The sequence below is a fragment of the Brevibacterium sp. p3-SID960 genome (assembly GCF_025144725.1).
GTDB lineage: Bacteria > Actinomycetota > Actinomycetes > Actinomycetales > Brevibacteriaceae > Brevibacterium.
In genome coordinates this window covers 1-43198 of record NZ_JALXKS010000025.1, presented here as the reverse complement: position 1 = coordinate 43198, position 43198 = coordinate 1, and the positions used below count along the sequence as shown (strand labels likewise).

Below are 43198 nucleotides of genomic sequence, written 5' to 3'. Positions count from 1 at the left end.
ACGTCGGCGGGGGGGGGGCCACCCCCCCCCCCCCCCCCGCCCCGTTGGCATTCACCCCCGGTTTCCCACAGCTGGCAGCAACTGTGCACATCTCTGTGGACAGTGCGCATCATGCCCGGTCTCACGCGGTTTTCGGCCCCGTTCCCGAGGTGGGAATCGCCACTGCTCGTTCCCGCGGCCTACGTTTCGGTAACCCGTCTGCATGCCTTGTGTGACGGGGGAGGGCGGGGAGTGCGACGGTCGCGTAACGGAGCGTGAGTAACCTCCTGCACATCTGTGGACATACCTGTGGGCAGATTGCGGCTTTTCCACAGACCGCGGCAGCCTCTGGCCATCGTGGGCCGTGGGCAGCAGGGTGGCAGCATGGACACGACAACACCGCTCCGCCGTTGGGAGCCGACAGCGATCACGCACACTGCAGCAGCAGTGCTGCCCGAGCCCCTCCCGCCCCTGGCGCCCTCTGACGTCATCTCGCATGAGACCGCCGCACGTCTGCACGGCATGCCTGTCATCGGTTCGGCCGACGAGGCGCCGATGCATGTCTCGCACCCGCGCAAGGGGGTGGAGTCGGCGCTCCTGCGGCGCTGGCGCAACCCGGTGCTGCCTGCCGACCGCCTGACGATCGGCGACCTGCAGATCACCAGCCCGGTCCGCACGGTCATCGACGTGGCCCGCGACGTCGGGATCATCGCGGGGGTGCTGGCCGCTGACCATCTGCTGCGCGGTGCGCACGACCGGGAGCACACCCGGCGAGAGCTGCACACCGTGGCTGAGACGCAGCAGCGGCGCAACCGCTTCGCCCAGGTCCGGATGGTGCTCCGCACCGCCACCGGCGAGGCGGTGATACCGGCTGAATCGGTGCTGCTCGCCGTGCTGCGGGGTCTGGGGATCACCGGTTTCCGCCAGCACGTTGTGCTGCCGGGGGCCGAAGAGCCGGCCGAGGGAGCGGCAGTGTCGTTCCTCTTTCCCCGCCCGCGTGTCGTCGTCGACGTCTGGCGGCCAGGGGAGAATATGCAGGTGCTCGAATCGGCCTATGAGTCGATCCGCGCACTCGGCTACGAGGTCGTGGCCTTCGATGCGCACGAGCTGCTGGCACTGGCAGCAGACCCCGCGGCAGCCGGCCAGCTGCAGGATCAGGTGGCGGCGCGACTGGCGCCCACCCTGCTGGCTGACGAGTTCAGCCGAGCAGCGCCTGGACTTCATCCCACCTGTGCTGCGGGACGAACTTGAGCCGGTCGACTGCCTCGGCCATCGGCACCCGGATGATGTCGGTGCCGGTCAGACTGGCCATCTGACCCCAGTCGGCGTCGTGACACAGATCGACTGCCGCCATTCCGAGCCGGGTGGCGAGCACCCGGTCATAGGCCGTCGGGGAGCCGCCGCGCTGCAGGTGGCCGAGCGTCACCGCCCGGGTCTCCAAGCCGGTGCGCTCTTCGATGATCGGGGCGAGGTGGTTGCCGATGCCGCCCAGACGCACCCGCCCGTGCTTGTCGAGACCGGCATCTGAGACCTGGTCGTCACGCCCCTCGGGCACGAAGCCCTCCGCCACGACGACGAGCGGGGCGCGGCCGCGATCCCACGCTGAGCGCACCCAATCGCAGATCTGCTCGTAGCCGACCGGGAACTCCGGGATGAGGATGGCATGCGCACCACCGGCCATGCCGGACTGCAGCGCGATCCAGCCGACGTTGCGCCCCATGACCTCGAGCACCATGCAGCGGTGATGGCTTTCGGCTGTCGTGCGCAGACGGTCGATCGCCTCGGTGGCGATCTCCTGGGCGGTGTCGAAGCCGAAGGTGTAATCGGTGTTGTCCAGATCGTTGTCGATCGTCTTCGGCACGCCGATGACCGGCAGCCCCTCGTCATCAGCCAGTCGCGAGGCGCCGGCCAGCGTGCCCTCGCCGCCGATCGCGATGACGGCGTCGATGCCGCGCGCGGCCATCACCTCGTTCATCTTCTCCGGCCCGCCGCCTGAGTACGGGTGCGTGCGCGAGGTCCCGAGAATGGTGCCGCCGCGCGCGCCGATGCCGCGGACATCGACCATATGCAGCGGATGGATGTCGTCTTCGAGCAGCCCGCGCCAGCCGTCGCGGATCGCGGAGAAGCTGTAGCCGTACTGGCGGATGCCCTTGCGCACCGCGCCTCGGATGACAGCGTTGAGTCCGGGACAGTCGCCGCCGGAGGTCAGAATGCCGATGTTCACTGCAGGTCCTCTCGGGTCGGTTTCAGGTTCGGGTCAGGTCGGTTCACGCGAGCGCTCAGCGGTCCTCGGGTGTCCAGTTCGGGTCGAGCTTGACGTCGTGGCCGGCCATGAGGTTGAAGCCGTCGAGGATGAGGGTGCCGTTGGAGCCGTCGCCGCTGGCATTGCGGGCAACGTCGTTGCCGGCGAGGAAGTTGACGGTGTTGTCGATGACCTTGACGCCGGCCGGCACGTAGATGTCGTGGCCGGCCATGATCGCGACGTTCGTGAGCCTGAGCTCCACGCCGGGGCCCATCACCTCGTGCAGGTAGATCTCGCTGCCGCCCATGAGCGCATACGTCTCGACCTTCGAAGTGCCGGCGACGATCGTCTTCGCGGAGCCGCCGAGGACTGCGATGTCGTAGACGGGTTTGCCGGTGCCGGGCGTAGCTGGCGGAATATGCTTGCGGCGGTGCGACAGCGCCGTGCCCGAGGCGCCGTGCCCGTGGTCGATTCCGGCCTCGGCACGCAGGCGGGCCAGCAGCTCATCGCCTTCGGGCAGGTCGTCGATGAGCTCGGGGAGCTCCGCAAGGAACTTCGTCGCCATTGTCGCCTCCTGCCGCTCATCGAGTTCTGTGGGGTCGAGGCGACCGGAGGCGTGGGCGGCGGAGAGGACGTCGAGGACGGCGTCGCGGTCCTGATCGCCGGCGCGCAGCTTGCGGGGCCGGTCGCTGTCTCCGGCGCTGGGTACGAGGTCGGACATGTGCCCAGCATAACCAAGTCCGGCGAACGGAACGTGACCTGCGCGTAACGCCGCCGATTGGGAGCATTCGCGGCGCAGCCCACCGCGCGAGTCGAAGCGGATTCTCCGCACGGAACCAGGCGCTGAGGTCGTTTTGACCGGCGGCGCCGCCACCGTCTAGGCTGTACTGTGACTGATTGTGATCAGATCGTGTCCGCATGCGCGCACGAGGCTGTGTCACCCGCTCCGCACCGGGTGACGAGGAGCAGCCGCGGGCGGTGTCATGCAGGCCGCAAGGCCCCATCGGTTCTCTGACTGGCTGTTTCGGCAGCTCGACAAGGGCGCCCTGCCATCATGGCACATCCGGTTCCGGATGCAGCGGGGAATCGCGGGGACTGGGGACGGGCAGGCAGCTTCACCCGCTCCCAGCAGGACATGTCCGAGGGTGCGGACGGCACAGCAGGCGCTGTGATCGCCATCGGACTTAGGTATATCGAGAAGCATCGGAGAATATTCAGTGCCTACAATCCAGCAGCTGGTCCGCAAGGGCCGGCACGACAAGGCCGCGAAGAACGCGACGCCTGCCCTCAAGGGCAGTCCGCAGCGCCGCGGCGTGTGCACCCGCGTGTACACCACCACTCCCAAGAAGCCGAACTCGGCACTGCGCAAGGTCGCACGTGTCAAGCTCTCCAGCCAGATCGAGGTGACCGCCTACATTCCGGGCGAGGGCCACAACCTGCAGGAGCACTCGATCGTGCTGGTCCGCGGAGGCCGAGTCAAGGACCTCCCCGGCGTGCGCTACAAGATCGTGCGCGGATCGCTCGACACCCAGGGTGTCAAGGGCCGCCAGCAGGCACGCAGCCGTTACGGAGCCAAGAGGGAGAAGAAGTAATGCCACGTAAGGGTCCCGCCCCCAAGCGACCGGTCGGCATCGACCCGGTCTACCACTCGCCGCTGGTCACCCAGCTCATCAACAAGGTGCTCCTCGACGGCAAGCGCTCCACCGCTGAGCGCATCGTCTACAGCGCCCTCGAAGCCGCCGCTGAGAAGGCCAACACCGACGCGGTTTCGCTGCTCAAGAAGGCCCTGGACAACATCCGCCCGGCGCTCGAGGTCCGCTCGCGCCGTGTCGGCGGTGCGACCTACCAGGTGCCGGTCGAAGTGCGTGCAGCGCGCTCGACCACCCTCGCTCTGCGGTGGCTCGTCGGCTTCGCCCGTCAGCGCCGTGAAAAGACCATGACCGATCGCCTCCAGAACGAGATCCTGGATGCGAGCAACGGTCTGGGCGCCGCTGTGAAGCGCCGCGAGGACATGCATAAGATGGCCGAGTCCAACAAGGCCTTCGCCCACTACCGCTGGTAAGCGACGCTGGGCCGGACCGGCCCGACCCGGTCCGGCCCGCTGTCCAACTCAACGAGACGGAAGAGAGACACCGTGGCACTCGACGTGCTGACTGACCTCAAGAAGGTCCGCAACATCGGCATCATGGCTCACATCGATGCCGGTAAGACCACTACCACCGAACGCATCCTGTTCTACACCGGTGTGAACTACAAGCTCGGCGAGACCCACGACGGCGCCTCGACGATGGACTGGATGGAGCAGGAGCAGGAGCGTGGCATCACGATCACCTCGGCTGCCACCACCTGCTACTGGGAAGACAACCAGATCAACATCATCGACACCCCGGGCCACGTCGACTTCACCGTCGAGGTGGAGCGCTCGCTGCGCGTGCTCGACGGTGCCGTTGCCGTGTTCGACGGCAAGGAAGGTGTTGAGCCGCAGTCCGAGACCGTGTGGCGTCAGGCTGACAAGTACGACGTTCCGCGCGTGTGCTTCGTCAACAAGATGGACAAGCTCGGTGCTGACTTCGACTTCACCGTCAAGACCATCCGTGAGCGCCTCGGAGCCAAGCCGCTGGTCATCCAGCTGCCGATCGGTGCTGAGTCCGACTTCCGTGCTGTCATCGACCTTGTTGAGATGAAGGCCTGGGAATGGCCCGACGAGTCGAAGATGGGCCAGGACATGGCCGAGATCGAGATCCCCGAGGAGTTCAAGGCACGCGCCGAGGAGATGCGCGCGAACCTCATGGAGGATGTCGCTGAGGCCAGCGAAGAGCTCATGGACAAGTACCTCGAAGAGGGCGAACTCACCATCGACGAGCTCAAGGCCGGCATCCGCCAGCTGACCATCTCCTCTGAGGCGTTCCCGGTGATGTGCGGTTCGGCGTTCAAGAACAAGGGCATCCAGCTCGTGCTCAACGCCGTCATCGACTACCTCCCGAGCCCGCTCGACGTCCCGGCTGTCGAGGGCTACGCCCCCGGCAAGGAGGACGAGGTCGTCACGCGCGAGCCGCGCAAGGACGGACCGTTCGCCGGCCTGGCCTTCAAGGTCGCCAGCCACCCGTTCTTCGGAACGCTGACCTACGTCCGCGTGTACTCCGGAACCGTGAAGTCGGGTGAGCAGTTGCTCAACACGACCAGCGGCAAGAAGGAGCGCGTCGGCAAGATGTTCCAGATGCACTCGAACAAGGAGAACCCTGTCGAGGAAGCAGTCGCCGGACACATCTACGCATTCATCGGCCTCAAGGAGACCACCACCGGCGACACCCTGTGCGATGCACAGCAGCCGGTCGTGCTCGAGTCGATGTCCTTCCCAGAGCCTGTCATCTTCGTCTCGATCGAGCCGAAGACCAAGGGCGACCAGGAGAAGCTCTCGACCGCGATCCAGAAGCTGGTCAAGGAGGATCCGACCTTCACCGTCAACCTCAACGAGGAGACGGGCCAGACCGAGATCGGCGGCATGGGCGAGCTGCACCTCGATGTGTTCGTCGACCGCATGAAGCGCGAATTCAAGGTCGAGGCCAACATCGGCAAGCCGCAGGTCGCCTACCGCGAGACCATCCGCCGCAAGGTGGAGAAGGCCGATTACACGCACAAGAAGCAGACTGGCGGTTCCGGCCAGTTCGCCAAGGTGCAGGTCACCATTGAGCCCATGGAGGTCACTGGCGACCAGATCTACGAATTCGAGAATGCCATCACCGGCGGCCGCGTGCCGCGCGAGTACATCCCGAGCGTCGACCAGGGCATCCAGGATGCCATGCAGATGGGGGTGCTGGCCGGCTACCCGCTGGTCGGCATCAAGGCCACCCTTGTGGACGGCCAGTACCACGATGTCGACTCCTCGGAGATGGCGTTCAAGATCGCCGGCTCGATGGTCCTCAAGGAGGCCGTCCAGAAGGCGAGCCCGGCTCTGCTCGAACCGCTCATGGAGGTCGAGGTGCGCACCCCTGAGGAATACATGGGTGACGTGATCGGCGACCTGAACTCGCGGCGCGGACAGATCCAGTCGATGGAGGATGCCACAGGCGTTAAGGTTGTCCGTGCGCATGTTCCGCTGTCGGAGATGTTCGGCTACATCGGCGACCTGCGGTCGAAGACCCAGGGCCGCGCTATGTACTCGATGCAGTTCCATAGCTATGCGGAGGTCCCGAAGGCTGTCGCCGACGAGATCATCCAGAAGACCCGCGGCGAAGAGTAATCTCGCCCGTTGCCGCCGGCGCCAGCCGGCAGCTGTCAACAACAGAAAAGGCGCGGGGCATGAACCGCATGTCCCGAACCAACCACGAGGAGGAACCCAGTGGCAAAGGCTAGTTTCGACAGGACTAAGCCGCACGTCAACATCGGTACCATTGGTCACGTTGACCACGGTAAGACGACTCTGACCGCGGCTATCACGAACGTTCTGGCAAACAAGTACCCGGACCTGAACCAGGCTCAGGCCTTCGACCAAGTCGACAACGCGCCGGAAGAGAAGCAGCGCGGCATCACCATCAACGTCTCGCACGTTGAGTACGAGACCGAGAAGCGTCACTACGCACACGTCGACGCCCCGGGCCACGCTGACTACATCAAGAATATGATCACCGGTGCCGCTCAGATGGACGGCGCGATCCTCGTGATCGCCGCCACCGACGGCATCATGGCGCAGACCCGCGAGCACGTCCTGCTCGCCCGCCAGGTCAACGTTCCGTACCTGCTCGTCGCTCTCAACAAGACCGACGCGGCACTCGCTGAGTACGGCGACGACGCTGATGAGATGCTCGAGCTCGTCGAGATGGAGATCCGCGACCTGCTCGGTTCGCAGGACTTCGACGAGGACGCCCCGATCGTCCGCGTCTCGGCTCTCAAGGCTCTCGAAGGCGACCCGGAGTGGGTCAAGACCGTCGAGGCGCTCATGGACGCCGTCGACGAGAACGTTCCGGAGCCGGAGCGCGACATCGACAAGCCGTTCCTCATGCCTGTCGAGGACGTCTTCACCATCACCGGCCGCGGCACCGTCGTGACCGGTCGTGTGGAGCGCGGCGTGCTGCTGCCGAACGAGGAGATCGAGATCGTCGGCATCAAGCCGCAGTCGCAGAAGACCACCGTCACCGCCATCGAGATGTTCCGCAAGACCCTGCCGGACGCTCGCGCCGGTGAGAACGTCGGCCTCCTGCTCCGCGGCACCAAGCGCGAGGACGTCGAGCGCGGCCAGGTCATCTGCAAGCCGGGCTCGATCACCCCGCACACGAAGTTCAAGGGCCAGGTCTACATCCTGCAGAAGGAAGAGGGCGGACGTCACAACCCGTTCTACTCCAACTACCGCCCGCAGTTCTACTTCCGCACCACCGACGTCACCGGTGTCATCGAGCTGCCGGAAGGCACCGAGATGGTCATGCCGGGCGACAACGTTGAGATGACCGTTGAGCTCATCCAGCCGATCGCTATGGAAGAGGGCCTGCGCTTCGCCATCCGCGAAGGCGGCCGCACCGTCGGTGCCGGCCGTGTCACCGAGATCATCGCCTGATCACTGATCAGATGATGTGATCGACACACGATCACACTGAAGCCCCGGGAGTCATTGCGACTCCCGGGGCTTCGTGCATTCAGCGCCCTGAACTGGTCTTCTGGTCGGCTCTTCCCGCACATTCGCCGATTCTCCGCTAAGGTGAGACCAGAATTGTGGTGTGTCTTGCAGGATCCCTCAATGCACCGCACAGGGCTGCACGGCACCGGCGAGGTTCGCAAGAACCGCGAGACGGAAGGCTGGAGGAGCGCTGATGACGGATCCATCCCGCCGCCGCAGGACCCGGCTGCTGGCCGGAGCGGCGATGGCGACAGCGACGCTCATGGCCCTCAGCGGCTGCGGCACGCAAGAGGACGCGAAGACGCTGACGTGGTACATCGACCCCGACAACGGCGGCAAGGCGGCAATGGCCGAAGCCTGCACCGAGGCCTCCGGGGGCAAATACACGATCCAGACCTCGATGCTGCCCAGCGACGCCGCCGGTCAGCGCGAGCAGCTCATCCGAAGGCTTGCCTCCAAAGACGCCTCGATCGACATCATGAGCATCGACACCGTCTACGTTCCTGAGTTCGCCAACGCCGGCTTCATCGCCCCGGTGCCTGAGGAGTACGTCGACGAATTCACCGATGACGTCGTCGAGGCGGCAGTCGAGTCGTCGATGTGGGAGGACCAGCTCGTCGTCGCCCCCGTTCAGGCCAACACCCAGATCCTGTGGTACCGCAAGTCCGTCGCCGAGGCGGCCGGCCTCGACATGGAGAAGCCGGTCACCTGGGATCAGATCATCGAAGCGGCCAAGGACCAGGACAAGGAGATCGGCGCCCACGGCATCCGCGCCGAATCGCTGACCGTGTGGGTCAACGCGCTCTACGAATCCCAGGGCGAGGCGATCGTCAAGGACCCCGAAGCCGAACCCGAGGACACCGAACTCGGCCTCGACTCCCCAGCAGGGGAGAAAGCCGCGCAGATCGTCGACACGATCGGCTCGGAGGGCCTGGGCGGCCCGAACTTCTCCAACCTCGACGAGCAGGGCGCGATGCTGCGCTTCCAGGGTGAGAACGGCGGGTTCATGGTCAACTGGCCCTTCGTCTACCCAGCCATGAAGGCCGCCGTCGAGGACGGCAGCCTCGACCAGGAGGTCTTCGACGACGTCGGCTGGGCTCAGTACCCCGCGGTCGAAGAGGGCACACCGGGTGCCGCACCGCTCGGCGGTGGCAAGCTCGCCGTCGGCGCGTTCTCCGACCACCAGGACGAAGCCTTCGAGGCGATCAGCTGCATCCGCGAGACGCAGAAGCAGGCCGAGTACTACATCACCGACGGGCTGCCGCCGGCCACCCGCGCCGCCTTCGACGACCCGAAGGTGCAGGAGGAGGCCCCGTACTCCGAAGCGATCCTCGACTCGCTCGACGTGGCGAAGCCCCGCCCGCTCTCGCCGTACTACAACGGCATCACCGGCGGCATCCAGCGATCCTGGCACCCGCCGGCTGACGTCAGCCCCGAGAGCACACCGAAGACCTCAGCCGATCTCATCCTCGAGATCCTGCGTGGAGAGGCGCTGCTGTGACCAACGACGACACACACCTGCTCACGACCTCCAAGACCGAGGCGACGGACGCCGCGGCAGGACAGGGCGCCTCGGCGACGGGCAAGCGGAAGGGCAAGGCGCACAAGTCCCAGCGCACGAAGGACGAGGCGCGCTTGGGCCTCATGCTCGCCTGGCCGGCCGGTGCCGTGCTGCTGCTGGTGACCGGCTACCCGATCCTCCAGGCGGTCTACCAGTCGTTCTTCAACAAGCGGCTGACCGACCCGGACAACGCCTACTTCAACTGGGGTCTCAACTACGTCACCGTGCTGACCGACCCGCTGTGGTGGCAGACCCTCGGGTTCACGCTGCTCATCACCGTCTTCACCGTCGCCGTCGAACTCGTCCTCGGCTTCGCTTTCGCCGTCGTCATGCTCAATGCGCTCAAGGCGGTGCGCGGGCCGATCCGCACGATCATCCTCATCCCCTACGGCATCATCACCGTCGTCGCGGCGTTCTCCTGGAAGTACGCCTTCGACCTGGGCACCGGCTTCGTCGGCACCTGGCTGGGGATGGAGAGCTTCGACTGGTTCGGCAACTTCTGGTCCTCCTTCGCCGTCATCTCCCTGGCCGAGATCTGGAAGACCACCCCGTTCATCTCACTGCTCATGCTCGCCGGGCTCGCGCAGATCCCCGGCGACATGCTCGAAGCGGCCACCGTCGACGGCGCCAGCCGCTGGCAGCGCCTCGTGAGGGTGACCCTGCCGAACATGAAGGCCTCGATCATGGTCGCGCTCATGTTCCGCACCCTTGAGGCCTTCCGCATATTCGACTCGGTCTTCGTCATGACCGAGGGCGCCAACGGCACCGCCACGGTCTCCTCACTGGCCTACGACCAGACGATCTCGCAGCTGCAGACCGGCCTCGGCTCGGCAGTCTCCGTGCTGCTGTTCATCGCTGTCGGCCTCATCTGCCTGCTGTTCATCAAGGGCTTCAACGTCAACCTCGGTGCAGGGAAGGAGTAGGACATGAATTCCGGCAAGAAGACACCGCTGGCGACCTTCGGCTGGATCGCCGCCTTCATCCTCATCGGGCTGTGGGCGCTGTTCCCGGTCGTGTGGACCCTGTCGCTGTCGCTCAAGAGCTCAGCTGACGTCTCCAACCGTCAGTTCTGGCCCACGCAGATCAGCTGGGAGAACTACGACCTCATCATCAACGGGGCGGCGCGCGACCTGTTCCTGCCGGCGCTGCGCAACTCGATCGCGATCTGCCTCATCGCCACGCTCATCGCCGTCATCCTCTCCACCCTGGCCGCCTACGCGATCGCCCGGCTGGAGTTCCCCGGCAAGCGGTTTGTGCTCTACATGTCGCTGGCGGTGACGGTCTTCCCGGTCATCTCGCTCGTCACCCCGCTGTTCAACCTGTGGTCGGTCGTCGGGCTCTACGACACCTGGCTCGGCCTCATCATCCCGTACCTGTCGCTGACCCTGCCGATCTCGATCTGGACGCTGACCTCGTTCTTCCAGCAGATCCCGTGGGAGCTCGAGCAGGCCGCCCAGGTCGACGGCGCGAAGTCCTTCCAGGCCTTCCGCAAGGTCATCATCCCGCTGGCCGCTCCCGGCGTGTTCACCACGGCGATCATCGCCTTCTTCATCGCCTGGAACGACTTCCTCTACGGCATCTCGCTGACATCGACCTCAGCGGCCCGCCCGGTCCCGGCGGCGCTGTCGTTCTTCACCGGCGCCAGCCAGTTCGAGGAGCCGGCGGGCGCGATCGCGGCCGCCGCGATCGTCGTGACCATCCCGGTCATCATCATCGTCCTCGCCTTCCAGCGCCAGATCGTCTCCGGCCTGACCTCGGGTGCGGTGAAGGGATGACCCGCACCACCACCTCGGCAGCGGCCAGCGACCGCGCGTCACGCACAGCTTCGGCACCCCATTCAGGAGATCAAGATGGCTGAAATCGACCTCAAGAACATCGTCAAGCGCTACGGCGACGGCTTCCCTGCCGTCAACGACGTGTCGCTGAGCATCGACAACGGCGAGTTCGTCATCCTCGTTGGGCCCTCCGGCTCCGGCAAATCGACCCTGCTGCGGATGATCGTCGGCCTCGAGGACATCACCGAAGGCGAGCTGTTCATCGACGGCAAGCGGGTCAACGACCTGCCGCCGCGCGACCGCGACCTGTCGATGGTGTTCCAGAACTACGCCCTGTACCCGCACCTGACGGTCTACGAGAACATCGCCTTCCCGCTGCGCCTGAACAAGGAGCACTATGACGAGAACGAGGTGAGCGCGCGCGTCGAGCGGGCCGCGAAGATGCTCGAACTCGGCGAGCACCTGCAGCGCAAACCGGGCAACCTCTCCGGCGGCCAGCGTCAGCGCGTGGCGATGGGCCGGGCGATCGTCCGGGATGCCAAGGCGTTCCTGTTCGACGAGCCGCTGTCGAACCTCGACGCGAAGCTGCGCGGCCAGATGCGCACGGAGATCGCGCGCATGCAGCGCCAGCTCGGCGTGACCACCGTCTACGTCACCCACGACCAGACCGAGGCGATGACGCTCGGCGACAAGGTTGCAGTGCTCAAGCGCGGCGCACTGCAGCAGTACGCCAGCCCGCAGGAGCTCTACCGTGAGCCGCTCAACCTGTTCGTCGCCGGGTTCATCGGCTCCCCGTCGATGAACTTCCTGCCCGTCGAGTACACCGACGGCCGACTCAGCTCGCCGTTCGGTGACTTCGAACTGCCCGGCAAGCGGGCCAAGGGGCTCAAGGACGCCCCGCAGCTGCTCATCGCCGGCATCCGACCCGAGGCCTTCCGCGATGCGACCCTCATGGACGCTGATGAGCGCGACCGCGGCGCCGTCATCACTGCGAAGGTCGACGTCACCGAATGGCTGGGCAACGAGATCTACGCCTATCTGCCCTTCGAGCCCAAGCCCGAGGTGCAGGAAGCGCTCGACGAGCTCGACCGCGACCTCGACGGCGAGGGCATGCGCCCGCAGGTCGTCGCCGCGCTCGAGCCGAGCTCGCAGGTCCGTGAGGGTGATGACGTCGAGCTGTGGTTCGACCCGGCCGACGTCATGGTCTTCAACCCCGAGACAGGGGAGAACCTCACCCGCGACGAGGACCGCGCCCGCGAGATCGGCAAGCGCGTGGAGGAGCAGCGCAAGCGCGCACTCGAGCGGGCGCAGTCCGAAGAGGGCTCGATCGTCTCGAACTGACACCCGTGCAGCCGGCAGCGGCTGCGATTGCGTGAGCGCACCCGGTTATCGTGCCGGGTGCGCTTCGCTGTCCGCTCCCGAGGCGGTGACGCGCCTGCGTGCGGAAGCTCACGCGGCGCTGCCAGGTGTGCTTGGGTGCCCGATTTGCCTCTCGGTGAGCGGCTGTGACAGTATAGACAAGTTGCGTTTTGGGCAGATGACCCCTGCACTGCGGCCGCTGTGCCGCGAACAGCCCAGAATCGACCGGAAGAATCTGGATGATCCGGGTTCGTCTGCACCGGGCAGCCATTTGATGATGTGTGTGCGTTCGGCCGGAAGGCGAGAGCGACACGCCCGACCTCGGGGGTCGGTCACAGCAAGCCGGCGCAGACCATGCGATCCGTACGGACCATGGTTGATGGCCGGAGGACCAACAGAAAGAGACGAAGCCATGGCGGGACAGAAGATCCGCATTCGGCTCAAGTCGTACGACCACGCCGTCATCGACAGTGCAGCACGCAAGATCGTGGACACTGTGACGCGCGCGGGAGCTACGGTTGTGGGCCCAGTGCCGCTGCCGACGGAGAAGAACGTGTACTGCGTCATCCGTTCGCCGCACAAGTACAAGGACAGCCGCGAGCACTTCGAGATGCGCACGCACAAGCGCCTCATCGACATCGTTGACCCGACGCCGAAGGCCGTCGATTCGCTCATGCGCCTCGACCTGGCCGATGACGTCAACATCGAGATCAAGCTCTAAGGGGGAGTAATGGCCAACACCCGTTCACAGCCGCTCCCCACCACACGTGCCGTCAAGGGCCTCATGGGCACCAAGCTCGGCATGACCCAGGTGTGGGACGAAAACGCCAACCTTGTTCCGGTGACTGTGGTCAAGGCTGACGCCAACGTCGTCACCCAGATCCGCAGCGAAGACGTCGACGGCTACTCGGCCGTCCAGCTCGGCTTCGGTGAGATCGACCCGCGCAAGGTCGACAAGCCGACCTCCGGCCACTTCGAGAAGGCCGGTGTCGCTCCGCGTCGTCACCTCGTCGAACTGCGCACCTCCGATGCTGCCCAGTACGAACTCGGCCAGGAGCTGGGCATCGAGGTGTTCGAGGCCGGCGCCAAGGTCGACGTGACCGCCACCAGCAAGGGCAAGGGCACCGCTGGTGTCATGAAACGCCACAACTTCGCCGGTGTCGGAGCCTCGCACGGCCAGCACCGCAACCACCGCAAGGCCGGCTCGATCGGCGGGGCTGCCACCCCCGGTCGCGTCTTCAAGGGCATGCGGATGGCCGGACGCATGGGCAACGTGCGCCGCACCACCCAGAACCTGACGATCCACGCTGTCGACACCGACAACAACCTGCTCCTCATCAAGGGCGCCGTCCCCGGCCCCAAGGGAGCAGTCGTGCTCGTTCGCTCCGCAGCGAAGGAGGCCTGAGAGAGATGACTGAAACCAAGACCATCGACGTCCTCGACGCCGCCGGCAAGAAGTCCGGATCCGCTGAGCTGCCCGCAGCAGTCTTCGGCATCCAGACCAACGTGCCGCTCATCCACCAGGTTGTGGTGGCTCAGATGGCTGCCGCACGTCAGGGCACCCACAAGACCAAGACCCGCGCTGAAGTGCGCGGCGGCGGCCGCAAGCCGTACCGCCAGAAGGGCACCGGCAACGCCCGCCAGGGTTCGATCCGCGCTCCGCAGTACGCCGGCGGCGGCATCGTCCACGGCCCGGTGCCGCGCGACTACTCGCAGCGCACCCCCAAGAAGATGAAGGCCGCGGCCCTGCGCGGCGCCCTGTCCGACCGCGCCCGCCTCGACCAGATCTTCGTGGTCAGCGCTCTCGTCGACGGCGAAAAGCCCTCGACGAAGCAGGCACGCGCAGCCCTGGAGAACATCTCGACACGGCCGAACAAGCTCGTGGTGATCGAGCGCGGTGACGACCTCACCGAGCGCAGCGTGCGCAACCTGCCGAAGGTTCACGTGCTCACTGCCGAACAGCTCAACACCTACGACGTCCTCATGGCTGATGACATCGTCTTCACCGAAGCCGCTCTGCAGCGCTTCCTCGACATGTCGTCGGTTCAGAAGAACACGGCTGAGTCCGGTGAGGAGGAAGCCAAATGAGCGTCACGTTCAAGGACCCACGCGACATCATCATCGCGCCCGTCGTGTCTGAGAAGACCTACGCGCTGATGGACGAAGGCAAGTACACCTTCCTGGTGGACCCGCGTTCGAACAAGACTGAGATCAAGTACGCAATCGAATCGATCTTCGGTGTCAAGGTGGCATCGGTGAACACCCTCAATCGCGAGGGCAAGCGCCGCCGCACCCGCACCGGCTGGGGCAAGCGCAATGACACCAAGCGTGCCATCGTCGCCCTCAAGGACGGTTCGATCGACATTTTCGGCGGATCGCTCTGAGAGCGGTCAGACCTGAAGAAGGATAGAGACTCATGGGAATCCGTAAGCACAAGCCGACGACCCCGGGCCGCCGCGGCTCATCGGTCGCCGACTTTGTAGAAGTGACCCGGTCTACGCCGGAGAAGTCGCTTCTGCGTCCGCTGCCCAAGAAGGGCGGACGCAACAGTCAGGGACGCATCACCACCCGCCACCAGGGCGGAGGCCACAAGCGCCAATACCGTGTCATCGACTTCCGTCGCCATGACAAGGACGGCGTGCCGGCACGTGTTGCGCACATCGAATACGATCCGAACCGCACGGCTCGCATCGCGCTGCTGCACTACGCGGACGGGGAGAAGCGCTACATCATCGCCCCGGACAAGCTCAAGCAGAACGACCGCATCGAAGCCGGACCGACGGCTGACATCAAGCCGGGCAACAACCTCGCACTGCGCAACATCCCGGTCGGCACCGTGGTCCACGCAGTCGAGCTGCGTCCGGGCGGCGGTGCGAAGATCGCCCGCTCCGCCGGCGCATCGGTTCAGCTCGTCGCCAAGTACGGCCCCTACGCTCAGCTGCGTATGCCGTCGGGTGAGATCCGCAACGTCGACGCCCGCTGCCGTGCCACGGTCGGCGAGGTCGGCAACGCCGAGCAGTCGAACATCAGCTGGGGCAAGGCCGGCCGTATGCGGTGGAAGGGCAAGCGCCCGACCGTCCGCGGTGTCGTCATGAACCCGGTGGACCACCCGCATGGCGGTGGCGAGGGCAAGACCTCCGGTGGCCGTCACCCGGTCAGCCCGTGGGGTCAGCTCGAAGGCCGCACCCGCCGCCCCAACAAGGAAAGCGACAAGCTCATCGTGCGTCGCCGCCGTACCGGCAAGAAGCGTTGATAGGGAGCCTGAAACATGCCTCGTAGTCTGAAAAAGGGCCCCTTCGTTGACGAGCACCTCTTCAAGAAGGTTGATGCTCAGAACGAAAAGGGCACCAAGAACGTCATCAAGACGTGGTCCCGTCGCTCGATGATCATCCCGGACTTCCTGGGACACACGATCGCCGTGCACGACGGACGCAAGCACGTTCCGGTGTTCATCACCGAATCCATGGTCGGGCACAAGCTCGGCGAATTCGCCCCGACGCGGACGTTCCGCGGCCACGACAAGGACGATCGGAAGGGCAAGCGCCGCTGAGGCGCTGCCTGACGATCGGCAGAGAGAGAGAAGGAAACGATGGAAGCCACGGCGAAAGCACGCTACCTGCGTGTCACGCCTCAGAAGGCTCGTCGCGTCGTTGACCTCATTCGTGGTCAGCAGGCGACCGAAGCCCTCGCGGTGCTGAAGTTTGCAGAGCAGTCGGCCTCCGAACCGATCTACAAGCTGGTCTCCTCCGGCATCGCCAATGCGCGTGTCAAGGCAGACAAGCTCGGTGAGGCCTTCAACGAAGACGACCTGGTCATCTCCGAAGCATTCGTAGATGAAGGACCGACCATGAAGCGGTTCCGCCCGCGTGCCCAGGGGCGCGCCGGTCGCATCAACAAGCGCACCAGCCACATCACCGTGGTGCTCGCATCCGGTGATGACGCCAGCGCTGACGGACGGAAGGAAGACCGCTGATGGGCCAGAAGATCAATCCCAATGGATTCCGTCTCGGAATCACCACCGACCACAAGTCCAAGTGGTTCGCCGACTCGACCAAGCCGGGTCAGCGCTACAAGGACTACGTCGGTGAAGACGTCAAGATCCGCGCGATGCTCTCCGACGGGCTCGAGCGCGCCGGCATCTCGAAGGTCAACATCGAGCGCACCCGCGACCGTGTGCGCGTCGACATCCACACCGCCCGCCCGGGCATCGTCATCGGGCGTCGCGGCGCGGAGGCCGACCGCATCCGCGGCAAGCTCGAGAAGCTGACCGGCAAGCAGATCCAGCTCAACATCCTCGAGGTCAAGAACCCCGAGATCGACGCGCAGCTCGTCGCTCAGGGCGTGGCCGAGCAGCTCGCCAGCCGCGTGGCCTTCCGCCGCGCAATGCGCAAGGCGATCCAGTCGGCCCAGCGCGCTGGTGCCAAGGGCATCCGCGTGCAGTGCTCGGGCCGTCTCGGCGGCGCTGAGATGAGCCGCTCGGAGTTCTACCGCGAAGGCCGTGTGCCGCTGCACACCCTGCGTGCGAACATCGACTTCGGCCTGTACGAAGCGCACACCACCTTCGGCCGCATCGGCGTGAAGGTCTGGATCTACAAGGGCGACATGACCGACAAGGAGCTCGCCGCACAGGAAGCTGCGCAGCCGAGCCCCCGCGGAGGTCGCGGTGGTCGCGGCGGTCGCGGTGGTCGCGGTGGACGCGGTCGCGGCGGCGAACGCCGCAACGACGCCCAGCAGAAGACGAACGACAACACTGCCGACGCAGCTCCGGCTGCACAGGCCGGATCGGAGGGCTGATCTATGCTGATCCCTCGCCGAGTGAAATACCGCAAGCAGCACCACCCCAGGCGGCGTGGACTGGCGACCGGCGGCACGACCGTGGCGTTCGGTGACTACGGCATCCAGGCTCTCGAGCCGGCGTACGTCACCAACCGTCAGATCGAGGCTGCGCGTATCGCCATGACCCGTCACATCAAGCGTGGCGGCAAAGTCTGGATCAACATCTACCCGGACCGCCCGCTGACCAAGAAGCCTGCCGAAACCCGCATGGGCTCCGGTAAGGGCTCGCCGGAATGGTGGGTTGCAAACGTCAAGCCGGGTCGCATCATGTTTGAGATCGCCGGCGTTTCGGAAGAAGTGGCACGCGAGGCACTGCGCCTGGCCATCCACAAGCTTCCGCTCAAGGCTCGCATTGTGTCGCGTGAAGGTGGTGAATGACAATGGCGATCGGTTCCAAGGAACTCAACATGGACGCCCTCGACGGCTTCGACAATGACCGTCTTGTCGAAGAACTGAAGAAGGCCAAAGCCGAACTGTTCAACCTCCGGTTCCAGTCCGCCACTGGTCAGCTCGAAAGCCACGGACGCCTCAAGGCCGTCCGGCGCGACATCGCACGGATCTACACCGTGCTGCGTGAGCGCGAGCTCGAGATCCGCTCGAACCCGGCAGCTGCCAAGGAAGAGGATAAGTAATGGCCGAGCAGAAGACTCAGCCGGCACAGGCTGAAGCCGCTCCGGAACGCGGGTCGCGCAAGACCGCTCGCGGCTACGTCGTTTCGGACAAGATGAACAAAACCATCGTCGTCGAGGTCGAAGACCGCAAGATGCACCGCCTCTACGGCAAGATCATGCGCACGACGAGCAAGCTCAAGGCACACGACGAGGACAACACCGCCGGCATCGGCGACCTCGTTCGGATCGCCGAGACCCGTCCGCTGTCGGCCACCAAGCGCTGGCGTCTCGTTGAAATCATCGAGCGCGCCAAGTAAGATGGTGTGGTTTGCTCGACGAGGCACCGGTTCCACCGGTGCCTCGGCGGGCGTCCAGCTCAGCTGACGCCCCATCACCCTCCCGGTCCCGTCTTATCCGCGGCGGCCACCGGGCCTGGGGCGGACATGAAGAATACAGACGTTCCGTCAGGCTCATCAGATCGGTGAGAACCGACGCGACGACAGGAGAGAACAAGTGATCCAGCAGGAGTCGCGACTCAAAGTCGCCGACAACACCGGTGCCAAGGAGATCCTGGCCATCCGGATTCTCGGCGGTTCAGGTCGACGTTACGCCGGAATCGGCGACACCATCGTCGCCACCGTCAAGGACGCTATTCCCGGTGGCAACGTCAAGAAGGGCGATGTGGTCAAGGCCGTCATCGTCCGCACCCGCAAGGAACGCCGTCGCAACGACGGCTCGTACATTTCATTCGACGAGAACGCAGCCGTCATCCTCAAGACCGACGGCGAGCCCCGTGGAACACGTATCTTCGGACCGGTCGGTCGCGAGCTGCGCGACAAGAAGTTCATGAAGATCATCTCGCTCGCTCCGGAGGTGCTGTGAGTATGGCGAACAAGCTCAAGATCAAGAAGGGCGACCTCGTCCAGGTCATCTCGGGTGCTCGTCAGGAGCGCGGCGGCGACCGCGGCAAGCAGGGCAAGGTTCTGGCCGTCTTCCCGGATACCAACCGAGTTCTCGTCGAAGGCGTCAACCGCGTGAGCAAGCACAAGCGCGCCGGACAGACAGCCTCGGGCGCAACCGCCGGAGGCATCGAGATCCACGAAGCGCCGATCCACATTTCCAACGTCATGCTGGTCGACCCGACGGACAACAAGCCGACTCGCGTGGGATACCGCGAAGAGGTCGTTGACCGCGACGGTCGCAAGCGCACCGTGCGGGTCCGCATCTCGCGCCGGACCGGGGAGGACATCTGATGACTGACACCACTGTGCAGAACCGTCCCCTGCCGCGTCTCAAGCAGGTCTACCGCGAAGAGATCGTGGCGAAGCTGCAGGACGAGTTCGGCTACTCGAACCCGATGCAGGTTCCGACCCTGACCAAGGTCGTCGTCAACATGGGTGTCGGAGACGCCGCCCGCGACTCGAAGCTCATCGAAGGCGCGATCCGCGACCTGACCCTCATCACCGGTCAGAAGCCGGTCGTGACGAAGGCCAAGAAGTCGATCGCCCAGTTCAAGCTGCGTGAAGGACAGCCCATCGGCGCACACGTCACCATGCGCGGCGCCCGCATGTGGGAGTTCCTCGACCGCGTCGTCTCGCTGGCACTGCCGCGTATCCGCGACTTCCGCGGACTCTCGGACCGCCAGTTCGACGGCAACGGCAACTACACGTTCGGCCTGACCGAGCAGTCGATGTTCCACGAGATCAACCAGGATGCCATCGACCGCGTGCGCGGTATGGACATCACGGTTGTCACGACCGCCAAGACCGACGACGAAGGCCGTGCGCTGCTCCGCCACCTCGGCTTCCCGTTCAAGACCAATTAAGCACTACGTTGCAGGTCCGGCCGGACGCCCGGCAGGAAACCGCAACGAGGAAGGGCAGAAGCCCACATGACAATGACTGATCCCGTCGCAGACATGCTTACGCGTCTGCGCAACGCCAACTCGGCGTATCACGAGGATGTCAGCATGCCGTACAGCAAGCTGAAGTCCAGCATCGCCCAGATCCTCAAGGCAGAGGGCTTCATCGCCGACTGGAGCGTCGAAGACGCCGAGGTCGGAAAGAAGCTCATGCTCGACCTGAAGTTCGGTCCGAACCGTGAGCGTTCGATCGCCGGTCTGCGCCGCATCTCGAAGCCGGGTCTGCGGGTCTACGCCAAGTCCACCAACCTCCCGAAGGTCCTCGGTGGTCTGGGCATCGCGATCCTGTCGACCTCCTCGGGTCTGCTGACTGACAAGCAAGCCGCAAAGAAGGGCGTGGGCGGAGAAGTCCTCGCCTACGTCTGGTAAGGGAAGGAGAGCAAGCAATGTCACGCATTGGCAAGCAGCCGATCTCCGTTCCGTCTGGTGTTGAGGTCAACATCAACGGCCCCGAGCTCGACGTCAAGGGACCGAAGGGCAATCTCTCGGTCACCATCCCGGAGCCCATCTCGGTGAAGCTCGACGACGGCACGCTGACCGTCGAGCGCCCCAACGATGAGCGCGAGTCCCGTGCCCTGCACGGCCTGACCCGCACCCTGATCAACAATCAGATCATCGGCGTCACCGATGGCTACTCCAAGCAGCTCGAGATCGTCGGCACCGGTTACCGTGTGCAGGCCAAGGGCCAGAACCTCGAGTTCTCCCTCGGCTACAGCCACACGATCACCGTCGAACCGCCGGAGGGCATCACCTTCCAGGTCGAGGGATCGAACAAGGTGACCGTCACCGGCATCGATAAGCAGCTCGTCGGAGAGACCGCAGCGAACATCCGCAAGCTGCGCAAGCCGGAGCCCTACAAGGGCAAGGGCGTGCGCTACGCCGGCGAACAGATTCGCCGCAAGGTTGGAAAGGCTGGTAAGTAATCATGGCCTTCGGAATGAAGAAGAGCTACGGCAAGGGCAAGGCTGCCGCTCGTGCCCGCCGCCACGCTCGCCTGCGCAAGCACATCTCCGGCACCGCCGAACGTCCGCGCCTCGTCGTGAACCGTTCGTCGCGGCACATGTTCGTCCAGGTCGTCGACGACTCCGTCGGCAAGACGCTCGCCTCGGCCTCGACCATGGAAGCCGATCTGCGCGCATCGAGCGACGACAAGACCGCAAAGGCTCGCAAGGTTGGCGAACTCGTCGCCGAGCGTGCGAAAGCAGCCGGTATCGAGGCTGTCGTGTTCGACCGTGGCGGCAACGCCTATCACGGACGCGTGGCAGCGATCGCCGAGGGTGCCCGTGAAGGAGGACTGTCCCTGTGAGCACTGAAGAGAACAAGGACCAGCAGGTCACCAGCACCGAGAACACCGCCAAGCAGGACGACCAGCGCGGCCGCGGTCGTGGCCGCGGACGCGGTGAAGGCGGCGGACGTCGGGGCGGTCGCGGAGACCGTGACGACAAGAACCAGTTCATCGAGCATGTCGTGACCATCAACCGTGTGTCGAAGGTTGTCAAGGGCGGGCGTCGTTTCTCGTTCACCGCTCTCGTCGTCGTCGGCGACGGCGACGGCATGGTCGGCATGGGCTACGGCAAGGCGAAGGAAGTTCCGGCCGCCATTGCCAAGGGTGTCGAAGAGGCGAAGAAGAACTTCTTCCGCGTCCCGCGCATCCAGAAGACCATCCCGCACCCGGTGCAGGGCGAAGACGCCGCCGGCGTCGTCCTCCTGCGTCCGGCCGCACCGGGCACCGGTGTGATCGCCGGTGGTCCGGTCCGCGCCGTCCTCGACTGCGCTGGCATCCACGACATCCTCTCGAAGTCCCTGGGCTCGGCCAACGCGATCAACATCGTGCACGCGGCCATCGCCGCCCTCAAGGGCCTCGAGCGTCCTGAGGAAGTGGCAGCACGCCGCGGCCTCCCGGTCGACGAAGTTGCGCCGCGCGCCATGCTGCGGGCAGCCGAAAGCGGGGCGAAGGCGTGATGGCACAGCTGAAGATTACCCAGGTCAAATCGACAATCGGTGGCAAGCAGAACCAGCGCGATACGCTGCGGACCCTCGGTCTGAAGCGGATCAACGATTCTGTCACGCGTGAGGACAGCCCGGAAGTCCGCGGCATGGTCAACGTCGTGCGCCACCTGGTCACATGTGAAGAGGTGGACTGAAATGGCAGATGAGAAGGCACTCAAGCTCCACCATCTGCGTCCTGCTCCCGGCTCCAACACCGCCAAGACCCGCGTGGGCCGCGGTGAGGCGTCGAAGGGCAAGACCGCCGGTCGCGGCACCAAGGGCACCAAGGCCCGTTACCAGGTGCCGCACGGCTTCGAAGGTGGACAGACCCCGCTGCACATGCGCCTGCCGAAGCTGCGCGGCTTCAAGAACCCGAACAAGGTTCACTACCAGGTTGTCAATCTCGACAAGCTGTCGTCGCTCTTCCCTAACGGCGGAGACGTGACGGTTGAAGACCTCGTCGCCAAGGGCGCAGTGCGCGCCAACCAGCCGGTCAAGGTGCTCGGCACCGGAGAGATCTCCGTGGCCGTCAACATCACCGCTGACAAGTTCTCCGGCTCTGCAGCCGAGAAGATCGCAGCGGCCGGCGGCTCGACCACGACGCGCTGAGGATCTGTCCTCACCGTCTGCAGAGCCTCGCTCTGAGATGAAGAGGGAGGTCCGTCTCGTGCGGGCCTCCCTCTTCGCATCTCCGGCCACGGCAGCCGAGCCCCGTCTCCGCGCCGAAATTCTCGCTTTCCGATTGCTCTCTGGCAGGCGAGTCCTGATAAGGTCGGTCAGGTACTCAAAGACTTGAACGAATTCTCGGGCCCTCGAGCAGCCACCGCTGCCTGCCTGCCCGAGGTGAAGATCCCCAGGAGGACGCTTGCTCGGCGCAATTGGGCGGGCTTTCAAAACGCCCGATCTGAGGAACAAACTCCTCTTCACTCTCGGCATCGTTGTGCTCTACCGCATCGGCGTCTTCATCCCAGCTCCCGGCATCGACTACGGGCAGGTGCAGGAATGCGTCGCCTCCCCGCAGATGACGCAGGGTGCCTTCGGGCTCATCAATCTCTTCAGCGGCGGCGCGCTGCTGCAGCTGTCGATCTTCGCGCTCGGCATCATGCCCTACATCACCGCCAGCATCATCACCCAGCTGCTGCGCGTGGTCATCCCGCGCTTCGAGGCCCTCCACAAGGAAGGTGCCTCCGGTCAGGCGAAGCTGACCCAGTACACCCGCTACATGACGATCGGCCTCGGCCTGCTCAACGCGACGACTCTCGTGACGACCGTGCGCTCCGGTGCGCTCTTCGGGAACGTCGCAGCCTGCCAGAACCTCATCGTCAACGACACCTGGTGGGGCATCGGCATCATCGTGCTGACGCTGACCGCCGGCACCGGCCTCATCATGTGGATGGGCGAGCAGATCACCGAGCGCGGTGTCGGCAACGGCATGTCGCTGATGATCTTCACCGCCGTAGCCGCTGGCTTCCCGGCATCCTTCGGCGGCATCCTGCGCACCCAGGGCATCGACATCTTCGCCATCGTGATGCTCGTCGGCCTGGCGATCGTCACCCTCGTCGTGTTCGTCGAGCAGTCCCAGCGCCGTATCCCGGTCCAGTACGCCAAGCGGATGGTAGGCCGCCGCATGTTCGGGGGCACCTCCACCTACATTCCGATCAAGGTCAACCAGGCCGGCGTCATCCCGGTCATCTTCGCCTCCTCGGTGCTGTACCTGCCGAGCCTCATCTCCCAGTTCGGCGACCCGGAGTCGGCGTGGGTGCAGTGGATCAACAAGTACTTCACCTCCGGTGACCACCCGCTGTACATGGCCGTGTACTTCCTGCTTACGATCTTCTTCGCCTACTTCTACGTCGCGATCACCTTCAACCCCGAAGAGGTCGCCGACAACATGAAGAAGTACGGCGGCTTCATCCCCGGCATCCGCGCCGGCAAGCCGACCGAGCGCTACCTCAGCTACGTGCTCACCCGCATCACCTTCCCCGGTTCGCTCTACCTCGCGGTCATCGCGATGATCCCGCTCATCGCGCTTGTCCTCATCGGCGCGAACCAGGACTTCCCGTTCGGCGGCACCTCGATCCTCATCGTCGTCGGCGTCGGCCTGGAGACGGTCAAGCAGATCGATTCGCAGATGCAGCAGCGCCACTACGAGGGCCTGCTGCGCTGATCGCCGCGGGTGCCGCATCCCCCCGGGCTGCCGGGCCCGAGGCGGTGGGCACCCAGGTGCCCCCGCCGCCTCACCGGCCGGCTGGCCGGTCGTAGAATGGGGGCACACTCCTATGAAAGGAAGCACATGAGCGTACGCATCATCCTCATCGGCCCGCCCGGTGCCGGCAAAGGCACCCAGGCCGCCAAGCTGAGCGAGAAGCTCGGCATCCCGGCGATCTCGACCGGTGACATCTTCCGCGCCAATGTCGCCGGAGAGACCGAACTCGGCAAGACCGCCAAGCGGTACATGGACGCCGGCGAGTACGTGCCTGACGAGGTCACCAACTCGATGGTCCAGGACCGCCTCGGACAGGATGATGCGCAGGCCGGCTTCCTGCTCGACGGCTACCCGCGCACCGAAGCGCAGGTCGCCGAACTCGACCGCATGCTCGAGGGCATGGGGGAGAAGCTCGACCATGTCGTCGAGCTCACCGCAGACACCGATGAGGTCGTTGAGCGTCTGCTCGCCCGCGCCCAGCTGCAGGGCCGCAGTGACGACACCGAAGACGTCATCCGCCACCGCCTCGACGTCTACGCCGAGCAGACCCAGCCGCTGACCGACATCTACGCTGAGCGCGGCCTGCTGCGTCAGGTCGACGGCCTCGGTGACGTCGACGCCATCACCGAGCGCATCGTCAAGGCCATCGACGTCTGATGTTCGGACCGCGCCTGGAGCTCAAGACCCCGGCACAGATCACGACCATGCGCAAGGCTGGTCTCGTCACACGGGCGGCCCTGGAGGCCGCCCGTGCGGCGTGTGTGCCCGGTGCCACCACCGCCGATGTCGACGCCGCCGGCGCCCGCGCGATCGCCGAGGCCGGCGCGCGCTCGAACTTCAAGGGCTACCACGGCTTCCCCGGCACCCTGTGCGTGTCGGTCAATGAGGAGATCGTCCACGGCATCCCCGGCGACCGGGTGCTCGAAGCCGGAGACATCGTCTCCATCGACGGAGGCGCAATCGTCGGCGGCTTCCATGGAGACTCGGCGATGACGGTCTTCGTCGGCGGCGAAGAAGCTGCCAGTGCCGAGGACCGGCAGCTCTCCCGGGTCACCGAGGCGGCCATGTGGGCGGGCATCGCCGCCTTTGCCACTGCGACCCGCGTCGGCGAGATCGGTGCGGCGATCGAGGAGACCGTCGACGATCTCGGCAGTGCAGCCGCCCTGAGCGAATCGCTCGGCACGCAGCGCTCGCGCGGTTTTGGTCTCATCATGGAGTACACCGGCCATGGCATCGGATCCCAGATGCACATGGAACCGGAAGTGCTCAACTACGCAGCCAAACAGCTCGGTCCCAAGATCAAGCCCGGACTCGTGCTGTGCATCGAACCGATGCTCACCGCCAGCGGCTCTGCCGCATCCGAGGTGCTTGACGACGACTGGACCGTCGTGACGAAGGACGGCTCGCACGCCTCGCACTGGGAGCATACCGTCGCGCGGCACTCCAAGGGCATCTGGGTGCTCACCGCACCCGACGGGGGAGCCGCGGGCCTGGCGCCCTACGGCATCACACCGGCGCCGCTGGAGGGCTGAGACCAACGGCACCGTGACTCATCGCCAACTGGGCGACATGACCGCTGAGCTCGTCGACGGTCCGCGCCCCGGACAGGAGCTCGGTGCACTCATGGGCCAGCTCCTCGACGTCTTCGGCCGACGCTGCTCAGTCGACGGCCAGAAGGCGGCCCAGCAGGGTTCCGGCGCTGACCTCATCGACTGCGTGCCGTGGGGTGAGCCGATCAGTGCGGCTGACAGGCCTTCGCAACCCGTTCGACGATCTCGGTGAGGATAGCGCTGGTCGTCGCCATGTTCACGCGCACGCAGCCAGCACCCACACGTCCGCATTCCTGACCGTTTGTGAGCGCGACCTTCGCGTGCTCGCGCAGGAACGCTGCGGCGTCCTCGCCGATATCGTAGGCGCGCAGGTCGAGCCAGGCGATGTAGGTGCCCTGCGGCACAAGGTAGGACGCCTGAGGCAGATGCCTGTCCACCAGCTCGGCCATAAGCTTGCGATTGCCGTCGAGGTAGTCGATGAAACGGCCGAGCCATTCGTCGCCGTCGCGGTAGGCCGCTGTCGTGGCCACCAGTCCCGGGTTCGCTGCAGCACCGGAGACGAAGCGCGCCCGATCCCGGTAGACATCCCGGTGCTCGGGGTTGGTGAAGAGCACCTGCGCGCATTTGAGCCCGGGGATGTTGAAGGCCTTCGAGCACGAGGTTGCAGTGATCGTGTGCCGGCCCGCCGCCTCGGACACGGTGGCGTAGGGAACGTGTTGCTGGCCGTCGAAGACGAGCTGGGCATGGATCTCATCGGAGAACACGCGCGCGTCGTTCTTCTCGATGAGTTCAGCGATCCGCTCGTGCTCAGCGCATGTGTAGACCTTGCCGACCGGATTGTGCGGATTGCAGTGCAGGAACACGGCACCGGGTTCGAGAGCGGCATCGAGGGCGTCGAAGTCGATCTCCCAGGCATCGGACGTGCGGATGAGCGGCACCTCGCGCACCACGCGGTCGCGGGTGGCCGGGGCGGTGAAGAACGGCATGTACGCCGGCGTCAGCAGTACGACCGGGGCCTCCGGCGGCGAGAACAGATCGAGGGTTGCCAGCAGCGCTGAGAGGACATCGGGGGCGAAGTCGATGTCGCCGGGGGAGATGTCCCATCCGTAGCGGCGGGCATGGAACTCAGCGGTGGCCTGACGGGCCTCAGCGTGCATTGCCTGGGGAGCGTAGGTGAAGAGCTCCTTGGCGGTCAGCTCCTCCAGCGCATCGTGCACACAGGGTGCCGTGCCGAAATCGGCCTCGGCGATGAACGCCCCGAGCGTTCCGGGGAATGTCGTCCACTTGACCGATCCGCGGTCGACGAGCTCCGCGGGCGTATATTCCTTCACCTGATCTGTCCTCTCTTCGGCGTCATTGCCGACATCCAGCCTCTCTTCGGTGTGGTTGCCGACATCCAGCCTAGCGCTGACAGCGCACGCGCCGAAAACGCGGACTTCAGCAGCGGAATCCAGACCCAGATGCGCAGAAAACACTACTACTTTCGTCATAGATCGATTCGCTGACCAGCGGCGATGTTCGCACCTCCACAAAGCATGAGAGAAAGGTCACAAGTCGCACACTTTTCGCAATAGGCTCTCGGGTATGACTGATTCACCACAGACACCGCCGGCGCTGCGCAGAATGCGCACCGCCGGCGTCGCTACGACTGTGACTCTGGCGATGACCCTTGGATTCGGCACCTCTGTCCTCGCTGCACCGTCGCAGCCGGCAGAGAGCGCGCCCCGGACGGCCCCCGAATCGACGACGAACCCCACCGACATGGTCGACAAGCTCACCATCGCCTACACCGGTGAGACGACGATGGCCGAGGCAGAGACACTCGAAATCCCCGTCACCGTCAAGGGCGAGGCCGGCGATGTCCTCACCCTCAGGCTCAAGCACGCCCAGAACAGCGAAATCGTCGAGGGCACCGACACTGACGTCACGATCGGGGAAGACGGGACGGCAGAGGAAACCCTCGAAGTCGAGGACCTCGCGCCGGGTGTCTACGCGATCACCGGCGGCGACGACAACCTCATGAGCTCCGATAAGACCTTCACCGTCGAGGAGGAGGAAGACGCACAGGCCCCGGACGCTGGCGAGGAGTCCGACACCGATGCAGACGGTCCAGATGCCGATGAGGAGCAGAGCGGTGTCCGCGAGGACGGCCTCGACGAGTACTACCCCCAGCTGGCCAAGGAGCTGTTCGACGCCGACGGCGACGGCACCTACGAGATCCCTGAGCCGGCCGCCGGTGGCACGAGCACCGGAAACGTCCCGAAGGGCCTGGAGAAGCATTACGGCCAGGCGCTCAACCTCTCGGCAGGCAACTGCGAGAAGCTCGGTCAGCCTGACTTCGAAGAGCGGATCGGCCGCGCGCCTGAATGCGGTTACGTCATCATGCCGATCGATGCCGAGGACCCGAGTGCAGGCAACATCGCGGTGTCGGTCATGAAGGTCAGAGCCGGCAAGGTTGAGAACGGCACGTTCGTCGAGAACGAGAACCCGCGCGGCACCGTGCTGTGGAACCCGGGCGGCCCGGGCGGCTCCGGCATGACCCTGTCGGTCGCCGGCGCGCTCTACGAGCCCGACCTGGCAGCCGAATACGACATGCTCGGCTTCGACCCGCGCGGCACCGGTGCCTCGATGCCGTTCTCGCAGTGCTCCTCTGATGAGCAGATCGACAAGGACCGCGAGTCCAACCCGCACGGCAAGGAGACCCGCGAGGAAGTCGAAGATGCACTCAAGGAGCAGACCGAGCGCTTCGCCGATGACTGCTTCGAAAACACCGGCAAGGCCTTCGATCTCGGTGAGGCTGGGCAGAAGAAGCTCATGCAGCACCTGGGCACCTGGGATGCTGTCGGCGACATGGACCTCATGCGCTCGGCATTCGGCGATGAGAAGCTCAACTTCATCGGCTTCTCCTACGGCACCCGCCTCGGTTACGTCTACTCGCAGAAGTTCCAGGCCAATGTCGGTCGCCTCGTGCTCGACGGCGTCGTCGATCCCGGCAAGGTCGACGAGCTGGCTGCGATGAAGGCGATCAACGCCGCCTCCGAGAACTACTTCGATCCCAGCGGCACCGCCGACAGCGACGATCCGGCTGATGACGAGGACAAGACCATCAACCAGGGTGCTGGCTTCCAGAACACCTTCGAACAGTTCGCCAAGGACTGCACCGCCAAGGGCGCGCAGAACAAGACCTGGGGCGAGCTGTGGCCAGAGGTCTTCGGTGACAGCCCGATCGCTGACGAGACCTTCAGCTGTGCGCTCGGCGATGGTGTCGAGGATGTCGATCAGCTCACCGATGCGAACGCCAAGCTGCTGCAGACGCTTGAGTCCAAGCCTCTGCCGACCGGTCAGCCGAACGACGAGCGGATGGTCTCCTTCGCTGATGGCCGCACCGGTGTCTTCCAGGCACTGTACTCCGAGACGCTGTGGCCGCAGCTGGCCTACGGGCTGGCCGAGCTCAAGCAGGGTGAGACTGCCGGCATGCTCATGCAGCTGGCTGACGAATACAATGAGCGCGATGAGAGCGGCCACTACGCGCCGATGCTTCAGGCATTCACCAACATCCGCTGCACCGATGCCAACAGCTACGGCGACATGCCTGACATCGAGAAGGCACGTGACTTCGCTGAGCGCTACGACGAGGCCGCTCCGTTCCAGCGTTCGTCGAAGACTCCGGGTGAGTACGACTACTGCGACTTCTGGCAGTTCAAGGGCACCCTGCCCGCTCCGGAGAAGCTGACGAAGGTGCCGAACATCCTCGTCGTCTCGACGACGCATGACTCGGCCACCCCGTACCCGGCTGGCGTCAAGCTCGCCCGCGTCATCGACGGCACCCTGCTGTCTGCCTCAGGTGCTTCGCACACCTCGTACATGAAACGCGACCCGAACATGACCTGCGTCGACGACACCGTCAACGACTTCCTCATCAACGGTGACGTTCCGAAGGACGGCGACTACGGCAACACGCTCGACAAGCCCGATACCGTCAAGGATGATCGCGGCAACGACGTGACGCTCACGACTCAGTGCAAGGTCGAGACGTTCCGCTCGTCTGGCTTCTCGATCTCGACCGGCAAGGCACACGCTGGTGAGAAGCTGCTCTACACCGCTGAGCACCAGGACGATGTCGATGACTACACCATCGCCTTCGACGGCACGAAGGTCGCTGAGGGCACGATGGACAACGGCGGCAACGCTGCCGGTCAGTTCACCGTCCCGGAAGACGCTAAGCCCGGCACGTACGAGGTCACCCTCGTCAACGCCGCCGGCGATGTCGTTGCCGCTGACTTCCTTGAGGTCATGCGCGATGACAACCCCAAGGGCGATGACGACGATGACTCCAACGGCGGTGGCGACACCGACAAGGACGACAAGGGATCCGACGACGACGGCAATGGCAAGAAGGACGACGGCCGCGATAAGAACGCCGACAGAGACGGCAAGCTTCCGCGCACCGGTGCCGAGATCATGCCGTACCTGCTGCTCATCCTCGCTCTCATCGGCGGCGGTTCCGCAGCACTGTACAAGTCGCGCCGAATCTCCTCGGACGGCTGAGTGATCAGCTGACACCTGAGCCGCACGGCTCATGGTGAGCGATCCCAGGGGCGGTCTCTTCGGAGGCCGCCCCTGCGGCGTGTCTGGAATCGGCCGCGTGCGTGAGTCCAGCAGCAGGGCAACAGCGCCGCTGTCAGGGGTCGGTGAGTACTGGCCCGACGTTGACCGACAGGAATATCCGCCGGAACTGCGCCTGGGACAGGTACAGGTCGGTGCGCCGCGGATGACGGGAACCCGGTCGCGGATCGGCGCCGCCGAGCGGGTTGCGCAGATGGATGCGCAGCGGGCCGGCACCGTCGGGCAACGGCCGGCCGTCCTCATCGACCCGAGCGATGCCGCATACGACGTAGACGTGGCCATTCATGACCGCGATCTGCCGGGCGGGGTCATCCTCACGTGGGATGAGCCGGGTCGGCTTCCGGCGCAGCAGCGTGGAGGCTACCACCGGCCGGTTCGCCTCCTGCCAGGAGGCCACGGTGGCGAACCGGGGAATCGGGCGGGCCGGAGTGACCTGACCGGTGAGCAGATAGAAGGCGTTTCCGGAGAACCCGTGCTCGATCCCGGTGTAGCTGCCGCGCCCGAAGGTGACCGCGGCCGCCTTCTCGACAAGACTGGCGAGATTCGCCCGGCCCCGGGAGTCCCCGGTGCGGTGCTGGGCGGGCACGACCGGGGAGATCGTCACCGCCCGCGGCCGCAGCCCGGTGTGCAGCCGCACCTGGATGAGCCCATTGGGCAGCTGGTCTATGAGTGAGGCGGTGAAACCGGGCCGGGTGTGCTCACAGGCGGCGAGGGCCGCGATGAACCAGCAGTCGCCCAGCCTTCCCTGCTGCACCTCGACAGGAGACTCGACGACCCGGCCGTCCGAGCCCGTCGGCACCTCGACGCCGGCGTCGAGAGTCTGGGATCCGCGCGCCCGGGGCTCCAAGGCGGGCAGCGCTGCCAGGGCGGCTGCCGCCTCGGGCGCGGAGGCGGGAATGAGCGCCTCGATCGCACGCGCGGCGCGGTGGTGATAGAAGCCTGCCCGGCGCAGCAGGCGGGGGAGAAGCATGAAACGGGAATCCGGTTCGCCTGACAGCTCGGCATTGAGCGCACCGGCATCAGCGGGCGTGAGGAAGGGCGCAGTCGCGGGCGCAGAAATCAGTGGCACGAACACGCGGTTTCGTGTAGAGTGGTGGATTGGTCTGTGACCTCTGGACATGCCAGTTCCGTCTTTCTCCGGGTAGCTTAGCCCATCCGGTGAGCCGTGCGGAATCGGACACTCCGGGTCAGGACTGCCGGTCGAATCAGGTCCCACCCGGGCAGCCGAAGCGGGCCTGAGACACGAACGAACGCAGCATGTCTGCGGGAAAATGGGGTTGACGAACGATATGGCCAAAAAAGAAGGGGTCATTGAGATCGAAGGAACCGTTGTCGAAGCACTCCCGAACGCCTCGTTCCGGGTGGAGCTGACCAACGGGCACAAGGTTCTGGCGCACATCTCCGGAAAGATGCGCCAGCACTACATCCGCATTCTCCCCGAGGATCGCGTCGTGGTGGAGCTCTCTCCCTACGACCTGTCCCGCGGTCGCATCGTCTACCGGTACAAGTAACAGATCTTTTCGACCGCTATTCTGCGTCGCCCCCAGGGACCCTCCTGGGGTTTTCGCAGTCAGCAAGAAGGACTCACGATGAAGGTTCACCCCAGCGTCAAGAAGGTCTGCGAGAAGTGCAAGGTGATTCGGCGTCACAGCCGCGTCATGGTGATCTGCGACAACCCGCGCCACAAGCAGCGCCAGGGCTGATCGCTCACTTCACGCAGACTCCCGTTCGCTCCTGCTGAAAGCAGCTGCGAGCACCACACCCAAGCAGACCTCGCCCCCTGCGGCAGGCCAGGCCCAGCCTGACAGGCAGCAGGACGACACCCCCGGTTCGGAGGCCGGGGACCCGGGACACCCGGGACAGGTCTGAGCAAGCACCTTCGACAACGAAAACACGGAGTAAGAACTTATGGCACGTCTTGCCGGAGTCGATCTCCCGCGTGAGAAGCGCGTGGAAGTCGCCCTGACATACATCTATGGTGTGGGCCGCACTCGTGCGAGCCAGACCCTGACCGAGACCGGGATCGACCCGCACACCCGCGTCAAGGACCTCAGCGATGATGAGCTCGTGCAGCTGCGCGACTACATCGAGGGAACGTTCAAGGTGGAAGGCGACCTGCGCCGCGAAGTGGCCGCCGACATCCGCCGCAAGGTTGAGATCGGCTGCTATGCAGGCCTGCGCCACCGCCGCGGCCTGCCGGTGCGCGGTCAGCGCACCAAGACCAATGCGCGCACCCGCAAGGGCCCGAAGCGCACGGTTGCCGGTAAGAAGAAGTAATCCCGCTTTCACCGAACACCCTCGATCAGGAGTTTGAGATCTATGCCTCCCAAGTCACGCGCAGGAGCAGTGCGCAAGCCGCGTCGTCGCGATAAGAAGAACATCGTCAACGGCCAGGCCCACATCAAGTCCACGTTCAACAACACGATCGTTTCGATCACCGACCCCACAGGAGCTGTGATCTCCTGGGCTTCCGCCGGTGAGGTCGGCTTCAAGGGATCGCGCAAGTCCACCCCGTACGCCGCACAGATGGCCGCTGAGTCCGCTGCCCGCCGCGCCATGGAGATGGGCCTGAAGAAGGTCGACGTCTTCGTCAAGGGCCCGGGATCGGGACGCGAGACCGCGATCCGCTCGCTCCAGGCCGCCGGCCTCGAGCTGGGCACCATCCAGGACGTCACCCCGACGCCGCACAACGGCTGCCGCCCGCCGAAGCGCCGCCGCGGCTGAGCCTCTCCGGTTCTCCCTCCCGAGGCGGGCCGCCTGCTGGCAGGTGAGCCGACGCCTCGGGCACGGGGGACCGGACGCACTGTCCACCACCCGCAAGCGTTACGAGTACTGAATTACTCAACTAGTGCATGCGAGCGTCATATAGCGGATGCTCGCTGAAAGGAAGCCCACGTGCTCATTGCACAGCGCCCCACGCTCACGGAAGAGGCTGTATCAGCCAATCGATCGCGCTTCGTCATCGAGCCGCTCGAGCCCGGTTTCGGATACACCCTCGGCAACTCGCTGCGTCGGACCCTGCTCTCGTCCATCCCCGGTGCCTCGGTTACGAGCATCCGCGTCGATGGCGTGCTGCACGAGTTCACCACGGTGCCCGGAGTGAAGGAGGATGTCACCGAATTCATCCTCAACCTCAAGTCCCTCGTCGTCTCCTCGGAGTTCGACGAGCCGGTCGTGGCCTACCTGCGCAAGCAGGGCCCGGGCACGGTCACCGCTGAGGACATCTCGGCCCCGGCCGGTGTGGAGATTCACAACCCCGAGCTCTACATCGCCACGCTCAACGAAGACGGCCGCCTCGACATGGAGCTGACCATCGAGCGCGGTCGCGGCTACGTGTCTGCTGCGCAGAACAAGAACGCCGACGCCGAGATCGGCCGGATCCCAGTCGACTCGATCTACTCGCCGGTGCTCAAGGTCACCTACAAGGTCGAAGCCACTCGTGTCGAACAGCGCACTGACTTCGACCGTCTCATCGTCGATGTCGAGACGAAGCCGTCGATCGCCCCGCGCGACGCCGTCGCCTCGGCCGGCAAGACCCTCGTCGAGCTCTTCGGCCTGGCCCGCGAGCTCAACGTCGAAGCCGAAGGCATCGACATCGGCCCCTCGCCGGTGGACGCTGCCCTGGCCGCCGATCTCGCTCTGGCGATCGAGGACCTCGACCTCACCGTCCGGTCCTACAACTGCCTCAAGCGTGAAGGCATCCACACCGTCGGAGAACTGGTCGCCCGCAGCGAAGCAGACCTCATGGACATCCGCAACTTCGGTTCGAAGTCCATCGACGAAGTCAAGGCCAAGCTCAACGAGCTCGGACTCAGCCTCAAGGACAGCCCTGCGGGCTACGGCGAGGCTGGCGAAGAGATGAGCTACGTCGACGACGAGCAGTACTGAGCGGCTGACCGAACAGAGATTTCAAGGAGATAAACAATGCCTACGCCTACCAAGGGCAACCGCCTCGGCGGCTCCCCGGCGCACGAGCGGGCGATGCTGAACAACATGGCGTCCCAGCTCTTCGAGAACAAGTCCATCACCACGACGGTGACGAAGGCCAAGCGCCTGCGCCCGGTCGCCGAGCGTCTCATCACCTTCGCCAAGCGCGGTGACCTGGCTGCTCGCCGCCGTGTCATGCAGCAGATCGGCGACAAGTCCGTCGTCCACGAGCTGTTCACCTCGATCGCCCCGGCTGTCGCTGAGCGTCCCGGCGGCTACACCCGCATCACCAAGATCGGCCCGCGCAAGGGCGATAACGCCCCGATGGCCGTCATCGAGCTCGTGCTCGAGGCCTACTCGCCCAAGCAGGCCACGGTGAAGGAAGCCGAGGAGGCCACCAAGGCCGCCGCTGCCGATGAGCCGAAGGCCGAAGACACCACGGCTGAGGGCGCCACCGGTGACGACGAGACCCCCGAGGTCGAGCCGGACGTCACCTCCGGTGCCCAGGACGACGAGGCACAGGAAGCCGCCGAGCAGTCTGAGGATGCTGAGAAGGCCGACGACGTCGAGAAGGCAGACGACGAGAAGTGAGTCGCTGAGCGTCCCGCAGCGTCCCGCTGAGCATCGCAGGCCCGGAACCGCTGAGGTTCCGGGCCTGCAGTGCATTCATACCGCAGGTGCAGGCCGCTCTGGACGAACCGTCAGGGTCGGACGCTACCATCAAGGGACATTGACGCATACCGGCCTGTCATCACATGCGGGCCGCGTCCGGAAAGGAGCGCACATGTCGCTGAGGAACAGGAAGAAGCGCAAGCAGCAGGGCCGTTCGCCGCAGGAGGGCCGGGCACTGCTCGTCGGCCTGGCCAGCACTCTGCTCGGTGCAGCCGTCACCGCGGTGACGCGCAAGATCGCAGGCAGCCGCCGCCGGCGCAGGAAGAAGAAGTGACTCGTTCAGCGCAGCCGCGGTGAGCGGGGCACGGAGCCGGTCGACCGTCCCACCGAGAAAGCGGTGAAAGGCTGGTAGACCGGCTTCCCGCCATCGCGGGCCGGTGCCGTGCGGCGCAGCACATCGGCAAGCATCGCCGCCGGCAGCTGCACATCCTTCAGCTGCGACTCGACTGAGACCCGCAGGCCGTGACGGGCGAAGACGAGCCACAGCCGCATGAGCTCCCGGCCCAGCAGCACCCAGCGTTGAGCGCTGACCTCACTGGGATGCCGGGCCTCGATCGCCAGCGCCAGCCGGTCCGGGGCGCGGCGAGTGATGAACGTCGGCAGCATCGTCGACCAGGCACTGGCGGTCACGAGGATGGCGCGCAACCGGTCACGGGCCCCATCCGGTGCCTCATCTCCGCCGAGCAACCGGGCCGCAAGCCGGCCAGTCCGTCGCGGCAGGCGCAGGGTCTCAGCCGTCAGCCCGTCCTCCTGATAGCGGGGATCACGGTCATCGAGCCGCAGCCAGCGCACAGTCTCATCGAAGGCCTCCCGCGGCTCGAACGGCGCCGACTGCGCATAGCGGGCGGCTTTCACCCAGATCGCCTCCGGCACCTGCGCGATGACGATGCCAGAGATCCGGTCGTCGGGTTCCTGCCGATGCACCTCGCCGTGGGCGGTGCGATCGAGGATCGCCTGCGGGCGCAGCGCGGCATACTCGGCCACGGCCGCCTCGACCGCTGCGGTGTCGCGGCGCAGCCGACCGCGATCAATCTGCCGGGTCAGCACCTCGGCGACCGCGAACCCCGCCGAGACCTCCGCATCGGACGGATCCGGCGCATCGGAAGGATCCGGCGCATCGGAAGGACCCGCTCCGTCGGCCGGGGGCGCCGCATCGCCTGCGGGCTCGGACCCGGCGGGTGTCAGCAGGAACGTGATCGTCACGTCATGCCGCTCACCGGTGACCGTGAGCTCACACAGCCGCAGGCCCTCCTCGGCCGCAGCGATCGTACACGCCTCGACCCAGCAGCCGAGCGACATGCCCAGGTCCGCGCCGTGCTCATCGCTGACCGGCAGGGTCCGCTCGGCATCAGTGCGCACCCGGATCCTGGCCCCAGCCTCGGTGATCTCCAGCAGCCGCGGCAGCCACGGCTGTGTGTTGTGAGCGCTCGGGGCGCGGGAGGCGATGTCGAAGAGACCCTCGATCGTCTCGGCGGTCAGCGGTCGGGTCATGCATGCACCTCGCGGAAGAAGAAGCGGAGTTCGTGAAGCCAGTGGCCGCCGGCCCTGCCGGGCACGGCCGAAGAACCGAGATTGTCATCACCGACGAACGTCACGCGCAGCCGCCGGTAGCCCTTGCGCACGAGTTCAGAGTACATCTTCCGCGCCAGCAGCGACACGAGCCCGCGGCCCTGCGCCTCCGGGTGGGCGGCCTGGACGATGAGCACCGCATCGCGTCCCGTGCCCGAGGCGGCGCGCCCGGTGAGCTGCTGACGCGCCAATAGTGCTGCAGCCGTGGCATTGAGGCGCCCGCCGGTGGCTCGCAGCACGCGGACCGGGTCGGGCACGGTGAGGATGAACGCAGCCGCCGGGTCGGCTGAACCGGCATCGAGGTCCTCGGCGGTGACGATGAGGCCGGGATCCATGAGCAGCCCCAGCCCCTGGACCTGGGAGGCGAACTGAGCGTCCGTGATCTGCGTGTAGTAGGCCAGCACATCGAAGGCGGCGTTCATCGTCGGGCGGATGCGGCCGAGTGCGCGGGCGAGCCCGAATCGGGACGGCGTGGTGATCCGCACGCCGGCGGCCGCGCACTCGGCCTGACTCGGCGCGGTCGCTCGGGCGGCGGGGACGTCAGCGAGCTCGACCTCCCAGGTGTGTCCGCCGCCCCAGCGGTGGAACCCGGCCGTCTCATAAGCCTTGGCAGTGGCTGCGGTGTTCCAGGCGGTGTCGAAGAAGCCGGGGTGCTGGTGCCCGTTGACCACCACACCGCCGGTCTGGTTCGGCAGCAGGGACACCGGCCCGAACAGGTGGGTGCAGCCGGCCGCCTGCGCGCGGGCCTCGAGCTCGGCGAAGAGCGCCTCAGCTGCTGATGGGGACTCGAACTCGGTCGCGCCGAACAACTGGGCGCGCACCTGCCGGTGCTGCCAGTCGTCGACGACGCCGGCCTGCACCTCCGGCGGCGTCAGCCTGCGGCGCAGTCGGCCTGAGAGCCGCTCATCGAGTGCCGGATACCGGTGGGCGGTGGTGCGTCCGACGACTCGGCCGCCGGGATCCTTGGCGATGAGCAGGGTGACATCATCGGGAAACCAGGAGCGGCCGGTCCACCAGGCGGTGATATCCGAGCGCAGCAGCGGCACCCAGTGATCGGCCCCACCCTGGCTGGCTGCCAGTGTGGCGGGGAAGTCGAGGAATTCGCGCAGCTCAGCCCGGGTGGAGACTTCGGAGACGGTGATGAGCATCAGCGACTGTCACCCAGGTGCGGGCCGGTGCCCGCGGTCACCGGCGCCTCGGCGGCGGTCTCACCGGCAACAGGGGAGAACCGGTCGATCATCCCGGTGGCTGCGTCCTCGGCGCGGAAGATCCCGTTCGTGTATCCCCACTCCTCGGCGGTGAGGATGCGGATGAAACCGCCGCGAGCCGGGGACTCATCACCGCGGCCCACCAGCCAGCGCATGATCTCGTGATGCTCGTGCGTGCGGGCGAACCGCATGAGGTCGTCCTGGGACTCGAAGGCGACGACGAGCCCGATGCGGTTGGGGAACTCGTAGTAGCTGCGATGCCACAGGTAGCCCGGCGCCCGTTTGAGGGCGCGGGCGAGCTTCGGCCAGCGCCGCAGCTGACCGGCGATCGCCGTCAGGGAGCGGTATTCGTTGCAGCCGAGGAACACCGAACCGGCCCGGCCCTGCGGCGGCGTGCGGGAGAAGTCAGTCGTGCGCATGATCAGTCCTCCGTCATGAGGTAGACGTTCTTGATCTTCGTCTGCCCGCTGGTGAACGGGCCGGTGCCGTGGTCGTGGAGCTCCAGGTGGATCTCCGCCGCCGAGGCGTCCTCCTCCAGGGACTGCTTGAAGTCCCGGGACACCTCCGTCAGGTGGCCGAGCACCCCCGAGGTGAGTGCGTGGGCCATCTCGGTGCGCTCGCCCTCGCTCAGCGCCCGGGCCTCAGCTGTGTCGCGCAGCTGCACATGCAGGGCCGGGCGGACCTCCAGCTCGCCGTGGTCGCGCAGTTCGATGCGGAAGGACTCGATGAGTCCGGCGAAGCGCTCATCGCGGTACAGGCCGTTCTCGACATCGAGCGGGTAGATGTTCGCGCCCATATACGAGATCGTCGAATCCGCCCGGCCGTACAGCAGCACAAACGGCAGCCGCATCCCCTGCCGGCGAAACGCTGCCGACAGCCGGGCGGACAGCTCGGGGAACCGGCGGGTGACGGCGACCATATCGGGAAAGTCGATGAGTGTGGCCTCATCGCCGATGTTGTAGCGCAGCCTGGGGCTCATGACCGAGGCGGAGTTGATGGTGACGACGAGTTCGCCGTCAGCGGTGGTCTCCAGGTAGGTCTCCAGGGGGTTGTACTGGAAGATCATCGGGGTGCGGTCTTCGCCGGTGCCCAGCAGGGCGGTGCGGAAGGCGTGGTTGCGGGTGAGTTCGCGGCGGATCTCGACGGCCACATCGGTCTCACCGGCCATCCCGATCGTCAGATCCGAGGCGCCATAGCCGGAGTAGACGCGTTCGAAGCGCTTCTGCACATAGTCGCGCAGACCCTCGGTCATCGCCTCCCCGCCGACGAACCCGTTGAACCGGAACTCATCCCAGTACGCGGGGTCCTCCGCGTCCATCCGGTCGACGAGGTGCTTGAGGAACGGGGGATAGGCGCTGATGAGGTAGGTGTGGCGTGGGCCGAAGTGGCGCAGCGTGTCGAGGATCTTCTCCAGGTCGGGGCCGGTGTTCTTCACCATCGCGACCTTCGCCATCGCCAGGCCAGTGTTCGTGCCCGTCGCCCAGGCGCCCATCGAGAAGGCGTTGATGCAGAAGAGGTCTTCGGCTCCGAACAGGAACGTGACATAGCCGGCGACGTTCTTGTGCACGGTCGCCAGCTCCTTCTTCGAACGCATCCAGTTGTACGGTGTGCCCGAGGAGCCGGAGGACTCGTCGACGACGGTGCCGACCATGTCGATGCGGCCTTTCCAGCACCGGTCCTCCTCGGAGTAGGCGCTGACATACCCGGACTTCGAGGTCTGCGGGTAGCTGTCGAGGTCCCACCAGCGGAACGCGTAGCCGTTGGCGACGAGATGGTCCTGATAGGCCGGCACATCGAGGCTGGCCTGCTGGCAGATCATCCACGCGTTCAGCTTCGCGAAGCGCTCCAGACCCGGTCGATAGTTCCGGGCCGTCAGCCGCCACAGCGCCGGATGCGCCCGATAGGCGGTGTAGGCGGTCGTCAGGCCGAGGTTCGTCAGCCGCAGCAGCGCCTGGCGGGCGAGGTTGACCGGCCCGCGCTTGATCACCGGCTGCCGGAGGGAGTCACCGCTTCCGAGATTGCTCATAGAGTCAATCTACGGCTCCGCGCGCGCCGGCGACAGAGTCTGCGTGTGACCGTTCGGCAACATCCCCGCGATGTGCCCGTAACCGAACCCGCTTTCCTGCGGGCAGCCGAACTCGCTTCCACCCCGGCGGGCAACAGGGTCCGGGTGACCGAACCGAACCCGATTCCACCCCGGTGGTCGAGCCGAATTCAGTCGAAGACGACGGTGCGGTGCCCGTCGAGGAGCACCCGGCCCTCGGCATGCCAGCCGACGGCTCGTGAGAGCACTGCTGCCTCGACGTCTTGGCCGAAGCGGATGAATTGGGCCGGGGTGTGGCGGTGCTCGACGCGCACGACGTCCTGTTCGATGATCGGGCCCTCATCGAGGTCGTCGGTGACGTAGTGGGCGGTCGCACCGATGATCTTGACCCCGCGGTCGTGGGCCTGATGGTAGGGGCGGGCGCCCTTGAAACTGGGCAGGAAGGAATGGTGGATGTTGATGATCCGCCCGGCCATCCGCTCGCACAGGGCGGGGGAGAGGATCTGCATATAGCGGGCGAGGACGACGAGTTCGATGTCGAGCTCATCGACCAGCCGCAGCAGCTCCGCCTCGGCGGAGGCCTTCGTCTCAGCAGACACGGGGATGTGGTGGAAGGGCACCCCGGCGTGCTCGGCCATCGGGGCGAGCACCTCATGGTTGCCGGCCACCGCAGCGATGTCGATCGGCAGTGCCCCGGACCCGGTGTGGAACAGCAGGCTGTTGAGGCAGTGGCCGGCCTTCGACACCATGACGAGTGTGCGCAGCCGCCGGTCGGCCCGGTGCAGCTCAGCGGACATGTTCAGCCGCTGAGCGACCGGGGCGAGCGCTGCCCGGATGGCCTCCTCACCGGTGCGGGTGCGAAACTGCAGACGCAGGAAGAACTGGTGGGTGTCCGGTGAGCCGAACTGCTGCGATTCGGTGATCGTGGCATCGATCCCCACGAGCATCCCGGACACGGCGTGGACGATGCCGCCCTGGTCGGGGCAGGCGATCGAGAGCACCCATTCAGGAGCCGTGTCCGCGCCCGAGGCGGGGGATGGGCTGGCGGCTGGAACCGCGGTGGCGGGCGTGCTGAGCGAGGCGGAGGTCTGCATAGCCCCCTAGTGTAGGCCGGGCGCGCGTGCGCCGGCGCCTGATCTCGACCTCGCCAGCTGGGTGCGTGTGCTGATCCGGTGTGGGAGTGTGCATGAGACGCCCGCCCTGGGGCGGTTTCCGGCTGTTAGAGTTGTCCCTGGCGAGTACCATGCCGGCGGTGGAGCCGGGCCGCCCGCTATCGAATCCCAAATAATTCCCGTCTTGCAAGGAGTCGCCGGAATGAACGATGCGTCGACCATGAACGCCTCGATCGATCAGATCGACCCGGAGATCGCTTCCGTCCTCGACCAGGAGCTCGACCGCCAGCGCGGCACGCTCGAGATGATCGCCTCGGAGAACTTCGTCCCCACTGCAGTGCTGCAGGCGCAGGGGTCGGTGCTGACGAACAAGTACGCCGAGGGCTACCCGGGCCGTCGCTACTACGGCGGCTGCGAAGCCGTCGACATCGCCGAGAACCTCGCCATCGACCGTGCCAAGAGCCTGTTCGGCGCCGAGTACGCCAACGTCCAGCCGCACTCGGGTGCCTCGGCCAATGCCGCTGTCATGCACGCCTTCGCCCGCGCCGGTGACGGACTGCTCGGCCTCAGCCTCGCCCACGGCGGCCACCTGACCCACGGCATGAAGATCAACTTCTCCGGCCGCCTCTACGAGGTCTCAGCTTACGAAGTCGATCCCGACACCTACCGGGTGGACATGGACAAGGTCCGCGAGCAGGCGCTCGCCAGCCGCCCGAAGGTCATCGTCGCAGGCTGGTCGGCTTACCCCCGCCAGCTCGACTTCGCCGCCTTCCGCGAAATCGCCGATGAGGTCGGTGCCGCCCTGTGGGTCGATATGGCACACTTCGCAGGCCTCGTCGCCGCCGGCCTGCACCCCAACCCGGTCCCGCACGCCGATGTCGTGTCCTCGACGGTGCACAAGACGATCGGCGGCCCGCGCTCGGGCTTCATCCTCTCCCGCGACCCCGAGCACGCCAAGAAGCTCAACTCGGCGGTGTTCCCCGGTCAGCAGGGCGGGCCGCTCATGCACGTCGTCGCTGCCAAGGCCGTGGCCTTCAAGCTGGCCGGCGCCGAGGAGTTCAAGGAGCGCCAGGAGCGCACCGTCGAAGGTGCGAAGATCCTCGCTGAGCGTCTCCTCGAACCCGATGTCGCCGCCGCCGGCGTCTCCGTCCTCACCGGCGGCACCGATGTTCATCTCACGCTCGTCGACCTGCGCGACTCCGCTCTCGACGGACAGCAGGCCGAGGACCTTCTGCACGAGGTCGGCATCACCGTCAACCGCAACGCGGTGCCCTTCGACCCGCGTCCGCCGATGGTCACCTCGGGACTGCGCATCGGCACCCCGGCGCTGGCGACCCGCGGTTTCGGGGCGAACGAGTTCACCGAGGTCGCCGACATCATCGCCGAGTCGCTCAAGCCCAGCCCGGACGTTGAGGCCCTCAAGGCCCGGGTGGCGAAGCTGACCGGGGACTTCCCGCTCTACGAAGGACTGAGCCAGTACTGATGACTGCGCAGAGACTCGACGGCAAGGCAGCAGCTAAGGACATCAAGGATGAACTCGCCGGACGGGTGCGCACGCTGGCTGAGTCAGGGCACACACCCGGGCTCGGCACCGTGCTCGTCGGTGAGGATCCCGGCTCCCAGTCCTATGTGGCCGGCAAGCACCGCGACTGCGAGCAGGTCGGGATCCGCTCGATCCGCCGCGACCTGCCCGAGGACATCAGCCAGGCAGACCTCGAAGCGGTCATCGACGAGCTCAACGCCGATGACGAGTGCACCGCCTACATCGTCCAGCTGCCGCTGCCAGGTCACATCGACACCGATGCGATCTTGGAGCGCATCGACCCGGACAAGGACGCCGACGGCCTGCATCCGATGAACCTCGGCCGGCTGATGCTCAACGTCAACCGTCCGATCGACTCGCCGCTGCCGTGCACTCCGCGCGGTGTCATCGAGCTCATCGACCGGGCCGGCATCGACCTGGCCGGCCAGCACGTCGTCGTCATCGGCCGCGGCGTCACCGTCGGTCGGTCGATCGGCTCGCTGCTCACCCGCCGCGATCACAACGCGACGGTCACCCTGACCCACACCGGCACCCGGAACCTCAATGAGCTGCTGCAACAGGCGGACGTCATCGTCGCCGCTGCCGGCTCGGCCCACCTGGTCAAGCCCGGGGCGGTCAGGCCCGGTGCCGTCGTCCTCGACGTCGGGGTCTCCCGCGTCGTCGACGAGGAGACCGGCAAAGGCAGGATCACCGGTGACGTCGACCCCGCTGTGGCCGAGGTGGCCGGCTGGCTGTCGCCGAACCCCGGCGGAGTCGGGCCGATGACCCGCGCGCTGCTGCTGCGCAACGTCGTCGAGATCGCCGAACGCCAGGCCGGCCAGCAGAACTGACCCGCACACCGGCAGAACACAGTGAAGGGC

The 43198-nt window shown here is 65.9% G+C and carries 52 protein-coding genes; 43 read left to right on the top strand and 9 right to left on the bottom strand.

Annotated elements, in window-relative coordinates; translation table 11 throughout:
* Positions 1 to 363 precede the first annotated feature (363 nt).
* On the top strand, positions 364 to 1230 hold the full coding sequence (locus M3B11_RS08760) for a hypothetical protein (RefSeq protein ID WP_259877119.1): 867 nt from the start codon (positions 364 to 366) through the stop codon (positions 1228 to 1230).
* Here the strand turns inward: M3B11_RS08760 and M3B11_RS08755 are convergent.
* Positions 1178 to 2203, bottom strand: a complete 1026-nt coding sequence (locus tag M3B11_RS08755) for a 6-phosphofructokinase (protein WP_259877118.1) — start codon at positions 2201 to 2203, stop codon at positions 1178 to 1180. The genes M3B11_RS08760 and M3B11_RS08755 overlap by 53 nt on opposite strands.
* Before the next feature lie 55 nt (positions 2204 to 2258).
* The gene (locus M3B11_RS08750; protein ID WP_259877117.1) at positions 2259 to 2942 is read right to left on the bottom strand and encodes a DUF1707 domain-containing protein; all 684 of its coding nucleotides are present in this window, start codon (positions 2940 to 2942) and stop codon (positions 2259 to 2261) included.
* A gap of 496 nt (positions 2943 to 3438) precedes the next feature.
* On the opposite strand from M3B11_RS08750, the gene rpsL reads away from it, so the two are divergent.
* The 32 genes from rpsL (at position 3439) to M3B11_RS08590 (ending at position 25869) form a co-directional block, all read left to right on the top strand.
* A complete protein-coding gene (gene rpsL / locus M3B11_RS08745) occupies positions 3439 to 3813 on the top strand; it encodes a 30S ribosomal protein S12 (protein WP_102161472.1) in 375 nt (124 codons plus the stop codon).
* The gene (gene rpsG / locus M3B11_RS08740; RefSeq protein WP_170273283.1) at positions 3813 to 4283 is read left to right on the top strand and encodes a 30S ribosomal protein S7; all 471 of its coding nucleotides are present in this window, start codon (positions 3813 to 3815) and stop codon (positions 4281 to 4283) included. Before rpsL ends, rpsG begins: the two co-directional genes overlap by 1 nt.
* Positions 4284 to 4355: 72 nt before the next feature.
* A complete protein-coding gene (gene fusA / locus M3B11_RS08735) occupies positions 4356 to 6461 on the top strand; it encodes an elongation factor G (RefSeq protein ID WP_259877116.1) in 2106 nt (701 codons plus the stop codon).
* A 99-nt stretch (positions 6462 to 6560) separates the two neighbouring features.
* Positions 6561 to 7769, top strand: coding sequence for an elongation factor Tu (gene tuf / locus M3B11_RS08730; RefSeq protein WP_191724906.1), 1209 nt, complete (start codon positions 6561 to 6563; stop codon positions 7767 to 7769).
* A 253-nt stretch (positions 7770 to 8022) separates the two neighbouring features.
* Positions 8023 to 9330, top strand: a complete 1308-nt coding sequence (locus M3B11_RS08725; protein WP_259877115.1) for an extracellular solute-binding protein — start codon at positions 8023 to 8025, stop codon at positions 9328 to 9330.
* Positions 9327 to 10313 carry a carbohydrate ABC transporter permease gene (locus M3B11_RS08720; RefSeq protein ID WP_259877114.1) on the top strand — a complete coding sequence of 329 codons (987 nt, stop codon included), beginning with the start codon at positions 9327 to 9329 and terminating at the stop codon, positions 10311 to 10313. Before M3B11_RS08725 ends, M3B11_RS08720 begins: the two co-directional genes overlap by 4 nt.
* A gap of 3 nt (positions 10314 to 10316) precedes the next feature.
* A complete protein-coding gene (locus M3B11_RS08715; RefSeq protein ID WP_259877113.1) occupies positions 10317 to 11165 on the top strand; it encodes a carbohydrate ABC transporter permease in 849 nt (282 codons plus the stop codon).
* 75 nt (positions 11166 to 11240) lie between these two features.
* Positions 11241 to 12506: an ABC transporter ATP-binding protein gene (locus M3B11_RS08710; RefSeq protein ID WP_259877112.1), complete on the top strand. Its 1266-nt coding sequence runs from the start codon at positions 11241 to 11243 to the stop codon at positions 12504 to 12506.
* A 430-nt stretch (positions 12507 to 12936) separates the two neighbouring features.
* On the top strand, positions 12937 to 13245 hold the full coding sequence (rpsJ, locus tag M3B11_RS08705) for a 30S ribosomal protein S10 (protein ID WP_009379191.1): 309 nt from the start codon (positions 12937 to 12939) through the stop codon (positions 13243 to 13245).
* A 9-nt stretch (positions 13246 to 13254) separates the two neighbouring features.
* On the top strand, positions 13255 to 13929 hold the full coding sequence (gene rplC / locus M3B11_RS08700) for a 50S ribosomal protein L3 (protein WP_259877111.1): 675 nt from the start codon (positions 13255 to 13257) through the stop codon (positions 13927 to 13929).
* A gap of 5 nt (positions 13930 to 13934) precedes the next feature.
* Positions 13935 to 14612, top strand: coding sequence for a 50S ribosomal protein L4 (gene rplD, locus M3B11_RS08695; RefSeq protein WP_259877110.1), 678 nt, complete (start codon positions 13935 to 13937; stop codon positions 14610 to 14612).
* Complete coding sequence (rplW, locus tag M3B11_RS08690; RefSeq protein ID WP_259877109.1) at positions 14609 to 14908, top strand: 50S ribosomal protein L23; 300 nt, start codon at positions 14609 to 14611, stop codon at positions 14906 to 14908. The genes rplD and rplW overlap by 4 nt, the downstream gene beginning before the upstream one ends.
* Before the next feature lie 32 nt (positions 14909 to 14940).
* On the top strand, positions 14941 to 15777 hold the full coding sequence (gene rplB, locus M3B11_RS08685) for a 50S ribosomal protein L2 (RefSeq protein WP_259877108.1): 837 nt from the start codon (positions 14941 to 14943) through the stop codon (positions 15775 to 15777).
* Positions 15778 to 15792: 15 nt separating this feature from the next.
* Positions 15793 to 16074 carry a 30S ribosomal protein S19 gene (gene rpsS, locus M3B11_RS08680; protein ID WP_102161493.1) on the top strand — a complete coding sequence of 94 codons (282 nt, stop codon included), beginning with the start codon at positions 15793 to 15795 and terminating at the stop codon, positions 16072 to 16074.
* A 39-nt stretch (positions 16075 to 16113) separates the two neighbouring features.
* Positions 16114 to 16497 carry a 50S ribosomal protein L22 gene (gene rplV / locus M3B11_RS08675; protein ID WP_165884685.1) on the top strand — a complete coding sequence of 128 codons (384 nt, stop codon included), beginning with the start codon at positions 16114 to 16116 and terminating at the stop codon, positions 16495 to 16497.
* Positions 16497 to 17318 (top strand): 30S ribosomal protein S3, encoded by an 822-nt coding sequence (gene rpsC, locus M3B11_RS08670; protein ID WP_259877107.1) that lies wholly within the window; start codon positions 16497 to 16499, stop codon positions 17316 to 17318. Before rplV ends, rpsC begins: the two co-directional genes overlap by 1 nt.
* Positions 17319 to 17321: 3 nt before the next feature.
* On the top strand, positions 17322 to 17738 hold the full coding sequence (gene rplP, locus M3B11_RS08665) for a 50S ribosomal protein L16 (RefSeq protein WP_259877106.1): 417 nt from the start codon (positions 17322 to 17324) through the stop codon (positions 17736 to 17738).
* A 2-nt stretch (positions 17739 to 17740) separates the two neighbouring features.
* Positions 17741 to 17992, top strand: coding sequence for a 50S ribosomal protein L29 (gene rpmC / locus M3B11_RS08660; protein ID WP_102161503.1), 252 nt, complete (start codon positions 17741 to 17743; stop codon positions 17990 to 17992).
* On the top strand, positions 17992 to 18288 hold the full coding sequence (rpsQ, locus tag M3B11_RS08655; protein WP_102161504.1) for a 30S ribosomal protein S17: 297 nt from the start codon (positions 17992 to 17994) through the stop codon (positions 18286 to 18288). The genes rpmC and rpsQ overlap by 1 nt, the downstream gene beginning before the upstream one ends.
* Before the next feature lie 196 nt (positions 18289 to 18484).
* Positions 18485 to 18853, top strand: coding sequence for a 50S ribosomal protein L14 (gene rplN / locus M3B11_RS08650; protein ID WP_102161506.1), 369 nt, complete (start codon positions 18485 to 18487; stop codon positions 18851 to 18853).
* Positions 18854 to 18855: 2 nt separating this feature from the next.
* Entirely contained in the window at positions 18856 to 19224 is a 369-nt protein-coding gene (gene rplX / locus M3B11_RS08645; protein WP_102161507.1) for a 50S ribosomal protein L24, read from the top strand.
* Entirely contained in the window at positions 19224 to 19796 is a 573-nt protein-coding gene (rplE, locus tag M3B11_RS08640) for a 50S ribosomal protein L5 (RefSeq protein ID WP_259877104.1), read from the top strand. Before rplX ends, rplE begins: the two co-directional genes overlap by 1 nt.
* A 66-nt stretch (positions 19797 to 19862) precedes the next feature.
* Positions 19863 to 20261 (top strand): 30S ribosomal protein S8, encoded by a 399-nt coding sequence (gene rpsH / locus M3B11_RS08635; protein ID WP_259877103.1) that lies wholly within the window; start codon positions 19863 to 19865, stop codon positions 20259 to 20261.
* A gap of 17 nt (positions 20262 to 20278) precedes the next feature.
* Positions 20279 to 20815, top strand: a complete 537-nt coding sequence (rplF, locus tag M3B11_RS08630) for a 50S ribosomal protein L6 (RefSeq protein ID WP_259877102.1) — start codon at positions 20279 to 20281, stop codon at positions 20813 to 20815.
* A gap of 2 nt (positions 20816 to 20817) precedes the next feature.
* Positions 20818 to 21198 (top strand): 50S ribosomal protein L18, encoded by a 381-nt coding sequence (rplR, locus tag M3B11_RS08625; protein WP_102161513.1) that lies wholly within the window; start codon positions 20818 to 20820, stop codon positions 21196 to 21198.
* Positions 21195 to 21854 carry a 30S ribosomal protein S5 gene (rpsE, locus tag M3B11_RS08620; protein ID WP_259877101.1) on the top strand — a complete coding sequence of 220 codons (660 nt, stop codon included), beginning with the start codon at positions 21195 to 21197 and terminating at the stop codon, positions 21852 to 21854. Before rplR ends, rpsE begins: the two co-directional genes overlap by 4 nt.
* On the top strand, positions 21854 to 22036 hold the full coding sequence (gene rpmD, locus M3B11_RS08615) for a 50S ribosomal protein L30 (RefSeq protein ID WP_225210439.1): 183 nt from the start codon (positions 21854 to 21856) through the stop codon (positions 22034 to 22036). The genes rpsE and rpmD overlap by 1 nt, the downstream gene beginning before the upstream one ends.
* Position 22037: 1 nt before the next feature.
* Positions 22038 to 22490 (top strand): 50S ribosomal protein L15, encoded by a 453-nt coding sequence (rplO, locus tag M3B11_RS08610; RefSeq protein ID WP_102161519.1) that lies wholly within the window; start codon positions 22038 to 22040, stop codon positions 22488 to 22490.
* 256 nt (positions 22491 to 22746) lie between these two features.
* Complete coding sequence (gene secY, locus M3B11_RS08605) at positions 22747 to 24048, top strand: preprotein translocase subunit SecY (protein ID WP_259877100.1); 1302 nt, start codon at positions 22747 to 22749, stop codon at positions 24046 to 24048.
* 126 nt (positions 24049 to 24174) lie between these two features.
* Positions 24175 to 24744, top strand: a complete 570-nt coding sequence (locus M3B11_RS08600; protein WP_259877099.1) for an adenylate kinase — start codon at positions 24175 to 24177, stop codon at positions 24742 to 24744.
* Positions 24744 to 25619, top strand: coding sequence for a type I methionyl aminopeptidase (gene map / locus M3B11_RS08595; protein ID WP_259877098.1), 876 nt, complete (start codon positions 24744 to 24746; stop codon positions 25617 to 25619). Before M3B11_RS08600 ends, map begins: the two co-directional genes overlap by 1 nt.
* A gap of 13 nt (positions 25620 to 25632) precedes the next feature.
* Complete coding sequence (locus M3B11_RS08590) at positions 25633 to 25869, top strand: hypothetical protein (RefSeq protein ID WP_259877097.1); 237 nt, start codon at positions 25633 to 25635, stop codon at positions 25867 to 25869.
* Here the strand turns inward: M3B11_RS08590 and M3B11_RS08585 are convergent.
* Positions 25823 to 26968, bottom strand: coding sequence for a MalY/PatB family protein (locus M3B11_RS08585; RefSeq protein WP_259877096.1), 1146 nt, complete (start codon positions 26966 to 26968; stop codon positions 25823 to 25825). The two genes, M3B11_RS08590 and M3B11_RS08585, sit on opposite strands and share 47 nt — an antisense overlap.
* A gap of 253 nt (positions 26969 to 27221) precedes the next feature.
* Here M3B11_RS08585 and M3B11_RS08580 point away from each other — a divergent pair, with 253 nt between their 5' ends.
* Positions 27222 to 30185, top strand: a complete 2964-nt coding sequence (locus M3B11_RS08580; protein ID WP_259877094.1) for an alpha/beta hydrolase — start codon at positions 27222 to 27224, stop codon at positions 30183 to 30185.
* A 133-nt stretch (positions 30186 to 30318) separates the two neighbouring features.
* On the opposite strand, the gene M3B11_RS08575 is transcribed toward M3B11_RS08580, so the two are convergent.
* Complete coding sequence (locus M3B11_RS08575) at positions 30319 to 31332, bottom strand: C2 family cysteine protease (RefSeq protein ID WP_259877093.1); 1014 nt, start codon at positions 31330 to 31332, stop codon at positions 30319 to 30321.
* Between the two features lie 220 nt (positions 31333 to 31552).
* On the opposite strand from M3B11_RS08575, the gene infA reads away from it, so the two are divergent.
* The 7 genes from infA (at position 31553) to M3B11_RS08540 (ending at position 35136) form a co-directional block, all read left to right on the top strand.
* On the top strand, positions 31553 to 31774 hold the full coding sequence (gene infA, locus M3B11_RS08570; protein ID WP_019159374.1) for a translation initiation factor IF-1: 222 nt from the start codon (positions 31553 to 31555) through the stop codon (positions 31772 to 31774).
* A gap of 78 nt (positions 31775 to 31852) precedes the next feature.
* A complete protein-coding gene (gene rpmJ, locus M3B11_RS08565) occupies positions 31853 to 31966 on the top strand; it encodes a 50S ribosomal protein L36 (RefSeq protein ID WP_102161533.1) in 114 nt (37 codons plus the stop codon).
* 205 nt (positions 31967 to 32171) lie between these two features.
* Positions 32172 to 32540, top strand: coding sequence for a 30S ribosomal protein S13 (gene rpsM / locus M3B11_RS08560; RefSeq protein ID WP_259877092.1), 369 nt, complete (start codon positions 32172 to 32174; stop codon positions 32538 to 32540).
* A 42-nt stretch (positions 32541 to 32582) separates the two neighbouring features.
* Positions 32583 to 32987 carry a 30S ribosomal protein S11 gene (gene rpsK, locus M3B11_RS08555; protein ID WP_102161537.1) on the top strand — a complete coding sequence of 135 codons (405 nt, stop codon included), beginning with the start codon at positions 32583 to 32585 and terminating at the stop codon, positions 32985 to 32987.
* A gap of 171 nt (positions 32988 to 33158) precedes the next feature.
* Positions 33159 to 34151, top strand: coding sequence for a DNA-directed RNA polymerase subunit alpha (locus tag M3B11_RS08550; RefSeq protein ID WP_165884695.1), 993 nt, complete (start codon positions 33159 to 33161; stop codon positions 34149 to 34151).
* Positions 34152 to 34187: 36 nt separating this feature from the next.
* The gene (rplQ, locus tag M3B11_RS08545) at positions 34188 to 34781 is read left to right on the top strand and encodes a 50S ribosomal protein L17 (protein WP_259844268.1); all 594 of its coding nucleotides are present in this window, start codon (positions 34188 to 34190) and stop codon (positions 34779 to 34781) included.
* 193 nt (positions 34782 to 34974) lie between these two features.
* On the top strand, positions 34975 to 35136 hold the full coding sequence (locus M3B11_RS08540; protein WP_259877091.1) for a hypothetical protein: 162 nt from the start codon (positions 34975 to 34977) through the stop codon (positions 35134 to 35136).
* A 5-nt stretch (positions 35137 to 35141) separates the two neighbouring features.
* Here M3B11_RS08540 and M3B11_RS08535 read toward each other — a convergent pair whose 3' ends face one another.
* The 5 genes from M3B11_RS08535 to purU all read right to left on the bottom strand — a co-directional run bounded on the left by M3B11_RS08535 (position 35142) and on the right by purU (position 40777).
* Complete coding sequence (locus tag M3B11_RS08535) at positions 35142 to 36353, bottom strand: hypothetical protein (RefSeq protein WP_259877090.1); 1212 nt, start codon at positions 36351 to 36353, stop codon at positions 35142 to 35144.
* A complete protein-coding gene (locus M3B11_RS08530; protein ID WP_259877089.1) occupies positions 36350 to 37579 on the bottom strand; it encodes a hypothetical protein in 1230 nt (409 codons plus the stop codon). Before M3B11_RS08530 ends, M3B11_RS08535 begins: the two co-directional genes overlap by 4 nt.
* Positions 37579 to 38058 (bottom strand): antibiotic biosynthesis monooxygenase, encoded by a 480-nt coding sequence (locus tag M3B11_RS08525; protein WP_259877088.1) that lies wholly within the window; start codon positions 38056 to 38058, stop codon positions 37579 to 37581. Before M3B11_RS08525 ends, M3B11_RS08530 begins: the two co-directional genes overlap by 1 nt.
* A 2-nt stretch (positions 38059 to 38060) precedes the next feature.
* Complete coding sequence (locus M3B11_RS08520; protein ID WP_259877087.1) at positions 38061 to 39665, bottom strand: phenylacetate--CoA ligase family protein; 1605 nt, start codon at positions 39663 to 39665, stop codon at positions 38061 to 38063.
* Between the two features lie 188 nt (positions 39666 to 39853).
* Entirely contained in the window at positions 39854 to 40777 is a 924-nt protein-coding gene (gene purU / locus M3B11_RS08515) for a formyltetrahydrofolate deformylase (protein ID WP_259877086.1), read from the bottom strand.
* 220 nt (positions 40778 to 40997) lie between these two features.
* On the opposite strand from purU, the gene glyA reads away from it, so the two are divergent.
* Together glyA and M3B11_RS08505 are read left to right on the top strand one after the other, a co-directional pair.
* Positions 40998 to 42278, top strand: coding sequence for a serine hydroxymethyltransferase (gene glyA / locus M3B11_RS08510; protein WP_311197758.1), 1281 nt, complete (start codon positions 40998 to 41000; stop codon positions 42276 to 42278).
* Positions 42278 to 43168 carry a bifunctional methylenetetrahydrofolate dehydrogenase/methenyltetrahydrofolate cyclohydrolase gene (locus M3B11_RS08505; protein WP_259877085.1) on the top strand — a complete coding sequence of 297 codons (891 nt, stop codon included), beginning with the start codon at positions 42278 to 42280 and terminating at the stop codon, positions 43166 to 43168. The genes glyA and M3B11_RS08505 overlap by 1 nt, the downstream gene beginning before the upstream one ends.
* Positions 43169 to 43198 lie beyond the last annotated feature (30 nt).

Excerpts from the sequence above, each read along its gene's own strand:
- M3B11_RS08760 (WP_259877119.1), top strand. The coding sequence starts at position 364 with ATGGACACGACAACACCGCTCCGCCGTTGGGAGCCGACAGCGATCACG.
- M3B11_RS08750 (WP_259877117.1), bottom strand. The coding sequence starts at position 2,942 with ATGTCCGACCTCGTACCCAGCGCCGGAGACAGCGACCGGCCCCGCAAG.
- rpsG (WP_170273283.1), top strand. The coding sequence starts at position 3,813 with ATGCCACGTAAGGGTCCCGCCCCCAAGCGACCGGTCGGCATCGACCCG.
- M3B11_RS08725 (WP_259877115.1), top strand. The coding sequence starts at position 8,023 with ATGACGGATCCATCCCGCCGCCGCAGGACCCGGCTGCTGGCCGGAGCG.
- M3B11_RS08715 (WP_259877113.1), top strand. The coding sequence starts at position 10,317 with ATGAATTCCGGCAAGAAGACACCGCTGGCGACCTTCGGCTGGATCGCC.
- M3B11_RS08710 (WP_259877112.1), top strand. The coding sequence starts at position 11,241 with ATGGCTGAAATCGACCTCAAGAACATCGTCAAGCGCTACGGCGACGGC.
- rpsJ (WP_009379191.1), top strand. The coding sequence starts at position 12,937 with ATGGCGGGACAGAAGATCCGCATTCGGCTCAAGTCGTACGACCACGCC.
- rplC (WP_259877111.1), top strand. The coding sequence starts at position 13,255 with ATGGCCAACACCCGTTCACAGCCGCTCCCCACCACACGTGCCGTCAAG.
- rplD (WP_259877110.1), top strand. The coding sequence starts at position 13,935 with ATGACTGAAACCAAGACCATCGACGTCCTCGACGCCGCCGGCAAGAAG.
- rplW (WP_259877109.1), top strand. The coding sequence starts at position 14,609 with ATGAGCGTCACGTTCAAGGACCCACGCGACATCATCATCGCGCCCGTC.
- rplB (WP_259877108.1), top strand. The coding sequence starts at position 14,941 with ATGGGAATCCGTAAGCACAAGCCGACGACCCCGGGCCGCCGCGGCTCA.
- rpsS (WP_102161493.1), top strand. The coding sequence starts at position 15,793 with ATGCCTCGTAGTCTGAAAAAGGGCCCCTTCGTTGACGAGCACCTCTTC.
- rplV (WP_165884685.1), top strand. The coding sequence starts at position 16,114 with ATGGAAGCCACGGCGAAAGCACGCTACCTGCGTGTCACGCCTCAGAAG.
- rpsC (WP_259877107.1), top strand. The coding sequence starts at position 16,497 with ATGGGCCAGAAGATCAATCCCAATGGATTCCGTCTCGGAATCACCACC.
- rplP (WP_259877106.1), top strand. The coding sequence starts at position 17,322 with ATGCTGATCCCTCGCCGAGTGAAATACCGCAAGCAGCACCACCCCAGG.
- rpmC (WP_102161503.1), top strand. The coding sequence starts at position 17,741 with ATGGCGATCGGTTCCAAGGAACTCAACATGGACGCCCTCGACGGCTTC.
- rpsQ (WP_102161504.1), top strand. The coding sequence starts at position 17,992 with ATGGCCGAGCAGAAGACTCAGCCGGCACAGGCTGAAGCCGCTCCGGAA.
- rplX (WP_102161507.1), top strand. The coding sequence starts at position 18,856 with ATGGCGAACAAGCTCAAGATCAAGAAGGGCGACCTCGTCCAGGTCATC.
- rplE (WP_259877104.1), top strand. The coding sequence starts at position 19,224 with ATGACTGACACCACTGTGCAGAACCGTCCCCTGCCGCGTCTCAAGCAG.
- rpsH (WP_259877103.1), top strand. The coding sequence starts at position 19,863 with ATGACAATGACTGATCCCGTCGCAGACATGCTTACGCGTCTGCGCAAC.
- rplF (WP_259877102.1), top strand. The coding sequence starts at position 20,279 with ATGTCACGCATTGGCAAGCAGCCGATCTCCGTTCCGTCTGGTGTTGAG.
- rplR (WP_102161513.1), top strand. The coding sequence starts at position 20,818 with ATGGCCTTCGGAATGAAGAAGAGCTACGGCAAGGGCAAGGCTGCCGCT.
- rpmD (WP_225210439.1), top strand. The coding sequence starts at position 21,854 with ATGGCACAGCTGAAGATTACCCAGGTCAAATCGACAATCGGTGGCAAG.
- rplO (WP_102161519.1), top strand. The coding sequence starts at position 22,038 with ATGGCAGATGAGAAGGCACTCAAGCTCCACCATCTGCGTCCTGCTCCC.
- M3B11_RS08600 (WP_259877099.1), top strand. The coding sequence starts at position 24,175 with ATGAGCGTACGCATCATCCTCATCGGCCCGCCCGGTGCCGGCAAAGGC.
- map (WP_259877098.1), top strand. The coding sequence starts at position 24,744 with ATGTTCGGACCGCGCCTGGAGCTCAAGACCCCGGCACAGATCACGACC.
- M3B11_RS08580 (WP_259877094.1), top strand. The coding sequence starts at position 27,222 with ATGACTGATTCACCACAGACACCGCCGGCGCTGCGCAGAATGCGCACC.
- infA (WP_019159374.1), top strand. The coding sequence starts at position 31,553 with ATGGCCAAAAAAGAAGGGGTCATTGAGATCGAAGGAACCGTTGTCGAA.
- rpmJ (WP_102161533.1), top strand. The coding sequence starts at position 31,853 with ATGAAGGTTCACCCCAGCGTCAAGAAGGTCTGCGAGAAGTGCAAGGTG.
- rpsM (WP_259877092.1), top strand. The coding sequence starts at position 32,172 with ATGGCACGTCTTGCCGGAGTCGATCTCCCGCGTGAGAAGCGCGTGGAA.
- rpsK (WP_102161537.1), top strand. The coding sequence starts at position 32,583 with ATGCCTCCCAAGTCACGCGCAGGAGCAGTGCGCAAGCCGCGTCGTCGC.
- rplQ (WP_259844268.1), top strand. The coding sequence starts at position 34,188 with ATGCCTACGCCTACCAAGGGCAACCGCCTCGGCGGCTCCCCGGCGCAC.
- M3B11_RS08540 (WP_259877091.1), top strand. The coding sequence starts at position 34,975 with ATGTCGCTGAGGAACAGGAAGAAGCGCAAGCAGCAGGGCCGTTCGCCG.
- M3B11_RS08535 (WP_259877090.1), bottom strand. The coding sequence starts at position 36,353 with ATGACCCGACCGCTGACCGCCGAGACGATCGAGGGTCTCTTCGACATC.
- M3B11_RS08530 (WP_259877089.1), bottom strand. The coding sequence starts at position 37,579 with ATGCTCATCACCGTCTCCGAAGTCTCCACCCGGGCTGAGCTGCGCGAA.
- M3B11_RS08525 (WP_259877088.1), bottom strand. The coding sequence starts at position 38,058 with ATGCGCACGACTGACTTCTCCCGCACGCCGCCGCAGGGCCGGGCCGGT.
- M3B11_RS08520 (WP_259877087.1), bottom strand. The coding sequence starts at position 39,665 with ATGAGCAATCTCGGAAGCGGTGACTCCCTCCGGCAGCCGGTGATCAAG.
- purU (WP_259877086.1), bottom strand. The coding sequence starts at position 40,777 with ATGCAGACCTCCGCCTCGCTCAGCACGCCCGCCACCGCGGTTCCAGCC.
- glyA (WP_311197758.1), top strand. The coding sequence starts at position 40,998 with ATGAACGATGCGTCGACCATGAACGCCTCGATCGATCAGATCGACCCG.
- M3B11_RS08505 (WP_259877085.1), top strand. The coding sequence starts at position 42,278 with ATGACTGCGCAGAGACTCGACGGCAAGGCAGCAGCTAAGGACATCAAG.